Source organism: Acidocella aromatica, assembly GCF_014201825.1.
Taxonomy (GTDB): domain Bacteria; phylum Pseudomonadota; class Alphaproteobacteria; order Acetobacterales; family Acetobacteraceae; genus Acidocella; species Acidocella aromatica.
In genome coordinates, this window is record NZ_JACHFJ010000001.1 from 279,234 (window position 1) to 333,572 (window position 54,339).

General features: G+C 65.0%; 56 protein-coding genes, 1 tRNA gene and 1 riboswitch (2 of these 58 running past the window's edge). Of the genes, 27 read left to right on the plus strand and 30 right to left on the minus strand.

What is annotated here, in order from left to right:
• Together pstC and pstA are read left to right on the plus strand one after the other, a co-directional pair.
• On the plus strand, positions 1-460 hold the 3' portion of the coding sequence (gene pstC / locus HNP71_RS01425; protein WP_183265053.1) for a phosphate ABC transporter permease subunit PstC. Its footprint begins 467 nt before the window's first position; the window shows 460 of its 927 coding nt (coding positions 468-927); its start codon lies off the left edge, out of view; the stop codon is at positions 458-460.
• Positions 438-1,310: a phosphate ABC transporter permease PstA gene (pstA, locus tag HNP71_RS01430; RefSeq protein ID WP_183265054.1), complete on the plus strand. Its 873-nt coding sequence runs from the start codon at positions 438-440 to the stop codon at positions 1,308-1,310. Before pstC ends, pstA begins: the two co-directional genes overlap by 23 nt.
• Positions 1,311-1,385: 75 nt before the next feature.
• Here pstA and ppa read toward each other — a convergent pair whose 3' ends face one another.
• Positions 1,386-1,907, minus strand: a complete 522-nt coding sequence (gene ppa / locus HNP71_RS01435; RefSeq protein ID WP_183265055.1) for an inorganic diphosphatase — start codon at positions 1,905-1,907, stop codon at positions 1,386-1,388.
• A gap of 103 nt (positions 1,908-2,010) precedes the next feature.
• Between ppa and HNP71_RS01440 the strand changes: the two genes are divergently transcribed.
• Positions 2,011-2,086, plus strand: a tRNA-Ile gene (locus HNP71_RS01440).
• 10 nt (positions 2,087-2,096) lie between these two features.
• Here HNP71_RS01440 and HNP71_RS01445 read toward each other — a convergent pair.
• The gene (locus HNP71_RS01445) at positions 2,097-2,537 is read right to left on the minus strand and encodes a hypothetical protein (protein ID WP_183265056.1); all 441 of its coding nucleotides are present in this window, start codon (positions 2,535-2,537) and stop codon (positions 2,097-2,099) included.
• A 215-nt stretch (positions 2,538-2,752) separates the two neighbouring features.
• Between HNP71_RS01445 and ettA the strand changes: the two genes are divergently transcribed.
• The 3 genes from ettA (at position 2,753) to HNP71_RS01460 (ending at position 5,314) form a co-directional block, all read left to right on the plus strand.
• Entirely contained in the window at positions 2,753-4,432 is a 1,680-nt protein-coding gene (gene ettA, locus HNP71_RS01450; protein WP_183265057.1) for an energy-dependent translational throttle protein EttA, read from the plus strand.
• Between the two features lie 12 nt (positions 4,433-4,444).
• The gene (locus HNP71_RS01455; RefSeq protein ID WP_183265058.1) at positions 4,445-4,969 is read left to right on the plus strand and encodes a GNAT family N-acetyltransferase; all 525 of its coding nucleotides are present in this window, start codon (positions 4,445-4,447) and stop codon (positions 4,967-4,969) included.
• 63 nt (positions 4,970-5,032) lie between these two features.
• Positions 5,033-5,314, plus strand: coding sequence for a DUF2076 domain-containing protein (locus tag HNP71_RS01460; RefSeq protein WP_183265059.1), 282 nt, complete (start codon positions 5,033-5,035; stop codon positions 5,312-5,314).
• A 1-nt stretch (position 5,315) separates the two neighbouring features.
• Here HNP71_RS01460 and HNP71_RS01465 read toward each other — a convergent pair whose 3' ends face one another.
• Positions 5,316-5,654, minus strand: a complete 339-nt coding sequence (locus HNP71_RS01465; protein WP_183265060.1) for a hypothetical protein — start codon at positions 5,652-5,654, stop codon at positions 5,316-5,318.
• A 38-nt stretch (positions 5,655-5,692) separates the two neighbouring features.
• Here HNP71_RS01465 and metH point away from each other — a divergent pair, with 38 nt between their 5' ends.
• Positions 5,693-9,175 (plus strand): methionine synthase, encoded by a 3,483-nt coding sequence (gene metH, locus HNP71_RS01470; protein ID WP_183265061.1) that lies wholly within the window; start codon positions 5,693-5,695, stop codon positions 9,173-9,175.
• Positions 9,176-9,321: 146 nt separating this feature from the next.
• Complete coding sequence (locus tag HNP71_RS01475) at positions 9,322-9,804, plus strand: MarR family winged helix-turn-helix transcriptional regulator (RefSeq protein ID WP_183265062.1); 483 nt, start codon at positions 9,322-9,324, stop codon at positions 9,802-9,804.
• 6 nt (positions 9,805-9,810) lie between these two features.
• Here HNP71_RS01475 and HNP71_RS01480 read toward each other — a convergent pair whose 3' ends face one another.
• The 7 genes from HNP71_RS01480 to argC form a co-directional block, all read right to left on the minus strand.
• Entirely contained in the window at positions 9,811-10,593 is a 783-nt protein-coding gene (locus HNP71_RS01480; protein ID WP_183265063.1) for an EipB family protein, read from the minus strand.
• 51 nt (positions 10,594-10,644) lie between these two features.
• Entirely contained in the window at positions 10,645-11,148 is a 504-nt protein-coding gene (locus HNP71_RS01485; RefSeq protein WP_183265064.1) for a hypothetical protein, read from the minus strand.
• 63 nt (positions 11,149-11,211) lie between these two features.
• Positions 11,212-13,380 (minus strand): excinuclease ABC subunit UvrB, encoded by a 2,169-nt coding sequence (uvrB, locus tag HNP71_RS01490; protein WP_183265065.1) that lies wholly within the window; start codon positions 13,378-13,380, stop codon positions 11,212-11,214.
• A 60-nt stretch (positions 13,381-13,440) separates the two neighbouring features.
• Positions 13,441-13,881, minus strand: coding sequence for a phasin family protein (locus HNP71_RS01495; protein WP_183265066.1), 441 nt, complete (start codon positions 13,879-13,881; stop codon positions 13,441-13,443).
• A gap of 43 nt (positions 13,882-13,924) precedes the next feature.
• The gene (locus HNP71_RS01500) at positions 13,925-14,554 is read right to left on the minus strand and encodes a TetR family transcriptional regulator (protein ID WP_183265067.1); all 630 of its coding nucleotides are present in this window, start codon (positions 14,552-14,554) and stop codon (positions 13,925-13,927) included.
• Positions 14,555-14,594: 40 nt separating this feature from the next.
• The gene (locus tag HNP71_RS01505) at positions 14,595-15,146 is read right to left on the minus strand and encodes a gamma carbonic anhydrase family protein (protein WP_183265068.1); all 552 of its coding nucleotides are present in this window, start codon (positions 15,144-15,146) and stop codon (positions 14,595-14,597) included.
• The gene (argC, locus tag HNP71_RS01510; protein ID WP_183265069.1) at positions 15,146-16,051 is read right to left on the minus strand and encodes an N-acetyl-gamma-glutamyl-phosphate reductase; all 906 of its coding nucleotides are present in this window, start codon (positions 16,049-16,051) and stop codon (positions 15,146-15,148) included. Before argC ends, HNP71_RS01505 begins: the two co-directional genes overlap by 1 nt.
• Positions 16,052-16,123: 72 nt before the next feature.
• Here argC and secB point away from each other — a divergent pair, with 72 nt between their 5' ends.
• Entirely contained in the window at positions 16,124-16,624 is a 501-nt protein-coding gene (gene secB, locus HNP71_RS01515; RefSeq protein WP_183265070.1) for a protein-export chaperone SecB, read from the plus strand.
• A 42-nt stretch (positions 16,625-16,666) separates the two neighbouring features.
• Here the strand turns inward: secB and HNP71_RS01520 are convergent, their stop codons facing one another.
• Positions 16,667-17,278, minus strand: coding sequence for a TlpA family protein disulfide reductase (locus tag HNP71_RS01520; protein ID WP_246344012.1), 612 nt, complete (start codon positions 17,276-17,278; stop codon positions 16,667-16,669).
• Here HNP71_RS01520 and argH point away from each other — a divergent pair.
• From argH to lysA, 3 genes are read left to right on the plus strand one after another with little or no spacing between them, the layout of a single operon-like run.
• The gene (gene argH / locus HNP71_RS01525; RefSeq protein WP_343062172.1) at positions 17,268-18,674 is read left to right on the plus strand and encodes an argininosuccinate lyase; all 1,407 of its coding nucleotides are present in this window, start codon (positions 17,268-17,270) and stop codon (positions 18,672-18,674) included. The genes HNP71_RS01520 and argH overlap by 11 nt on opposite strands.
• Entirely contained in the window at positions 18,671-18,793 is a 123-nt protein-coding gene (locus tag HNP71_RS14050) for a lipoprotein (RefSeq protein WP_221246563.1), read from the plus strand. Before argH ends, HNP71_RS14050 begins: the two co-directional genes overlap by 4 nt.
• An 11-nt stretch (positions 18,794-18,804) precedes the next feature.
• Positions 18,805-20,118 (plus strand): diaminopimelate decarboxylase, encoded by a 1,314-nt coding sequence (lysA, locus tag HNP71_RS01530; RefSeq protein ID WP_183265072.1) that lies wholly within the window; start codon positions 18,805-18,807, stop codon positions 20,116-20,118.
• Between the two features lie 4 nt (positions 20,119-20,122).
• Here lysA and HNP71_RS01535 read toward each other — a convergent pair whose 3' ends face one another.
• From HNP71_RS01535 to HNP71_RS01560, 6 genes are read right to left on the minus strand one after another with little or no spacing between them, the layout of a single operon-like run.
• On the minus strand, positions 20,123-20,995 hold the full coding sequence (locus HNP71_RS01535) for a copper resistance D family protein (protein ID WP_183265073.1): 873 nt from the start codon (positions 20,993-20,995) through the stop codon (positions 20,123-20,125).
• Entirely contained in the window at positions 20,995-21,345 is a 351-nt protein-coding gene (locus HNP71_RS01540) for a copper resistance CopC family protein (protein ID WP_183265074.1), read from the minus strand. Before HNP71_RS01540 ends, HNP71_RS01535 begins: the two co-directional genes overlap by 1 nt.
• A gap of 25 nt (positions 21,346-21,370) precedes the next feature.
• Entirely contained in the window at positions 21,371-21,937 is a 567-nt protein-coding gene (locus HNP71_RS01545) for a DUF3035 domain-containing protein (protein WP_183265075.1), read from the minus strand.
• A gap of 9 nt (positions 21,938-21,946) precedes the next feature.
• Complete coding sequence (gene lspA / locus HNP71_RS01550; RefSeq protein ID WP_183265076.1) at positions 21,947-22,435, minus strand: signal peptidase II; 489 nt, start codon at positions 22,433-22,435, stop codon at positions 21,947-21,949.
• Positions 22,435-25,233, minus strand: a complete 2,799-nt coding sequence (gene ileS / locus HNP71_RS01555; RefSeq protein WP_183265077.1) for an isoleucine--tRNA ligase — start codon at positions 25,231-25,233, stop codon at positions 22,435-22,437. Before ileS ends, lspA begins: the two co-directional genes overlap by 1 nt.
• Positions 25,230-26,177, minus strand: coding sequence for a bifunctional riboflavin kinase/FAD synthetase (locus HNP71_RS01560; protein WP_183265078.1), 948 nt, complete (start codon positions 26,175-26,177; stop codon positions 25,230-25,232). The genes ileS and HNP71_RS01560 overlap by 4 nt, the downstream gene beginning before the upstream one ends.
• 85 nt (positions 26,178-26,262) lie before the next feature.
• On the opposite strand from HNP71_RS01560, the gene HNP71_RS01565 reads away from it, so the two are divergent.
• A complete protein-coding gene (locus tag HNP71_RS01565) occupies positions 26,263-27,450 on the plus strand; it encodes a DUF2125 domain-containing protein (RefSeq protein WP_183265079.1) in 1,188 nt (395 codons plus the stop codon).
• On the opposite strand, the gene HNP71_RS01570 is transcribed toward HNP71_RS01565, so the two are convergent.
• From HNP71_RS01570 to HNP71_RS01580, 3 genes are all read right to left on the minus strand, one after another.
• Positions 27,440-28,111, minus strand: a complete 672-nt coding sequence (locus HNP71_RS01570) for a ParB-like protein (RefSeq protein ID WP_221246564.1) — start codon at positions 28,109-28,111, stop codon at positions 27,440-27,442. The two genes, HNP71_RS01565 and HNP71_RS01570, sit on opposite strands and share 11 nt — an antisense overlap.
• A gap of 85 nt (positions 28,112-28,196) precedes the next feature.
• Complete coding sequence (locus HNP71_RS01575) at positions 28,197-28,823, minus strand: MlaC/ttg2D family ABC transporter substrate-binding protein (RefSeq protein ID WP_183265080.1); 627 nt, start codon at positions 28,821-28,823, stop codon at positions 28,197-28,199.
• Between the two features lie 27 nt (positions 28,824-28,850).
• Positions 28,851-29,714, minus strand: a complete 864-nt coding sequence (locus tag HNP71_RS01580; RefSeq protein ID WP_183265081.1) for an MlaA family lipoprotein — start codon at positions 29,712-29,714, stop codon at positions 28,851-28,853.
• A 122-nt stretch (positions 29,715-29,836) separates the two neighbouring features.
• Between HNP71_RS01580 and metF the strand changes: the two genes are divergently transcribed.
• From metF to HNP71_RS01595, 3 genes are read left to right on the plus strand one after another with little or no spacing between them, the layout of a single operon-like run.
• On the plus strand, positions 29,837-30,775 hold the full coding sequence (metF, locus tag HNP71_RS01585; protein WP_183265082.1) for a methylenetetrahydrofolate reductase [NAD(P)H]: 939 nt from the start codon (positions 29,837-29,839) through the stop codon (positions 30,773-30,775).
• The gene (locus HNP71_RS01590) at positions 30,772-32,916 is read left to right on the plus strand and encodes an ATP-dependent helicase (RefSeq protein WP_183265083.1); all 2,145 of its coding nucleotides are present in this window, start codon (positions 30,772-30,774) and stop codon (positions 32,914-32,916) included. The genes metF and HNP71_RS01590 overlap by 4 nt, the downstream gene beginning before the upstream one ends.
• The gene (locus HNP71_RS01595; protein ID WP_183265084.1) at positions 32,906-33,784 is read left to right on the plus strand and encodes a 50S ribosomal protein L11 methyltransferase; all 879 of its coding nucleotides are present in this window, start codon (positions 32,906-32,908) and stop codon (positions 33,782-33,784) included. Before HNP71_RS01590 ends, HNP71_RS01595 begins: the two co-directional genes overlap by 11 nt.
• A 66-nt stretch (positions 33,785-33,850) precedes the next feature.
• Here the strand turns inward: HNP71_RS01595 and HNP71_RS01600 are convergent, their stop codons facing one another.
• From HNP71_RS01600 to HNP71_RS01625, 6 genes are all read right to left on the minus strand, one after another.
• Positions 33,851-35,257: an NAD(P)(+) transhydrogenase (Re/Si-specific) subunit beta gene (locus HNP71_RS01600; protein ID WP_183265085.1), complete on the minus strand. Its 1,407-nt coding sequence runs from the start codon at positions 35,255-35,257 to the stop codon at positions 33,851-33,853.
• A 12-nt stretch (positions 35,258-35,269) separates the two neighbouring features.
• Complete coding sequence (locus tag HNP71_RS01605; RefSeq protein ID WP_183265086.1) at positions 35,270-35,659, minus strand: proton-translocating transhydrogenase family protein; 390 nt, start codon at positions 35,657-35,659, stop codon at positions 35,270-35,272.
• A gap of 15 nt (positions 35,660-35,674) precedes the next feature.
• Positions 35,675-36,808, minus strand: coding sequence for a Re/Si-specific NAD(P)(+) transhydrogenase subunit alpha (locus tag HNP71_RS01610; RefSeq protein WP_183265087.1), 1,134 nt, complete (start codon positions 36,806-36,808; stop codon positions 35,675-35,677).
• A gap of 179 nt (positions 36,809-36,987) precedes the next feature.
• Positions 36,988-37,689, minus strand: a complete 702-nt coding sequence (locus HNP71_RS01615; RefSeq protein ID WP_183265088.1) for a class I SAM-dependent methyltransferase — start codon at positions 37,687-37,689, stop codon at positions 36,988-36,990.
• Positions 37,690-37,713: 24 nt separating this feature from the next.
• Positions 37,714-39,066 carry an ABC1 kinase family protein gene (locus HNP71_RS01620; protein ID WP_183265089.1) on the minus strand — a complete coding sequence of 451 codons (1,353 nt, stop codon included), beginning with the start codon at positions 39,064-39,066 and terminating at the stop codon, positions 37,714-37,716.
• Positions 39,063-40,877 carry a M3 family oligoendopeptidase gene (locus tag HNP71_RS01625; RefSeq protein ID WP_183265090.1) on the minus strand — a complete coding sequence of 605 codons (1,815 nt, stop codon included), beginning with the start codon at positions 40,875-40,877 and terminating at the stop codon, positions 39,063-39,065. The genes HNP71_RS01620 and HNP71_RS01625 overlap by 4 nt, the downstream gene beginning before the upstream one ends.
• 97 nt (positions 40,878-40,974) lie before the next feature.
• Here HNP71_RS01625 and HNP71_RS01630 point away from each other — a divergent pair, with 97 nt between their 5' ends.
• Both HNP71_RS01630 and HNP71_RS01635 read left to right on the plus strand, forming a co-directional pair.
• Positions 40,975-41,520, plus strand: a complete 546-nt coding sequence (locus HNP71_RS01630; RefSeq protein ID WP_183265091.1) for a cytochrome b/b6 domain-containing protein — start codon at positions 40,975-40,977, stop codon at positions 41,518-41,520.
• 35 nt (positions 41,521-41,555) lie between these two features.
• The gene (locus HNP71_RS01635; protein ID WP_183265092.1) at positions 41,556-43,124 is read left to right on the plus strand and encodes an APC family permease; all 1,569 of its coding nucleotides are present in this window, start codon (positions 41,556-41,558) and stop codon (positions 43,122-43,124) included.
• A 39-nt stretch (positions 43,125-43,163) separates the two neighbouring features.
• Here the strand turns inward: HNP71_RS01635 and HNP71_RS01640 are convergent, their stop codons facing one another.
• The gene (locus HNP71_RS01640) at positions 43,164-43,424 is read right to left on the minus strand and encodes a DUF2312 domain-containing protein (RefSeq protein WP_183265093.1); all 261 of its coding nucleotides are present in this window, start codon (positions 43,422-43,424) and stop codon (positions 43,164-43,166) included.
• 107 nt (positions 43,425-43,531) lie between these two features.
• On the opposite strand from HNP71_RS01640, the gene HNP71_RS01645 reads away from it, so the two are divergent.
• The 3 genes from HNP71_RS01645 to HNP71_RS01655 all read left to right on the plus strand — a co-directional run bounded on the left by HNP71_RS01645 (position 43,532) and on the right by HNP71_RS01655 (position 46,833).
• A complete protein-coding gene (locus tag HNP71_RS01645) occupies positions 43,532-44,647 on the plus strand; it encodes a glycerate kinase type-2 family protein (protein WP_183265094.1) in 1,116 nt (371 codons plus the stop codon).
• A gap of 7 nt (positions 44,648-44,654) precedes the next feature.
• On the plus strand, positions 44,655-46,079 hold the full coding sequence (gene pyk, locus HNP71_RS01650; RefSeq protein ID WP_183265095.1) for a pyruvate kinase: 1,425 nt from the start codon (positions 44,655-44,657) through the stop codon (positions 46,077-46,079).
• 154 nt (positions 46,080-46,233) lie between these two features.
• Positions 46,234-46,833 carry a hypothetical protein gene (locus HNP71_RS01655; RefSeq protein WP_183265096.1) on the plus strand — a complete coding sequence of 200 codons (600 nt, stop codon included), beginning with the start codon at positions 46,234-46,236 and terminating at the stop codon, positions 46,831-46,833.
• Between the two features lie 65 nt (positions 46,834-46,898).
• On the opposite strand, the gene HNP71_RS01660 is transcribed toward HNP71_RS01655, so the two are convergent.
• Entirely contained in the window at positions 46,899-48,266 is a 1,368-nt protein-coding gene (locus HNP71_RS01660) for a glutamate--cysteine ligase (RefSeq protein WP_183265097.1), read from the minus strand.
• Between the two features lie 14 nt (positions 48,267-48,280).
• Positions 48,281-48,988 (minus strand): 16S rRNA (uracil(1498)-N(3))-methyltransferase, encoded by a 708-nt coding sequence (locus HNP71_RS01665; protein WP_183265098.1) that lies wholly within the window; start codon positions 48,986-48,988, stop codon positions 48,281-48,283.
• A gap of 10 nt (positions 48,989-48,998) precedes the next feature.
• Between HNP71_RS01665 and ubiA the strand changes: the two genes are divergently transcribed.
• The 6 genes from ubiA (at position 48,999) to HNP71_RS01695 (ending at position 53,295) form a co-directional block, all read left to right on the plus strand.
• Positions 48,999-49,907 (plus strand): 4-hydroxybenzoate octaprenyltransferase, encoded by a 909-nt coding sequence (ubiA, locus tag HNP71_RS01670; protein WP_408840477.1) that lies wholly within the window; start codon positions 48,999-49,001, stop codon positions 49,905-49,907.
• 8 nt (positions 49,908-49,915) lie between these two features.
• Positions 49,916-50,278, plus strand: a complete 363-nt coding sequence (locus HNP71_RS01675; protein ID WP_183265100.1) for a DUF4186 family protein — start codon at positions 49,916-49,918, stop codon at positions 50,276-50,278.
• Complete coding sequence (gene ybaK, locus HNP71_RS01680) at positions 50,275-50,754, plus strand: Cys-tRNA(Pro) deacylase (RefSeq protein WP_183265101.1); 480 nt, start codon at positions 50,275-50,277, stop codon at positions 50,752-50,754. Before HNP71_RS01675 ends, ybaK begins: the two co-directional genes overlap by 4 nt.
• 38 nt (positions 50,755-50,792) lie before the next feature.
• Positions 50,793-50,887: riboswitch (TPP riboswitch) on the plus strand.
• Complete coding sequence (locus HNP71_RS01685) at positions 50,881-51,831, plus strand: ABC transporter substrate-binding protein (RefSeq protein ID WP_246344013.1); 951 nt, start codon at positions 50,881-50,883, stop codon at positions 51,829-51,831. It overlaps the preceding riboswitch by 7 nt.
• Before the next feature lies 1 nt (position 51,832).
• Positions 51,833-52,564, plus strand: a complete 732-nt coding sequence (locus HNP71_RS01690; RefSeq protein WP_183265103.1) for an ABC transporter ATP-binding protein — start codon at positions 51,833-51,835, stop codon at positions 52,562-52,564.
• Positions 52,561-53,295: an ABC transporter permease gene (locus tag HNP71_RS01695; RefSeq protein ID WP_183265104.1), complete on the plus strand. Its 735-nt coding sequence runs from the start codon at positions 52,561-52,563 to the stop codon at positions 53,293-53,295. The genes HNP71_RS01690 and HNP71_RS01695 overlap by 4 nt, the downstream gene beginning before the upstream one ends.
• Positions 53,296-53,350: 55 nt before the next feature.
• On the opposite strand, the gene HNP71_RS01700 is transcribed toward HNP71_RS01695, so the two are convergent.
• Positions 53,351-54,339: the 3' portion of an OmpA family protein gene (locus tag HNP71_RS01700; RefSeq protein ID WP_183265105.1), read on the minus strand. It continues 82 nt past the right edge of the window; 989 of the gene's 1,071 nt are visible here — the last part of the coding sequence; its start codon lies off the right edge, out of view — the gene reads right to left on this strand; its stop codon occupies positions 53,351-53,353.

Here is a 54,339-nt window from a genome sequence, read left to right on the forward strand (position 1 = left end):
CGCTGCCGCCATCGTGCTCGCACTCATGGTCACGCCGATCATCGCCTCCACCCTGCTGGACGCGCTGATGCAGGTGCCCAAGGAAAACCGCGAATCCGCCTTCGCGCTTGGCGCCACGCATTTCGAGGTCGTCTCCAAAGCGATGATGCCGATGGTGCGCACCACACTGATCGGCGGGATCGTGCTCGCGCTGGGCCGCGCGCTCGGTGAGACAATGGCCGTGCTGATGGTCTCGGGCGGCGGCATCAACATCCTGCCGGACTCCCCCTTCTCCCCGATCTCCACCATCGCCTCCTTCATCGTCAGCCAGCTCGACAGCGCCGAGGCCGACCCCACCAACATGTCCGTGCGCACGCTCTCCGAGCTGGCGCTGGTGCTGTTCTTCATCACCCTGGCCGTCAACGCCACCGCCAAACTGCTTACCTCCGGAGCGTTCAATGTCCGCAAGCGTCAGTCTTAAGGCCACGCGTTCGGCGCATGAGCTGCGCCGCGTCATCACCAGCAATATCGGCTGGATCGGCTGCGGCCTTGCCCTGCTGCTGGTCATCGCCCCGCTGCTCGACATCGTCGGCGTGGTCACCTTCAACGGTCTGGCCGCGTTTTCGGTCCAGCTCTTTACCAAGAGCACGGGCGGCACGGCCAACGGGCTGCTCAACGCCATGGAAGGCACGGTCATCATCACCATCTTCGCGATGCTGATCGCCGTGCCCATCGGCATCGGGGCGGGCGTCCACCTCTCCGAATACGGCAAGAATCAGCTGGGAGGCGTCATCCGCTTCCTTTCGGACGTGCTGACCGGCACCCCCTCCATCGTTCTGGGCTATTTCTCCTACATCGTGTTCATCATCGGCTTCGGCTGGGGTTTCTCCCTGGCCGCCGCCGCCATCACACTTGCCATCCTCATCGTGCCGTATCTGGCGCGTATCACGGAGTTGGCTCTGCAGCAGGTGCCGAACCCGATGCGCGAGGCCGCCTACGCCCTGGGCGCTGATGACTCCACGGTGGTATTCAAGGTAGTGCTGCCCGCCGCCTCCGCCGGTGTCATCACCGGCGCGCTGCTGGGCCTTGCCATCTCGGTGGGCGAGACCGCGCCACTGATCTACACCGCCGGCTGGTCCGATTTCACCTGGGACGGCCGCTTCACCCACGCCCCGGTCGCCTACCTTACTTATGTGATCTGGACGTTCATCGACCAGCCGGACGCGCATTCTCACGCGCTGGCCTATGCCGCGGCGTTCTTCGTGATGCTCGTGGTGCTGGCGATCAACATCGCCGTGCGTCTGGTCGTGAAGCGCACGAAATTCGCGTAACGGCAGACAGAGCCGCCACGAAAAAAGGGGCCTCGCGAGAGGCCCCTTTCTTTTTGTCCGGGTTTGACCGGCGGCTTACTTGGCGCGGGCCAAGCTGGCGGAGATCGCAGCCTCGGCGGCCTCGCGATTGGCCCAGCCGGTCACCTTCACCCACTTGCCCTTTTCGAGATCCTTGTAGTGCTCGAAGAAGTGCTTGATCACGTCGAGGGTGATCGCGGGGAGCTGCTCGACCTCGGTCACGCTGCTGTACTGCGGATGCACCTTGTCGTGCGGCACGCAGACGATCTTCTCATCCTGGCCGGACTCATCTTCCATCTGCAGCATGCCGATCGGGCGGCAGCGGATCACCGCACCCGGCACCACGGCGGTGGGCAGCAGCACCAGGGCGTCGGCCGGGTCACCGTCATCGGCCAGGGTGTTGGGGATGAAGCCGTAAGCGGCCGGATAGGTCATCGGGGTGAAGACCACGCGGTCCACCACCAGGGCGCCGCTCTCCTTGTCGATCTCGTACTTCACACCCGAGCCAGCGGGGATCTCCACCACCACGTTAATATCGCGGGGCACATCCTTGCCAGCCGAAATCTTGCTCACATCCATTGGATTAGTCTCCCAGTTGCACTGGGCCGCGTATAGCCTGCGCCAGGGTCTCTTGCCAACGCGCGCGCGCTGGCTATGTTGCCCCTGCCCATGTTTGGCACATGCGCCGGTAGCTCAACGGTTAGAGCGGACCGCTCATAACGGTTTGGTTGCGGGTTCGATTCCTGCCCGGCGCACCATGTTCCCTGGCTAATGCCAGCGCTTGCTCAGCTCCGCCGCCTCGGCTTCCAGCTGGCGCACCTCATCCAGCACCACATCCGCCTGGGTATCGCAACGCATCGCCTCCTCGGAAACGCCGAACATATAGCCATTCACTGGCAAAACGCGTTCGGCGCAGTCATGATACTCGTCCACCAGCATGATCAGCTCGTGCCGCAGCGCCTCCAGCAGTTCCTGGCATTGCGGGTGTCCGCGCCAGTTCTCGATGATCGCCCGATGCGTCTCGGCCAGCAGCGCGTAGGTCTCGGCCAGATGGTCGGGCTGGATTTTTTCCACATCCGCCCGCAGCTTGGCTACGGCGGCGCCCACTTCCGGCATTGGCGGCGTGGATTGCCCGCCGTGCTCCGTATGAGGGATGGGCGGCATCACGGGCTGAACGCCGGTTGCCCCCGCTTGGTTCTTGTTAGGCATGTCATCTTGTCCTGGCTGGCTGTTGGAGGCGCTTCTTCGGCGCTGCCGGACCAGAGCTTCGCCACGGCCGCCCATACCCAACGCAAACTCTAGCAGGGAAACGCCTTCCCAGCCGTTACAAATCGGACAGCCGAACAAGCGCGCCCCTGCCCTGTTGCCCCTGCCCTGCCCGGCAATTATACCCTGGCCAACCGAATTTGAAGGACGCGCGCGCGATGGCCTCTTACCAGTATGTTTATGTGATGAAAGACCTCACCAAGGCCTATCCGGGCGGGCGTGAGGTGTTCAAGGGCATCACCCTCTCCTTCCTCCCTGGCGTGAAGATCGGCGTGCTGGGCGTGAACGGCGCCGGTAAGTCCACCCTGCTGAAGATCATCGCCGGGATCGACAAGGAATATGGCGGCGAGGCCTGGGCGGCCGAGGGCGTGAAGGTCGGCTATCTGGCGCAGGAGCCGCAGCTCGACCCGACCAAGACCGTGGGCGAGAACGTGGCCGAGGCGTTCGCCGATCTGCGTAAGGCCATCACCCGCTTCAACGCCATCTCCGAAGAATTCGCCGAGCCGATGGACGACGACAAGATGAACGACCTGCTGGCCGAACAGGCGCAGCTGCAGGAGATCATCGACGCCGCCGATGGCTGGGACCTGGACCGCCAGATCGAGATCGCGCTCGACGCGCTGCGCTGCCCGCCGCCGGATGCCGATGTCGGCCCGCTCTCGGGCGGTGAGCGCCGCCGCGTGGCGCTGTGCCGCCTGCTGCTGGAAAAGCCCGACCTGCTGTTGCTCGACGAACCGACCAACCATCTCGACGCCGAGTCGGTGGCCTGGCTGGAGCGCACGCTGGCCAACTACACCGGCACCGTGATCCTCATCACCCACGACCGCTACTTCCTCGACAACGTGACCAACTGGATCCTGGAAATCGAGCGTGGCCGCGGCTACCCGTATGAGGGCAACTACTCCTCTTGGCTGGCGCAGAAGCAGAAGCGCCTGGCACAGGAGGAGAAGGAGGAATCCGCCCGCCAGCGCGCGCTGGCCGAGGAGCAGGAATGGATTTCGGCCAGCCCCAAGGCGCGCCAGACCAAGTCCCGCGCGCGTATCCAGCGCTATGAGGAAATGCTCCAGAAGTCACAGGAAATGCAGACCGACGTGGCGGAAATCGTCATCCCGCCCGGCCCGCGTCTGGGCGGCACGGTCATCGAGGCCCAGGACCTGTGCAAGGGCTTCGGCGACCGCGAGCTGATCGACCATCTGAACTTCAAGCTACCGCCGGGCGGCATTGTCGGCGTGATCGGTCCGAACGGTGCCGGTAAGTCCACCCTGTTCAAGATGATCACCGGGCTGGAGAAGCCCGATTCCGGCAGCCTGAAGATCGGCGAGACCGTGAAGCTGGGCTATGTGGACCAGTCCCGCGACAGCCTGGACCCGAACAAAAACGTCTGGGAGGAAATCTCGGGCGGCACGGATGTCATCTATCTCGGCAAGCGTTCCGTGGCCTCTCGCGCCTATGTCGGCGCGTTCAACTTCAAGGGCTCGGACCAGCAGAAGAAGGTCGGCATCCTCTCGGGCGGTGAGCGCAACCGCGTGCATCTGGCCAAGATGCTGAAGTCGGAAGCCAACGTCATCCTGCTCGACGAGCCGACCAACGACCTCGACGTGGACACCCTGCGCGCCCTGGAAGAGGCGCTCATGGAGTTCCCCGGCTGCGCCGTTATCATCTCCCACGACCGCTGGTTCCTCGACCGCCTGGCCACGCATATCCTGGCCTTCGAGGGGGACAGCCATGTGGAGTGGTTCGAGGGCAACTTCCAGGCCTATGAGGAGGACAAGCGCCGCCGCCTGGGCCAGGACGCCACCGAGCCGCACCGCATCAAGTACCGCCCACTCACGCGGTAATTTGCCCCTGGCATGAGTGTTTCATCCGCCTGGGTGCTGAATACGGCGCGCCTGCGGATGACACCCGTGGGCTACCGGGACCTGCCAGACCTCGTCCGGCTGAAGGGTGATCCGCGCGCCTATGCGCTGCTGCTGGGCGGCGTGCGCTCCCCCGTGCAAACCGCCGAGGAGCTGGCCCACGACATTCAGGACTGGGGCCGCCACGGCTTCGGCATGTGGGCCGTGCGGGCGCCGCGCGGCAAGTTCCTGGGCATGACGGCGCTGATGCACCGGTCCGACGGGCGCGGCGTGGCCTTGCGGTTCGCCTTCCTGCCGGAGGCACGGGGCTTCGGCCTCGCCAGCGAGGCAGCCGGGGCCGCACTGAACTATGCGCATGATGCAGCAGGACTAACACGCGTGATCGGCGTGGCGCGGGAGGAGAATTTCGCCTCGCGCGCGGTGTTGGGGGGCATCGGTATGTCCCAATCCGGGACATTCATGCGCGGCGGTTACATTCTATACGTGTACGAATCTGTGCGTCCCGGAAATGCGGGGTGAATTTCCCTCCATACACGAAAATCTTACTTGCCTGTGCACGGGTCTTCCCTCCTATGGAAGGCTATGACACGCGAAGAGCACATGGACATTCTTGCGTTTTTCGACCGGGTGATGAACTCGGCCGACGCAGCTGTCGACGTTGAAGCGGACGCGATTATTCGCGCCATGTTCAAGCGTAACCCCGATGCGGCGTACCATGTGACCAAGCTGGCCATGACGCTTGCCGCCCAACCCGCCCTCTTATCGGTCCAGGCTTCTCCCCCGGCATCCGCACCAAAGCAAGCGGGCAAGCCGCGGCAATGGTTCGCCTCGCTGCTCCACCGCAATCCGCACGCTGTTTTTTAAGCTAACACGGAGTATCTAACGCCCGGTAGCGTGCACGGGCCAGCGCATCGCCCTCCAGTGCCGCGCGCAACGACGCCTCGCCCGCCGGAGAGGCCAACACCACCACGCGGCTGAAATACGGCGCCGTTCCCATCGCGCGGGCGCGGAACAAAACCGCCAGCGCCTCTGCCACGGGGCTGCGGGCCACGCAACAGGCGCAACCCAGCCCATGCGCCGCCCCCAGGGCAAAGCGCAGCACATACCCGGCCGAGGAAACCGCCACGCCTTCCTCGGCCAGCACGGCATCCATGGCCTCCGGCTGTTGCCCGAACAGCACGGGAATACGACTATCTTCACTCATCGGCTGGACATGGGGGCGCGCCGGTGTATCTGACAAGCATGTCACGGCCACATCTTCTCGACGCCCTCTCCAAAAACGTGCTGCTCTGCGATGGCGGCATGGGTTCACGCGTGCAGGCGCTCACTCTCGACCTGGAAAAAGACTTCTGGAACCAGGAAAATTGCACCGAGGTACTGAACCTCTCCCGCCCGGATATCGTACGCGATATCCATCGCGGCTATTATGCCGCCGGATCGGACATGGTGCAGACCAACAGCTTCGGCGGCTCGGCGATCACGCTGGGCGAGTTCGACCTCCAGGACCGCGCCTTCGAGATCAATAAAATCGCCGCCGAGCTGGCGCGCGAGGCCGCCGAGAGCTTCGCCGATGGGCGCACGCGCTGGGTGGTGGGGAGCATCGGGCCAGGCACCAAGCTGCCGAGCCTGGGCAATATCGCCTACGACCCGCTGGAAGAGGCGCTGTTCCTGCAATGCCAGGGCCTGCTGGCAGGCGGGGTGGACGCGCTGCTGATCGAGACCTGCCAAGATACACTGCAAATTAAAGCGGCGGTGAACGGCGCCAAGCGGGCCAAGACTCTGGCCAACAGCGATGTGCCCATCTTCGTGCAGGTGACGGTGGAGACCACCGGAACGCTGCTGGTGGGGCCGGATATAGCCGCCGCCGCCACAACCATCCACGCGCTGGACGTACCGCTGATGGGCCTGAACTGCGCCACCGGGCCGCAGGAGATGGCCGAGCATGTGCGCTGGCTCTCCCAGAACTGGCCAGGCAAGATCTCGGTGCAGCCCAATGCCGGGCTGCCCGAGCTGGTGGACGGCAAGACGCATTATCCCCTCACTGGCGACCAGATGGCAGTATGGGTGGAGCGCTTCGTGGTCGAGGACGGGGTGAACCTGATCGGTGGCTGCTGCGGCACCTCCATCCCGCATATCCAGGCGCTGGACGGGATGCTGAAGAAGCTCGGCAACCCGCGTCCCACCCCGGTGGCGCGTAAGTTTCATTGGGTGCCTTCCGTCGCCAGCCTGTATTCCTCGGTGCCGCTGCGCCAGGAGAACTCGTATTTCTCCATCGGCGAGCGCTGCAACGCCAATGGCTCCAAGAAGTGGCGCGAACTGCAGGAGGCCGGCGACTGGGATGGCTGCGTGGCGATGGGCCGCGAACAGGTGGCCGAAGCCTCCAACGCGCTGGATATCTGCACCGCCTTCGTCGGGCGCAACGAGATCTTGGAGATGAGCGAGGTCATCACCCGCTTCACCTCCTCCGTGAACGCGCCTCTGGTGATCGACAGCACCGAGACCCCGGTGATCGAAGCGGCGCTAAAGCTGCATGGCGGCAAGCCGATCATCAACTCGATCAATTTCGAAGATGGCGAGCACCACGCCGCCGAGCGCATGACGCTCGCCAAGAAATTCGGCGCGGCGGTGATCGCGCTGACCATTGACGAAGTCGGCATGGCCAAGACCGCCGAGGACAAGCTGCGCATCGCCCGCCGCCTGGTGGAATTCTCCTGCACCAAATACGGCCTGCCACAGAGCGACCTGCTGATCGACCCGCTGACCTTCACCATCGCCACCGGCAATGAGGATGACCGCAAGCTGGGACTGTGGACGCTGGAAGGCATCAAGGCCATCCGCGACGAGTTCCCGGATATCCAAATCATTCTGGGCCTGTCCAACATCTCCTTCGGCCTCAACCCCGCCGCGCGCGCGGTGCTGAACTCCGTGTTCCTCGACCATGCGGTGAAGGCGGGCATGACCGGGGCCATCGTGCATGTGAGCAAGATCCGCCCGCTGCACATGATCGCCCCGGAAGAGGTGAAGGTGTGCGAGGACCTGATCTTCGACCGCCGCACCGAGGGCTACGACCCGCTGCAAAAGCTGCTGGAGATGTTCGCCGACCGCAAGGCCGCCGACGCCACCAAGAAGAAGCGCGCCGAGACGGTGGAGGGCCGCCTGAAGGACCGCATCGTGGATGGTGACCGCAAGGGGCTGGCCGAGGAGCTGGATGAGGCCCTCAAAATCCATAAGCCGCTCGACATCATCAACAACATCCTGCTGGACGGCATGAAGGTGGTAGGCGAGCTGTTCGGCGCGGGCAAGATGCAGCTTCCCTTCGTGCTGCAATCCGCCGAGACGATGAAGGCCGCCGTGGCGCATCTCGAGCCGCTGATGGAGCGCGTGGAGGGCGAGGAGCGCGGCATCATGGTGCTCGCCACCGTGAAGGGCGACGTGCATGATATCGGCAAGAACCTTGTCGACATCATCCTCACCAATAACGGCTACAAGGTCATCAATCTCGGCATCAAGGTGCCGCTGGCGGACATGATCGCCGCCGCCAAGGAGCATAAGGCGCATGCCATCGGCATGTCCGGGCTGCTGGTGAAATCCACCGTGGTGATGCGCGAGAACCTCGAGGAAATGTCACGCCTCGGGCTCGACATCCCCGTGGTGCTCGGCGGTGCTGCGCTGACGCGCAATTACGTCGAGGACGATTGCGTCGCGGCTTATGACTCCGGCCGCGTGGCCTATGCGCGCGATGCGTTCGACGGCCTGCACCTGATGGACCGCATCGCCAGCAACGGGTTCGACGATTACCTCGCCGCCATCCAGGCCAAGCGCGCTGGCAAGTCCCGCAACACCAAGCGCACGCTGGGCCAGGCGGCGGAAGCCGCCTTCGCGCCCGTGGACGTGAAGGAGGTGCAAACCCGCCGCCGCCGCCTGAATGCCGATGAAGCCACCCTCACCCCGCCCTTCTGGGGCGCGAAGGTGATCGAGGCCGCGCCGAAAGCCGTGGTGCCGTTCATCAACGAGCGCTCGCTCTTCCAGTTCCAATGGGGCTTCCGCAAACAGGGCAAGAGCCTGGAGGACTTCATGGGCTGGGCCCGCCACGAGCTGCGCCCGGTGATGAAGCGTATGCTCGATATCTGTCTGGCTGAAAACATCCTGCACCCGCAGGCGGCCTACGGCTATTGGAAGGCCGCCGGCCAGGGCAATGACCTGATCCTGTTCGAGGAGGACGGCGTGACCGAGGCCGCGCGCTTCGCCCTACCCCGCCAGCCGCGCGAGGATGGCGAATGCATCGCCGACTTCCTCCCCGATATCGAGGACGGGCGCGGCGTGATCGGGCTGCAGGTGGTGACGATGGGCACCCGCGCCTCGGAGGTCGCACGCGCTTGGTTCGAGGATCATCGCTACCAGGATTATCTGTACCTGCACGGTTTCTCGGTGGAGATGGCGGAGGCGCTGGCCGAGTACACGCATAAGCGCATCCGCGCCGAGCTAGGCTTCGCCGCCGAGGACGACCGCGACATGGACAAGCTGCTCCAGCAATCCTATCGCGGCTCGCGCTATTCCTTCGGCTACCCGGCCTGCCCGAAGCTGGAGGACCAGGAACAGCTGCTCAAGCTGCTGGGGGCGGAGCGCATAGGCGTCTCGCTCTCCGATGAATCGCAGCTGCACCCGGAGCAATCCACCAGCGCCATCGTCATCCTGAACCGGCACGCGAAGTATTTCTCGGTCTGATTTGCCGGCATGGCGGCTCCGGATGGGGTCGCCGTCGATCTTTCTATATCAAAACCACGATTAATTGATTTTGATCATGGTATGACAAGGCATTAGCGCGAAACAATTCGCGTTAATGTCTCAATAAACATGACAGGGCTGCAATTATGAAAAAACAACCGGAAATCAGCCTGAACGACGACTACTCCATAGGCCACCCTGGGTTTCTTATCCGCCGCCTGCACCAAATCGCGGTCGCCTTGTTTGCCGAGGAATGCGATGGGCTGGACATCACCCCCACCCAGTTCGGGATTATGCTGGCCGTTTCTCAGAATCCGGGCATCGACCAATCCGCTGCCGCCGAGATGCGAGGCGTGGACCGCGCCACCATGGCGAGCATCGTGGCCCGGCTGGAAAAGGACGGCTATCTACGCCGCGTGACCTCCAAAACCGACCGGCGGCAGAAGCTCCTCACCCTCACCGCCGCGGGCAAGTCGCTACTGAACAAGGCCCGGGCGCCGGTTTCCCGCTCCAACGAGCGCACGCTGGAAGTTCTAGGTCCGCGCGACCAGAAGAGTTTCATGCGCCTGCTGGAAAAGCTGGTCGATGGCGGCAACCATCACGGCCGCGCCAAGCTGCGGCTGAAATAGCCGAGTTTACTTCGCTGGGCAGGCGGCGGGGGGAATGCTCAGCTTGGTGAGCTTTCCGGCCATCTCGAAATCGCCGAAATCCAGCGTGAGGTCCGTCGCCACTCCGTCGTCGAAATAGCGCATCGAGGTGCGGAAATTCGGCGTCTCGTCGTCGTTCTTGCGGGAGTAGAAGGCGATATCCACATCCGCGCTGGGAATGCCATCCAGCGCGGGCCAGACGGTTTTCTCGCCCTCGTGATAGCCGAGCTCGGCCACGAAGGTCGCCTGGGCGCCATCGGCGGTGGTGCCGTCGAACAGTGGCGGCGCGATGAATTTCTTCCCCTCCCGCCCGGCGGCGAGCAGCGCCTCGGTATGCTGCATGGGAAAGAGCGTGCCGGGCGGCAGTTTGAGCGTGGTGTTGGCCGGGGTGGTGTAGGTTACGAGCCCTGAACCATCTTGGTTGCGCGTGGCGGTGCCGGCATCGTCGATCTGCTCCTTGCCGTCATTGTCGCTCTCGCGCAGCACGAAGCTGAAATTCTTCCCGTCCTTGCTTTCCCAGGTGATGTAGTCGCTCACCGTCTTGTTCAGCGTGCCATCCGTGTTGCGGATGATCAACGTCATGTGCTGGGTGGTCGCCCAGCCGGTGCAGCCGTCCACCATGTCGAAGCTCATCTGCCCGGTGGCGCCGGTGATGTCATGCGTGCGCAGCTTGGTAAGAGTAAGCGTGTAGAGCGCATGCTGGCCGGTCAGGCTGTCGGCATGGGCTAGGCCGGGGACAAGCAAGGCGAGCAGGGCAAGAACGGATCTCATGCCCCCATCTTCCCGCCTCCCCGCCATGCCGTCAAACCCCGGCCGGTGTGGCTACTTTTTCCAGAGGCTGGTGTCCCAGATCTGGGAGCTGCTGCTCAACTTGTCATTGATACTCTCCAGCATGGCGCGCAGCGACTGAGGCGTAAGCCCAGCCAGCGGGATGATCGCGTTGGCGTAGAGGGACTCACCGTCCGTGCTGTTTTCCATCGAGAAATAGAAATCACCAATATCGCTCGTCTCGAGCAGCTTGGTCAGGTTAAGCTTCGCCAGATCGGCCGGTTTGTAGGTGTTAACGTTCACATAGGCGTAGGCCAGCGTGCCGTCCTTCGAGAGGTCGAAATGCAGGCGGTAATCGTAGTCGCCATGCCATTCGATGGCGAAGGCCTGCTTATCGCTGTCGAGCGAGGTGGTGTAGCCGAGATTGCCCACCATGGTCTGCAGCTTGCTCAAACCATCGGGCTCGGTGGGGCCGGCATTGTCGGCCCAGGCCGCGAGTCCGCCGGAAAGGAGTAACGCCAGAGCCAGAGACACGCCAAGATAGCGCTGCTTGAGCATGACCATAACCTCCTTGATTATTGTGTCGGAATGTTACGGCAAACCAGCTCCCCGGGCAATGGCTCAGCGTGTCTTGGCGCGGCCCCTGCCCTTTTTGCGGCTGGCGGGGTCGTACCCGCCCCCGCCAGGCCCCAGCGGCACCGGCCCGCGCGGGCGGCCTGGGGAAGAGCGCGGCACGGGCGGCGGCTCCAGCCCCAGGGCCAGCGCCTCCAGCCGCTTGATCTCGTCGCGCAGCCGGGCGGCCTCCTCGAATTCCAGGTCCGCCGCCGCCTTGCGCATGCGCGTTTCCAGCGTGGTGATGACGGCGCCGAGATCCTTACCCACGAACTCGTCGGCGGCGGAATCCTTCACCGGCGCCACGGTCACGTAATCCTGCTCGAACACCGAGTGGATGACCTCGCCGATATTCTTCTTCACGCTTTGCGGGGTGATGCCATGCGCCTCATTCCAGGCCATCTGCTTGGCTCTCCGCCGCGCGGTCTCGTCCAGCGCCTGTTTCAGGCTGCGGGTCATAGTGTCGGCGTACAGGATCACCCGCCCCTCCACGTTGCGCGCAGCACGGCCGATGGTCTGCACCAGCGAGGTGACGGAGCGCAGGAAGCCTTCCTTGTCCGCGTCCAGAATGGCGACAAGCATGCACTCGGGAATGTCGAGCCCCTCACGCAGCAGGTTGATGCCCACCAGCACGTCATAAGCGCCCAGGCGCAGGTCGCGGATGATCTCGATGCGCTCCAGCGTGTCCACATCCGAGTGCAGATAGCGCACCTTCAGCCCCTGCTCGCCGAGATACTCGGTCAGATCCTCGGCCATGCGCTTGGTGAGCGTCGTCACCAGCACGCGCCCGCCCTTGGCCACCACGGTCCGGCATTCGCCCAGCAGGTCGTCCACCTGATGCTCCACGGGACGGATTTCCGTCACCGGATCCACGAGGCCGGTCGGGCGGATCACCTGCTCGGCGAACACGCCCTGGGTGCGCTCAAGCTCCCACGGGCCGGGGGTCGCGGAAACAAAGACGCTCTGCGGGCGGAAACTCTCCCATTCCTCGAATTTCAGCGGGCGGTTGTCGATGCAGCTCGGCAGGCGGAAGCCGTATTCGGCAAGGATGGATTTACGCGCAAAGTCGCCTTTGAACATGCCGCCGATCTGCGGCACGGTCACATGGCTCTCATCCACCACCAGCAGCGCGTTCTCGGGCAGGTACTCGAACAGCGTCGGCGGCGGATCGCCCGGATTGCGGCCCGAGAGATAGCGGGAATAATTCTCGATGCCTTTGCACACGCCGGTGGTTTCCAGCATCTCGATATCAAAGGTCGTGCGCTGCAACAGCCGCTCCGCCTCCAGCAGCTTGCCCGCAACGGTGAATTCGTCGAGCCGCTGCTTCAACTCGGCTTTGATCTTGCCTATGGCCTGATTCAGCGTCGGGCGCGGAGTGACGTAGTGGCTGTTGGCGTAGATGGAGATGGTATCCAGCACCGTCACCTGCTCGCCGGTCAGCGGGTCGAATTCGGAGATCTTCTCGATCTCGTCGCCGAACAGGCTCACGCGCCAGGCGCGGTCCTCGAACTGGCTGGGGAAGATGTCCACGATCTCGCCGCGCAAACGGAAGGTGCCGCGGGTGAAGGCGGCATCGTTGCGGCGGTACTGCAAATCCACCAGCGCCTTGGCCAGGGCGTCGCGCTCGATACGCCCGCCGGTTTCCAGCCGCACCACCATCTTCGAGTAAGTCTCGACCGAGCCGATACCGTAGATGCAGGAGACCGAGGCGACGATGATGACATCCCCTCGCTCCAGCAGCGCCTGGGTGGCGGCGTGGCGCATGCGGTCGATGGTCTCGTTGATCGCCGAGTCCTTCTCGATATACGTGTCCGAGCGCGGGACATAGGCTTCGGGCTGGTAGTAGTCGTAGTAGGAGACGAAATACTCCACCGCGTTGTCGGGGAAGAAGCTCTTCATCTCGGCATAGAGCTGGGCCGCCAGCGTCTTGTTCGGGGCCAGCACCAAGGCCGGGCGCTGCACGGCCTCGATCACCTTGGCCATGGTGAAGGTCTTGCCCGAGCCGGTGACGCCGAGCAGCACCTGATCGCGCTCGCTGGCGCTAATGCCCTCGACGAGTTGTTTAATGGCCGTGGGCTGGTCGCCGCTGGGCTGGTATTCGGAGACCACGCGTAGCGGCTTGAGCAGCGGCCTCGGTTCGGGTTTCTCGGGGATGAACAGCAAGGGGGTGGCGCACATGCCGCCAATATGGCCCTGGCGGGGGCTGGGGGGAAGCCCGCCCCCAGCCAGGGCTCGGGCTTACTTCTTGCCGAACGCGGCCTGCATCTCCGTCATTGCCTCGGAGACGCGGCTGTTGAGCTTGTTCAGCGCCTCGGCGTTGGATTTCTGGATCAGGTCGCCAAGTTCCTTGGTGTTGGCCACGGCGTTCTCGTAAGCCTGCTTGAGCAGTTCCGTCTGCTTGGCGGCGCGGCTGGTGGGGGTGCCGGCGGTGGAGAGTTCCTTCAACGTCTCGGTCAGGCCGGACATGGTGGATTGCAGGATTTCCATGTGCCGGCGAGCGACAGCCTGCGCGCCTTCCAGCGCCACGCGGTTGGCTTCGGTCAGTGCTTCCAGATTGCGCTTATGCGCGGACAACACCGCATCCATGTCGGGCACGGCAGGCAGCTTCATGTCACCCAGAAGTTTCTTGATATCGAAGTCGGGAAGGAAAGACGCGGTCTTATCTTTATCGTCGGCCATCAAGTTCGTTCCTCTTTGTTACAGCCGGTAACCCCGGCTGGTTTCACTCTACCGGGGAAGCGCCTTGCGGCAAAGGTGTATCCGCCTCCGCAACAGGCTTGGGCGAGAAACGATTGACGATTGACTCGGCCCGGGCGAGCGCCTTGTCCACCGCCGCCATGGTGGCGGTCAGGTCCTCGCTCTCGTCATCGGCCCAGGCGCGGACGCCATAAGCCCAGACCGCCAGCAGGCCGCGCTTGGCCAGCGCGCCGCGCAGGCCGGTGGCGTCCACGCCCGCGCCTTCCAGCAGCCAGCCCATGGAGGCGATGTTGAGTTCCGCCATCACGAAGGCCAGAGGCGGGCAGAACGGCAAAGCGCGCAGCAGCGCCACCACGCCGGGGCGGTACATCTGCAAAAAATCGAACCGGCGGAGCAGAATGTCGAACAGCCTGTCGCGCACGCTGCCCTCGGTGAGGGCGTTGTTCAGCGCCGCCGTATCGGCCATCTCGCCGAACTTTTTCAGGATCGCGCCGGTGCAGGGATAGGCGGCGCGCACCTTCGCCAGATCCAGCCCGGCATACCGCGCGGCAGCGGCGGGGGAGACGTGCCTCCACCCCTTCTCCGCACCAAGCGCGAAGGCGGCGGTAACCAGTGTGGCGTCAGCCAGCGCGGTATCGAAGTCCATTTCGTTCATGCCGGGAGTGTAGGCATGGATGACGGCTTTGCCAAGGAAATCATCCGATTGGACGCAACCCCCGGCGATACGCTTCGGTCAGGCCGAGATAATGCGGCACCGTCTCGTCCCATTTGGCGCGCTCATCGTCGGTCATCACGCGGGAGAGCTTGGCGGGGCTGCCCATCCACAGCTCCTGCCGGCCGATACGCTTGCCCGGCCCCAAAAAGCCGCGCGCCGCCAGCAGCCCGCCTTCCTCCACCACCGCGCCGTCCAGCACTGTGGCGCCCATGCCGACAAAGGCGCGGTTTTCCAGCCGGCAGGCATGGATGATTGCGGAATGCCCGACCGTCACGTCATCGCCGATGATGGCCGGGTTGTCGCCATGGTCCACGTGGATCACCGTACCATCCTGGATATTGCTCCGCGCGCCCACGATCACCGGGTTGGTGTCGCCGCGCAGCACGCAGTTGAACCAGATATTCGCGCCCGGGCCGATGCGCACATCGCCGATCAGCACGGCTGTGGGAGCCACCCAGGCCGTGGGGTCGATCTGCGGTTTCAACTCGCCCAGGGCGTAGAGCAGCCCGCCCGGTTTCTGCGCCTCGGACATCAAGCACCTCCCAGCATCAGGTTGATATTCTGCACCGCCGCCCCGGACGCCCCCTTGCCGAGGTTGTCCAACCGGGCAATCAGCACCGCGTGCCCCGCCGACTCATTGGCGGCAACGAAGATTTCCAACTTATCGGTATTGTTCAGCGCCTCGGGCTGCAAATTGGCGGCATGCAGGCCCGGATGCGCGATCACATTCTCCGCGCCGGCATAATAGTCGGAATACGCCTCCGCGAGACGCTCCGCCGTGGGATGGCCACGCAGCTGGTCGAGGAACATCGGAACACAAACCAGCATCCCCTGCGCGAAATGCCCCACCGAGGGGACGAAAAGCGGCCGCCGGTTGAGCCCGGCATACTGCATGATTTCGGGGATATGCTTGTGCGCAAGGCCCAACGCGTACAGCTCAAAGGCCGGGCCGCCCTCCGCCTCGTGCGCCGCAATCATTGCCTTGCCGCCACCCGAATAGCCCGAGATGGCGTTGATGCTGAGCGCCTGCCCCGGCCCCAACAACCCCAGCTTGACCAGCGGATGCAACAACGCGATGGCCCCGGTGGCGTAGCAGCCCGGATTCGCCACCAGCCGCGCCTGAGCGATGGCCGCCGCTTGGCCCGGGGCCAACTCGGGGAAGCCGTACACCCACCCGCGCGCCACGCGGTGGGCGGTGCTGGCGTCCAGAAACCGGGTGCCCTCAGGGGCAATCGCTATAGCCTCACGCGCCGCGTCATCGGGCAGGCACAGCACGGTGAGGTCGGCCTCCGCCATCGCCGCGGCGCGGGCCTCGGGCGATTTGCGGTGCGCGTCGTCCAGCGTGACGAGGCTGACATGGGGGACTGCGGCGAGCCGCTGGGCGATGCCAAGCCCGGTGGTCCCGGCTTGGCCGTCGATGAAAATCTTGGCACTCATGCGGCTCTACTTATCACGCCGCCGCCGCCGTGCTAGGGCGGGCCAGGACCACCCTACAGGAAATTTATAATCATGTCCGAGCAAGCGACCGCCCCGGCCCAGCCGCCCCTCGTCGTCAACATCCAGTACACCAAGGACCTGTCCTTCGAGGTGCCGAACGCCCCGGCGATCTTCACCAGCCTGCGTAGCGCCCCGCATGTGAACATCAACCTGGATGTGCAGGTCCGCCGGATCGAGGAAGCGCACACCGTGTTCGAAGTGACGCTGGCCGTGCGCGCCGAGGGCACCACCCCGACCGATGGCTCGGACAAGCCGACCGTGGTGTTCATCGCCGATCTCGCCTATGCTGGCGTGTTTACCCTCAACGGCGTGCCCGAGGCCCAGCACGAGCCGATCCTGCTCGTGGAATGCCCGCGCCTGCTCTTCCCCTTCGCCCGCAACATCCTGGCTGATGTCACCCGCGATGGCGGCCTGCCGCCGGTGATGCTGGGGCCGATCGACTTCGTCGGCCTGTGGCAGCAGCGCCGGTCCCAGCAGGGCCTGGCCAACATCCAGCCCATCGCCAACGCGTAACCAAAAAAAGCCCGGCAGCGCCAAACTGCCGGGCTTTTTTGTTCACAGCGGCACCGCGGCCGGCTTCTCCTTTTGCGGCTTTGCCAGCCCGCCCAGAAACTCGAACACCATTTGGGTGTTCCAATCGGCCGCGCCATCCAGCCGCGCCACCAACCGCCCTTCGGCGTCCAGCACGATCGTCACCGGCACGCCATCCGTATCCAGCACGTCCAGGCTATGGCCATCCGGGTCCAGCAGCACGGGCAGGTCGTGGATCTTGCGGCTAGCGAAAAACGGCTTCACCGCCGCCGCGCCGTCAACGTCGATGGCAATCGGCAGCACCAACCCGCCAAAGGGCTTGATGCGCTCGGCCAGGGCGGCGAGGCTCGGCAGTTCCTCGCCGCAGGGGCCACACCATGTGGCCCAGATATTCACCACCAGCACATGGCCCTTGTAATCCGCCAGTGTCAGCCTGCGCCCCTTGTCGGTGCTGAACACCAGCGGCGGCGCGGCGGAAGGGGTAAGCTGCGTCCAGGCCAAGGCGGCATCCGGCAGAGCATCTTCGCTGCTCTGCGCCACGGCGCGATTGCCCCAGGCGGCGGCAATGGCTAATCCAGGGGCGGCGGCGATGATGGATCGCCTGGATAGCAAAGGGCGCTTGGACGTGACGGACAAGAACAATTCTCCGGTAAAAGGCCAGCTGCAATGGGGCGGACGGTTCGGCGCCGGCCCCGATGCGGTGATGCAGGCCATTAATGTCTCGATCGGCTTCGACCGCAAGCTCTGGGCGCAGGACATTGCCGGCAGCCAGGCGCATGCCGCGATGCTGGCCAAGCAGGGCATCATCACTCCCGAGGATCAGGCCGCCATCAAGCGCGGACTGGAGGATATCGCCGACGACATCGAGGATGGCCGCTTCGGCTTCTCGGACGCGCTGGAGGACATCCACACCAATATCGAGGTCCGCCTGACCGAGCGCATCGGCGAGGCCGCACGCCGCCTGCACACCGCCCGCAGCCGCAACGACCAAGTGGCGACCGACTTCAAGCTCTATGTGCGCGAGGCCATCGACGGCATCCTGGCCCAGGTGAAGGATCTGATGCTCGCTTTGGCCGAGCGCGCCGCCGAGCATGCCGCCACGGTGATGCCGGGCTTCACCCATCTGCAAACGGCGCAGCCGGTCACCTTCGGGCATCATCTGCTGGCCTATGTGGAGATGCTGGGCCGCGATTCCGGCCGCCTGGAAGACGCCCGCAAGCGCCTCAACGAATGCCCTCTGGGCGCCGCCGCCCTGGCCGGCACGTCCTTCCCCATCGACCGCTTCGCCACCGCCACGGCGCTCGGCTTCGACCGCCCGACCGCCAACTCGCTCGATTCGGTCTCCGACCGCGATTTTGCGCTGGAATTCCTCTCGGCGCTGTCGATCATGGCGATGCATCTCTCCCGCTTCGCCGAGGAGATCATCATCTGGTGCTCCTCGCCCTACCGGCTGATCTCGCTCTCCGACGCCTTCACCACCGGCTCCTCGATCATGCCGCAGAAGCGCAACCCGGACGCCGCCGAGCTGACCAAGGCCAAGACCGGGCGCATCTTCGGCCATCTGCTCGGCCTGCTCACCGTGATGAAGGGCCTGCCCATGGCCTATGCCAAGGACATGCAGGAGGACAAGGAGCCGGTGTTCGACGCCGTGGACGCCATCACCCTCAGCCTCGCCGCCACGGCGGGCATGGTGCGCGACCTCACCGCCGACACCGCCCGCATGGCGGCCCTGGCGGGCAGCGGCTTCTCCACCGCCACGGACCTCGCCGACTGGCTGGTGCGGGTGCTGAAGATGCCCTTCCGCGACGCGCATCATGTCACGGGCCGCATCGTGCGTATCGCCGAGGAGCGCGGGGTGGATATCTCCGAGCTGTCCCTGGCCGAAATGCAATCCGTGGAGCCGCGCATCACGCAGGAGATTTTCGACGTGCTGACGGTTCAGGCCTCGGTCGCCTCGCGCACCAGCTTCGGCGGCACCGCGCCGCAGAACGTGGCCAAGGCCGCTGCCCTGTGGCTGGAGAAACTCAAATGAAGCCGCTGCTGGCCTTGCTCTGCCTGCTGGCGCTGGCGGGCTGCGGCCGGCGCGGCGCGCCCGTGCCGCCCGGCCCGGCGCAGGATATCGTCTACCCCCACCCCTACCCGTCTGAATAAAGTAACGACCCATGGCTGATGTTTATACCGGCGCGGAGCCGGATCTGGCGGCATTGCTCGCCGCCCGCCCGGCTTTCTCGATGAACGTGCGCGAAGGCCTGAGCTTCGAATCCGTGCCCCTGAACGCGATCGCGGACCAGTTCGGCACGCCCGTATGGGTGTATGGCGCGGGCAGCATCCGCGCGCGTTTCGCGGCACTCAAGGCGGCCTTCGCGGGCGAGAACCTGCCCGTGCATATCCATTACGCGGTTAAGGCCAACGACCATCTGGCCATCCTCAGCCAGTTCCAGCGCCTTGGCGCGGGGGCGGATGTGGTCAGCATCGGCGAGTTCCTGCGCGCCCGCCAGGCTGGCGTGGCGGCGGCGGATATCGTGTATTCCGGCGTCGGCAAATCGGCGGAGGAGCTGGAGACCGCACTGGGCCAGGGCATCGGGCAGATCAACGTGGAAAGCGCCGAGGAGCTGGAGATGCTCTCCGGCATCGCCACGCGGCTGGGCGTGACCGCCCCGGTGGTGCTGCGCATGAACCCGGATGTGGATGCCGGCACCCACGCCAAGATCACCACCGGCCTCGCCGAGAACAAATTCGGCATCGCGGCGGCGGATATCCCCGCCCTTTACGCCCACGCCGCCAGCCTGCCGGGGATCAGGGCGCTGGGTCTGGCGCTGCATATCGGCAGCCAGATCCTCTCCACCGAGCCCTACGCCAAGGCCTACGCCAAGGCCGCCGACATGGTGCGTGCCCTGCGCGACCAGAGGTTGAGCGTCGAGGTGCTGGACCTCGGCGGCGGCATCGGCATTGGCTACCATGACGAACCGGGCATGAATCTCGCCGCCTTCGCCGCCACGATCCGCCGCACGGTGGGTGATCTCGGCGTGCGGCTGATGGTGGAGCCGGGGCGGTATCTGGTGGGGCCGGCTGGCCTGCTGCTGGCCTCGGTGATTTTGCAGAAGCGCACGCAGAAGCGCTTCGTGGTGCTGGACGCCGCGATGAACGAGCTGATGCGCCCGGCGCTCTACGAGGCATGGCACGGCATCCTGCCCGTGGACCCGGCTTTGTTCCACACCGCGCAGACGCAAGCCGATGTCGTCGGCCCGATCTGCGAAAGCGCAGATTGCTTCGCCCAGGACCGCGCCTTGCCCGACCTGCCCCCCGGCACCCGCGTAGCGCTGCTGGATACTGGAGCCTACGGCGCGGTGATGAGCAGCGCCTATAACGCCCGCCCGCGCGCTGCTTCGGTGCTGGTCGATGGCGGCAAGGCGGTGTTGATCACTCCACGCCAGCCCCCGCAGGACCTCTGGGCGGACGAGATCGTTCCCGCCTAAGACCTTACATCCCCGCCATGCCAGCCATGGCGGGGGGCTCCAGTTGCAATAGCACCCCGGCGGCGAGCAGAACGGCAAAACCAAGACCGATTTCCAGCGCCACGGTGCGACATAAGGCGGCGCGGCTGCCCGGCAGGCTTGGGGTGAGACGAAACTTGTTGCGCGCGGCTAGGCCAATGAGCACCGCCAGCGCCAGGAGCTTCGCGCTGACCAAGGCACCATAGGCCGAGGAAAACAGCGCCCCCACCCCGCCGATCAGCAGTACGAACTGCACCACCGCCGCGCTCAACAGCACGGCCACGCAGGCCATGCCCAACGGCGAGAAGCGCCTCGCCAGGCGCGCGGCTTCATCCCCCGGCAAATGCCGTAGCGCCAGCAACAGCGCCGGCAACGTACCCAGCCACAACGCTGCCCCGGCCAGATGTAGCACGGCGCTGGCCAGCAGCACATTACCCTCCGGCCCGTTCATGGCTCCGCCATGCCCCAGCCAAGCCTGGGCCAACACGCCGCCCAACCCCAGCAGGGCGGCAGGGCGCGTCCAACCTGCTTGGAACAGCAGCATGGCCAGCAGCAGCACGGCCACACGCCCCAGCAGCAGCGCGCCGAAGCGCGTATCCTGCGCCACGATCGGACTGGCGGTGATGATATCAGCCCAGCCCTGGGCCGCGGCGAAATACGCTGTTTGCAGCAGAAACCATCCCGCTCCCGCTCCAAGCGCCAGGGCGAAGCCGCCCCAGGCCAGAAGTTTAAGCCCCGGCACCCGCGCCCCGCGCAGCAGCGTGGCGGCCAGGACCATGGTGCCGGACACGGAAAAACACCCAGCCAGATGCAGCCCCCGGCACAACCCGCGCAGCACCAGCCAAGCGGGACTGTCCATTAAGGGGAGACGGTGAAGCTGAAGCTGCCCTGGGTCTTGTGCGTGTCCTGCGAGAGGGCATGCCACGTCACGACATATTTGCCCGGCGCGGTGATGTGCATGGGCACGGCCAGCTCGTTCTCATGCCCAGGCACGGGTTGGGGCTTGGCGGTTTGCACCTGCGCACCGTCCGGCCCGGCCACCGTCACGGTGCAGAAAGGCACTTCCAGCCCCTCGGTATAGGTGAGCAGAAGCTGCGCGGGCGGGGTGGCGACTACGGCGCCGACGCTGGGCTCAGCACTCTTGAGGAAGGCATGAGCAAAGGCGGGAGCCGGCGCGAACACGGCCAGCAGCGGCAGCAAACGCTTCATCACCGCCCCTCCCGTCCTACGCCGTTCAGAACCAGCCGAACAGGCGCTGGAAAACCCCCTGCGACTGGTTGCTGTTCTGCGGCGTGGCGCCGGTGGTCACCGGCTGGCCGAGCGCCTGATTCTCCTGCAGGCGCTTCTGCTCTGCCGGGGCGTTCACCGTGGGCTGCGGCGCCGGGCCGGATCCCATCAGGCCGGAGACAAAGCCCTGCGGCTTGCTGGCGATCATCGCGTTCTGGTTCACCTGGGCGCGGATATCGCCCTGCGGCGCGGGACCAGCCTGCTCCAGCAAAGCCTGCTCACCCGGCGTGGTGTTGCTCGGTGGCGCGGTGATAGCGTTCTGCGGCGAGACAATATTCGCGCCTTCTTGTGCGGCGTCCACCTGCTGCGGGCGCGGCTCGCCGGGATTGGGCTGCTGCAGCTGGCCGAGTTCAGGCGGCAAGGAGAGTGGGGCCTCGGTGCCGACCTGGAAGGCGTCCGGCGGCGTATTGGTGAGGCCCAGGGTCTTGCGGGTACCCTCCGTGCACCCGGCGAGCGCCAGGGCAAGGGCGATGGTGGCGGCAGCGGCAACGGGGCGGGCGAGAACAGATTTCATGGCGTCTTCCTAACCTTCCCCCGGGTTAGCCGCAACGGGGGGCTTTTGTAACAGATTTTCCAGCATCAGCGCGACAACACCGCAGACAATTGCGGAATCCCCGACATTGAACACCCAGGGGTAGTACAACCCGCCCAGATGCGCCTGGAGGAAATCCACCACCGCGCCGAAGCGCAAACGGTCGATGACATTGCCGATGGCCCCGCCCGCGATGGCCCCCACCGCGAGGGTGACCACCCATTTCTGCGTGCGCCACATCCAGGTGAACAGCGCCAGCACTACGACACTGGCGATGAGGGCCAGCAGGATTTTAGCCCCCGCCCCGGCGAACAGCCCGAAGGTGATGCCGTGATTCCACACCAGCACGAGGTTGAGGAACGGCGCCACGGTGAGCAGATGCCCGTCCTGCAGCCCCAGCGGGTTGAGGACGAGATATTTGCTCCACTGGTCCACCCCCAGAACCAGGGCTGCGACAAGGAACCCGGCCAGACGGCGCATCAGGCGGCGTCCACCGCGTCGCAGCAGCGGCGGCAGAGCGTGGGGTGTTTGGCAATGCTCCCCACCTCGGGCAGTACTTTCCAGCAGCGCTCGCATTTCTGGCCCTGCGCGGCGATAGCCGTGTCGTTCTCGCCGAAACTCACCGCCGAGGTGATGCAGATATCCGCCCAGAGTGCCGCGTCATCCAGCACGGCGCGGGCCTCGGCGGAGAGCACTGCCTCGGCCTGGAGCGAGGAGCCGATGGCCTTGTCGCGGCGCATCTCCTCGATGGCGCCAGTGACATTGCCGCGATGCTCGCGGATCTTGCCGAAGATCTCCGCCAGCGCATCGTCGCGCCACGCAGCCGGAACTTCGGGGAACAGCTCCAGATGCACGGAAGTCTCCGCACCGAAGCGGGTGACCCAGGCTTCCTCAGCGGTGAAAGGCAGCGCCGGAGCCAGCCAGGTAGCCAGGCAGCGGTGCAGGATGTCGAGGAAGCTGCGGCAGGCGCGGCGCTTTTCGGCGGCGGGCGCGTCGCAATACAGGCTGTCCTTGCGGATATCGAAGTAGAAGGCCGAAAGATCGGTGGCGCAGAAATGATGGATGGCCGGGTACACGCCGGTCCAGTCATGCCCCCGCACCGCCGCTTCAATCTTGCCGTTCAACTCCCATAGCCGGTGCAGCATGAAGCGCTCCAGCGCCGGGAAGCTCGCCTCGGGCACGCGCTCGGCCTCGGTGAAGCCATCCAGCGAGCCCAGCACCCAGCGCAGCGTGTTGCGCAGGCGGCGGTAAAGCTCGGCCTGCTGCTTGAGGATTTCGGGACCGATGCGCAAATCTTCCGATGTGTCGGAGTTCATCACCCACAGGCGCAGAATGTCCGCGCCGTATTTGTCGTTCACCTCCTGCGGGGCGGTGACGTTGCCGAGCGATTTGGACATCTTGCGGCCCTGCTCGTCGAGCACGAAGCCGTCCGTTACGATGGTCTTGAACGGCGCGACGCCGCGCGTGCCGACGGATTCCAGCAGCGAGGCCTGGAACCAGCCGCGATGCTGGTCGGAGCCTTCGAGATAGATATCGGCAGGGGTGGGAATGCCACGCGCTTCCAGCACAAAAGCATGGGTCGAACCGGACTCGAACCACACATCCACCACGTCGAAAATCTGCTCGTAGTTATCGGGGTTGCGGTCGGGGCCTAGGAAGTCGGAAGCCGGACGGGCGTACCACGCATCGGCGCCCTCTTTGGTGAAGATGTCCACCACGCGCTGCATCACCGCCGCGTCGCGCAGCGGTTCGTGCGTGGTCTTATCAACAAAAATCGCAATCGGCACGCCCCAGGCACGCTGGCGCGAGATGCACCAATCGGGGCGGGATTCCACCATCGAGCGGATGCGGTTGCGCCCGATCTCTGGCACAAATTTCGTATTGTCGATGGCGGCAAGCGCCTTGTTGCGGATCTCGTCCTTACCGTCCATGCGGATGAACCACTGCGCGGTGGCACGGTAGATCAGCGGCGCCTTGGAGCGCCAGCTATGCGGATAAGAGTGCAGGAACTCGTTACGATGCAGCAGCGCGCCCGCTTCCTTCAGTTTCTCGCAGACAGGATCGGCGGCTTTATAAACATGCAGACCAGCGAAAAGCGGCACGCTGGCGTAATAGGTGCCGTCCGCATCCACCGTATCCGGCACCACGATGCCATGCGCCTTGCAGAGAGCAAAATCGTCCTCACCATGGCCGGGGGCCATGTGCACAATGCCGGTACCGGCATCGGCGGTCACAAAGTCACCTAACAAGACCGGAGAATTATCAGTGTATAGCTTGTCCTCAGGACTGTAGAGGGGGTGCCTACAAATTACGTTTGAGTCCCGTCCGCCAAGCTCTGAGCCCTTATAGGACTTGAGCTCTATGCAGCTTTCTATGCCAACGGTGTTTGTAAATTGGACCAGCAGCTCACGCGCGACCACAAGTCGCTCGCCAACACGCGCCAAGGAGCCGTCCTTAACCGCTGTTACCTGGACCAAAACATACTCAAGGGTAGGGTTTACTGCGAGAGCACGGTTACCAGGGATGGTCCATGGTGTCGTGGTCCAGATAACCAAAGATGCACCAAGCAGATCGGGTTCAGAGGAGCTGTTAGATCCAAAGTAAAGGAAGATCCGGAACCGCACGTAAATCGCGGTGTCCTTCTTGTCGTAATACTCGACCTCGGCTTCGGCGAGCGCGGTCTTTTCCACCGGGCTCCACATCACCGGGCGCAGGCCGCGATAGAGCGCGCCGTTGAGCAGGAACCGGCCGATCTCACCCGCGATCAGCGCCTCGGAGGCGAAATCCATAGTGGCGTATCGGTTGGCCCAATCCCCGGCCACGCCGAGGCGCTGGAACTCGGCGGACTGCACGTCCAGCCAGTGCTGCGCGTATTCGCGGCATTCCTTGCGGAATTCCAGAACCGGCACTTGGTCCTTATCCAGCTTCTTGGCCCGGTATTTTTCCTCGACCTTCCACTCGATGGGCAGGCCGTGGCAATCCCAACCAGGGATGTAATCGGCATCCTTGCCCGCCATCTGCTGGGCGCGGTTGATGACATCCTTATGAATCTTGTTCAGCGCGTGGCCGATATGCAGATTGCCGTTGGCGTAGGGCGGGCCGTCATGCAGCACAAATTTCGGCCGCCCCTTGCCCGCCGCGCGGAGCTTTTGCCACAGCCCCATCTCTTCCCAGCGCTTAAGCATCTCCGGCTCGCGCTTGGGCAGTTCGCCGCGCATGGGGAACTCGGTGCGCGGCAGGAATACTGTGGCTTTGTAATCTGGGGTGCTGTCAGTCATGGGCTCTGGGGTTTCTCTTGATTTTCGTCGCTGTCAAGCATGCGACGAGCCTGGGTGGCGTCGGCCTCGATCTGCGCCTTCAGCGCCTCGAAGCTGGGAAATTTCTGCTCCTCGCGGAGGAAATGGTGCAGATAGATGGTGATCTCCCGGCCATACAGATCGCCGGAGAAATCGAAGAAATGCGCCTCCAGCCGGGATTCGGTGCCGCCCACGGTAGGGCGCTGGCCGATATTGGCGACACCCTTCACCACCGCGTCATCAATGCGGGCAGTGACGGCATACACCCCGCGCTGCGGCTCCAGATGCCGCCCGAGGGGGATATTGGCGGTGGGGAAGCCGATAGTGCGGCCGCGCTTGTCGCCATGCATCACCTCACCACGGATGGATGGCGGGCGCCCGAGCAGCGCCGCGGCGCGCTCCGGATAACCGTCCTGGATCAGGCGGCGGATGCGCGATGAGGAAATCGGCCCTTCCTGATCCGTCACCGGCGGCACGATGGTCAGCCCCATGCCCAGCGCCTCGGCGCGGGCCGCGAGGAAAGCGACATCGCCGCCCCGCCGGTGGCCGAAAGCGAAATCCGCGCCGCAGACAAGATGTACGGCCCCCAAGCCCTGGTGCAGAACCTCCCCCACGAACTCCTCGGCCGAGAGGTGTGCAAAAGCGGCATCGAAGGGCAGTTCGTACAGATATTGCACGCCGAGCCCCGCCAGCGCCGCCGCGCGCTCGGTGGAGAGGGTTAGGCGGAACGGCGGGTCCTGCGGGCGGAAGAATTCACGCGGATGCGGCTCGAAGGTGAGCACGGCGCGCGGCGCGTCCGGCCGGGCGGCGTGGGCGGCGCGCAGCACCGCCGCGTGGCCCAGATGCACACCGTCGAAATTCCCCAGCGCGATGGTGGCGCCGCGAGCCTCGGGGGGCAGGCCGCGCCAGTCGTGAAAAATCTTCATGCCGGTGCAAAAGCGCCAACACTTGGCCGCAGGTCAAGGGTGGGGCATGAAGATCACATAGACTAGGAACGGAGCGGGTCATCTCATGCGGGGTATTTTCAAGCTGCTGGCCGGTATCGTGGTGGCGCTGGCCGTGGTTTGGGCCGGGTTGTGGTGGTACGCGCAGACGCGGCTGCAAGCCGTGCTGAAGGCTTATGCCGCCGAGATGACGCCCGCGGACGGCTCCTCCAGCCTGAGCTATGACCGCATCTCGGGCGGCGGCTTCCCCTTCTCCGCCAAGGCCACCATCGCCAACCCGAACCTGACCGTGCCCCTGCCCGGCAGCCAGATCCCCGGCCCGCTGGCGCTGAATGTCGCCTATGTCACGCTGCGGATCGACCTGCTCAACCCGCTGGTGCTGCATATCGACGTACCGGACAAAATCACCGGCCATGTGCCTCAGGGCGAAGGCGCCGTGACCTTCACCAGCTTCGACGCGACGGCGAAGCTGAGCCCGGCGGCGCTGTTCAACCCGCACGTCTTCGCCGTCAGCGGCGTGGACACGACAATCACCGGCGTCAACGTACTGGCCTCCAGCGGCAGCCTGCAGGTGCTGCATATCGACAGCATCCGCACTCACCAGGCAGTGCTTCCCTCGGCCAGCCCGGCCCAGACCGGCCTCACGCTGACCGAGGATTTCCAAGGCATCTCCCTGCCTGGCTGGCTCACCCAGCTGCTGCGCGTGCCGTTCAAGGGGCAGGTGGCGCATCTGGGCATAAATTTGGCGCTCTCCGGCCCTCTGGATTGGCCAGCCCTCTCGCAGCAGCTCCAGGCCACGCCGCAAGGGCCGGAGCGGACAAGAGTTCTGGTTAACGCGCTGCATGGCTGGGCCAACCAGGGCGGCAACGGCACGGGCAGCTTGAACCTCGTGGCGGGGCCGACCACGCTGAGCGCCGCCGGCACTGTGAAGTTCGACACCAATGTCCAACCCAACGGCACGGTGGACGTCACCGCCGACCACCTGGACGCCCTGACCGCCGCGATCACCGCCTCCTATCCGCAGGCACAGGACAGCATCAACCAGATCGAGGCGCAGCTCGCACCCTATATCTCCGCCAGCGCCACTGGCGGGCAGGAGCTGACCATCCACGCCACCTATGGCAGCAGCGGCATCATGGCGAATGGGACGAAACTGGGCGAGATGCCGCCGCTGGACTGGAGCCTGCTGACCAGCCCGCCGCCGGCCCAGGCGCCGGGCGATGGCTCAGGCGCGGCCGCCGGGACTAATCCTTAAGGACAGGGCCACACCAGCCGGGCAGATACCCAGCCTCCTGCTCCTTGGCGAGACTCAGGGCGTGCTGCAACGCCTTGTCCGGGTTATCCTCCAGCAATGACGGCTTGATGCACCGGCGCAGGTAATCAGCCCAGAGGAACTCGCTGTAAGGCGTGGTATCCTTGGCGTAGCCCCCGGCCCGGCGCAGCGCCCCGGCTAGGCTGCGATACGGATCATCCTCCATCTCGCCCACATGCTTGGGCAAGTGCTTGGGGGCGCGCCGCTCGCCCTTGGCGTCGTAGAGATGCATCCAAGCGCGATTGTCGAGATAGACCCAGAAGGCCTCAGGCTCCAGTGCCGAAAGATCGGCGACCACCGTCGTCGCCACATCCTCCACCCCTTCCTCGAGCAATGCGCGGGCGAGATGATGATGGTCTATGATATAAGATTTGCCCCCGGGCCCCAGCACCACCGGGATAAGATGCTGCCCCAGATATTCCGCCTTTTGCTCCGCCGCGCGGGTGCGCCATTCCTTACGCTTCTGCGCCACCTCGCGCAGGCCGATGGTTAGCTGCGTCGGGCGTAATTGCTTGATTTTGACGGGGATTAGCCGAGGTTCGCGCGCGAATGTCATCATGCCCTCATGCAACAAAGCCACGCCGGAGGCAGAACTGCCCGCCACGGCGCAGCCATGTTGCTGAAGACTTAACGGCGGTCATTGAACTGGATCAAATCCAGCTAAAAAATCCGCCGCCCAGTGGCAGAAACTACTGCTGGGCCTCTGTGGCCTTCTCGATCTGGTTCTGCATCGCGTTCAGCAGGGCCGAGACATTGCCGCCATTATCGGTGATGACGGAGGCGTAGTCGTTGCGCGTGGTGATGCACATCGAGGTCCCGGCCACGATCACGTCGGTGATTTGCGGCTTGCCGCCGATCTCATCCACCTGCCAGGCCACATCCGCCGGGGCCTTGCCGGGGGTGTTGATGGTTGTGTCCACCAGCATGCCATTCCCCTGCGGCTTGGCGCCGTTCACGGTGAAGCTGATGCCCTGATACGCCTTGATCTGGTAGGTGATGTTGTACGAGAGCAGCTGGTGGAAGAGCTGCTGGAATTTGTCGTGCTGCGCCGGGGTGGCAATGTTGATGTAGCGCCCCAGCACGTAATCCCCCACTTGGTTCACGGCCACGATCTGGTTGACCAGAGTACGCAGCTGCGCGGCCTTGTCGGCCGCCGAGCCATTGCCGTTGACGATGGCCACAAGCTGCTGGCCGGATTGGTTGATGAAGCTCTGAGCATCAGAGGCGGTAATGGCGCGGGCCGGGGAGATACCCGCCATCACGCCCAGAATCGGCGCGGCCATGGCGGCACCCAGGATAAAGCGGCGGAAATGCATGTCTGTCCTCGTGTCCTTAATTGAGCGTTAATGCGCGTAGTACGGCGTGCCGGGTGCGCCATTGGCCCCCTGCAGGTCGTTCTGCCGAATTAACTGCAATTGTGAGTCACGAGATTGGCGATAAAGGCTCCGGAATGTGGCATAGGGGTCCAGCGCCGTGGCGTTGATCTGGTCGATGGTGTCCAGATACTGGGCTCGGGTGTTGATCAGGTGCAACCCACCCTCGGCATAGCCGAAATCGTTAAGCGCGGTGTTCGCGGGCGCCAGTTCCATCGGGGTGGCGAAGAACTGCACGGGGATCTGCCAGAAATCACGCAGGCCGGACGGGCCAAACACCGGCAAGTACAGATACGGGCCGGAGGAGAACCCCCACACGGCGAGCGTCAGGCCGAAATCGGTGTCCGTCTCCTTGTAGCCCAGCGCGCTGGCGGGGTCGAAAATGCCGCCAATGCCGATGGTGGAGTTGATGAGGAAGCGCATCAGCGAAGTGCCGGCATCCGTGGGCAGGCCGGAGAGCATGAAGTTCACCGTACGCGCGGGCTCGTTGATGTTGTCTGTAAAGTATCCAACATGGGTGCGGATGGGCTGGGTGGTGATGGCCACATACCCCTTGGCCACCGGCTTCATGGCGTATTTGTCTAGCGTATTGTTGACCTTGAAGAAGGTCCGGTTGGTAGGCTCCAGCGGATCGTTGAGCTGCTGGTAAGCCTGATAATCGGCGGTGTCCGATTTCGGCGGCGGGGTGGCGCAGCCGGACAGGCCGATCGCCAGCAGCGACGCCCCCAGCCCCAGAACCTGCCCAACGCGGCGTTTAAAGCCCTTCACGTGATTCACCCGCACCTTATAGCCTCCTTCGCGGCGCGCCCAGTGAACGGCGCGGCCAAATATCATGTGATGTTCATTACCCCGGCTTCAACCGTGGCGCTACCTCCGCCCCCGCATGCGCGTTAGACCTTGCGTAAATGTGGCGGTGCTGCCACGACACGGGCCCGATAGAGCTATATATAGAGCAAATGACCCACTCCCCTACCCCCGATACGCTGGAACGCTGGGCCTCGGGCACGCGCATCGCCCCGCTGCCCACGCGCGAGGGCTTGGCCCCGCCCGCCATCTCCTTCGAGTTCTTCCCGCCGAAAACCCCGGCGCTGGAAGCGCAGCTCTGGACCTGTATCGAGCGTCTGGCCACGCTGCGCCCGAATTTCGTCTCCGTGACCTACGGCGCGGGCGGCAGCACGCAGGAGCGCACCCACGCCACCGTGTTGCGCATCGTGCAGGAGACCGACCTGACCCCGGCGGCGCATCTCACCTGTGTGGGGGCCACGCGTGAGGCTGTAGATGACGTCGCCCGGCGCTACTGGGAGGCTGGGGTGCGGCATATCGTGGCCCTGCGCGGCGATGCACCAAATGGCGAGAACTACGTGCCGCATCCGGGCGGCTACGCCTTCGCGGCCGATCTGGTAACCGGGCTGAAGAAAGTCGCGGATTTCGAGATCACCGTCGCCGCCTACCCGGAGACCCACCCGCAGGCGGCGAGCCCCGAAGCTGACCTAGACAACCTCAAGCGCAAGCTCGATGCCGGGGCCACCCGCGCCATCAGCCAGGTTTTCTTCGACAACGCCATCTTCCTGCGCTTCCTCGACCGCGCTTTGGCCGCTGGCATCAAGGCGCCGATCGTGCCGGGGATCATGCCGGTCACCAACTTCACCCAGGCTGAGAAATTCTGCGCCGCCTGCGGCACCTCGGTGCCCAAATGGATGGCCGGGATGTTCGAGGGGCTGGATGACGACGTGGAAACGCGGCGCATGGTCTCGGCGGCGGTGGCGGCCGAGCAGGTGCGCCTGCTCCAAGCCAACGGCATCGACGAATTCCATTTCTACACCCTCAACCGGCCGGACCTGACCTACGCCATCGCCCGTATCCTGGGCGTGAAGCCGCAGCCCAAAGCCGCATGAGCGATTATCTCGCCGGGCTGAACCCGGCCCAGCGCGATGCCGTGGAAACCACCGAGGGGCCGGTGCTGGTGCTGGCCGGCGCCGGTACGGGCAAGACTCGCGTACTTACCACCCGCTTCGCGCATCTGCTGCTGACCAAACGGGCCTTCCCCAACCAGATTCTAACCGTCACCTTCACCAACAAGGCGGCGCGGGAGATGCGCGAGCGTCTGCACCGCCTGCTCGGCCAGCCGGTGGAGGGCCTGTGGCTCGGCACCTTCCACGCTTTGTGCGCACGCATGCTGCGCCGCTTCGCCGAGCGCGTGGGGCTGACCTCCGATTTCTCCATCCTGGACACCGACGACCAGTTCCGCCTGCTCAAGCAGATTATGGAAGCCGCGCATATCGACACCAAGCGCTGGCCCGCCAACGCGTTGATGACGCAAATTCAACGTTGGAAAGACAAGGGTTACCTGCCCGGCCAGATCCCCGCGAACGAGTCGAGTGACTTCGCCAACGGCAAGGCCGAGGCCTTGTACAAGGCGTATCAGGACCGGCTGAAATCGCTCAACGCCGTGGATTTCGGCGATCTGCTGCTGCTCATGGTGAACCTGCTCAAAACCGATGCCGAGGTATTAAGCACCTATCAGCGCATGTTCCGCTACATCTTGGTGGACGAATACCAGGACACCAATTTGGTGCAGTATTACTGGCTGCGGCTGCTGGCCCAAGGGCACAAGAATATCTGCTGCGTGGGCGATGACGACCAAAGCATCTATTCCTGGCGCGGCGCCGAGATCGAGAACATCCTGAAATTCGAACGCGATTTCCCCGGCGCGAAAGTCATCCGGTTGGAGGCGAATTACCGTTCCACCGCGCCGATTCTGGCCGCCGCCTCGCACCTCATCGCCCATAACGAGGGCCGGTTGGGCAAGACGCTCCATCCCGGCCGGGTTGATGCCGATGGCGAGCCTGTGGAAGTGGTCGCTGTGTGGGACTCGGAGGAAGAGGCCCGCATGATCGCCTCGCGCGCCGAGTCGCTCTGGCGCGCCAAGCACAAGCTATCGGAAGTGGCGATTCTGGTGCGCGCCGGGTTCCAGACCCGCGCCTTCGAAGAACGGCTGATGGTGCTGGGCATCCCCTATCGCATCGTCGGCGGATTGCGCTTCTACGAGCGGCAGGAAATCCGCGACGCGCTGGCGTATCTGCGCCTGCTCGCTTTGCCCGCCTACGATCTCGCCTTCGAGCGCATCGTCAACCTGCCCAAGCGCGGCGTTGGCGAGGGCGCGATGCGCACCGTCCACGAGGCCGCGCGGGCGATGAACATCCCGCTCTACGCCGCCACGCAGAAGCTGGTGGCCGAAGGCGGGTTCAAGGGCAAACTGCGCGAGACTCTGCGCGGACTGCTAGAGAGCTTCGCGCGCTGGCGCGAGGAGCTGGCCCTGCGCGGCCCGGTGGTGGCGCTGGAGACGCTGCTCGACGAATCGGGCTATCTCGCCATGTGGAAGGCCGACAAATCCCCCGAAGCGCCGGGACGGCTTGAGAACCTGAAGGAACTCGTGCGCGCGCTCGCGGATTTCGAGACCCTGCCGCAATTCCTCGAGCACGTCTCGCTGGTGACGGAAAACGAGGATCAGGCCGGAGACGACAAGCTCTCAATGATGACGCTGCACGGCGCCAAGGGGCTGGAGTTCGACACGGTATTCCTCCCTGGCTGGGAGGAAGGGCTGTTCCCCAACCAGCGCGCGCTGGATGAAGGCGGCAATAAGAGCCTCGAAGAGGAGCGCCGGCTCGCTTATGTGGGCATCACCCGCGCCAAGCACCGCGCCATCATCAGCCACGCCGCCCGGCGCAAGAGCTATGCTGGCTGGCAGGACGCCATCCCCAGCCGCTTCCTCGACGAGCTGCCCGAGAACATGCTTCGCCATTCCGGCTCGGCGCAGACGCAACCTTACCGCCAGCCGCATATGTCGGCGGGCTTTCCCGTGCTGGCCAAGCGCCCCGCGCGAGCCAGCAAGATCCCCCTGGGCGCGCGCGTCTTCCACCAGAAATTCGGCTATGGCCGGGTGATCGCGGTGGAGGATGACCGGCTGGATATTGATTTCGAGACCTCTGGAGAGAAGCGCGTGCTGGACCGCTTCGTGGAACGACATGACACCTGAACTGCTCGACTGCATCACCATCCGCGTGCCCGCGGACGCATTGGAAACCTTCGAGGCGGCGCTCTCCAGCGTCTGCCGCGCCGTGTCCTTCTACCACGATGAAGACGTGGACGAATGGGACATCCAGGGCGTGAAGGAGCGCGGCGAATATGAGGACGAGCTGGCATCCGCGCTGCTGATCGCGCGCATCGTCTCCGGGCTGGAACCAGAGGTGAGCCGCGCCCTGGTGCCGGTGGCGGGCTGGCTCGCCCGCACGCAGATGGCCTTTCCCGAGCAGCTCATCGGTGAGCGCTTCGTGGTGCGCGGCACGCATATTTCGGACCCGCCGCTCCCGGGGCGCATCACCCTCACCCTCGATGCCGGGCTCGCCTTTGGCACTGGCGAGCACAACTCCACCCGCGGCTGCCTCGTCTCGCTGGAGCGGCTGGCTAAATTCCACCACCCGCAACACATCCTGGATCTGGGCACCGGATCGGGCATTCTGGCCATCGCGGCGGCGAAGCTGATGGGGCAGCGTGTGCTGGCCTCGGACATCGATTTCCGCGCCGCCCGCGTGGCCAATGCCAACGCCAAGCTGAACGGCGTGGCGGGGCTGGTGCATGCCATCCGCGCCGATGGCTGGATGGACAAGCTGATCACCCGCCAGGGGCCTTATGATCTGGTGTTCGCCAACATCCTGGCCCGGCCGCTTTGCGCCATGGCGCATCAGCTAGCGGCGCATCTGGCCCCGGGGGGACGTGCCATTCTCGCCGGGCTGCTGAACACCCAGGCGAACTGGGTGCTCTCGGCCCACCGCCGTGCCGGGCTGGTGCTGGAACACCGGCTCGTCGATGGCGCGTGGTCGATCCTGACGCTGAAAAAGCCGTAAAAAAGGCTGCACCCAAAGAACCTTTAAAATTAAAAAGGCCGGGGTTTTGCCCCGGCCTTTTCCGTATCAGTGGCCCAGCGCCATGACGATTTCTTCCGTCATCTTCTTGGCGTCGCCGAACAGCATCATGGTGTTGTCGCGGAAGAACAGCTCGTTCTCCACGCCCGCGTAGCCGGAGGCCATCGAGCGCTTTACGAACAGCACGGTCTTGGCCTTGTCCACTTCCAGGATCGGCATGCCGAAGATCGGGCTGGCCGGATTGGTCTTGGCGGCCGGGTTGGTCACGTCGTTGGCGCCGATCACGTACACCACGTCCGCCGTGGCGAACTCGTTGTTGATCTGCTCCAGCTCGAACACTTCATCGTACGGCACGGAGGCTTCGGCCAGCAGCACGTTCATATGCCCAGGCATACGGCCCGCCACCGGGTGGATGGCATATTTCACTTCCACGCCGTCCGCCTTCAGAATGTCTCCCATCTCGCGCAGCGCGTGCTGAGCCTGGGCCACGGCCATGCCGTAACCCGGCACCACGATGACCTTGGAGGCGTTCTTCATGATGAAGGCCGCGTCGTCGGCGGAGCCAATCTTCACCGCCTTGCCCTCGGTGCTCACACCAGCCGGACCGGCATCGCCCGAGTTACCGAAACCACCGGCGATGACGTTGATGATCGAGCGGTTCATGCCCTTACACATGATGTAGGACAGAATGGCACCCGAAGAACCGACCAGCGCGCCGGTGACGATAAGCGCGAGGTTGCCGATGGTGAAACCGATGCCCGACGCCGCCCAACCGGAATAGGAGTTGAGCATCGAGACCACGACCGGCATGTCCGCGCCACCGATGGGGATGATGAGCAGCACGCCCAGCGCCAAAGCCAGCGCCGCGATCGCCGAGAACAGCAGGAAGCTGCCGCCGGAGGCCACGAAGGCAATGATTAGCACCACGATGAGCACGCCGATGGCCGCGTTCAGCTGATGCTGGCCGTTGAAGGTGACCGGGGTGCCCTTGAGCAGCGCCTGCAGCTTGGCGAAGGCGATGAGCGAGCCGGTGAAGGTGATGGCGCCGATGGCGAGGCCGAGCGACATCTCGATCAGGCTTTCCACATGGATGTGGTGCGGCGTGCCGATGCCGAAGCTCTGCGGCGCGTTCAGCGCCGAGGCGGCGACGAACACGGCGGCCAGACCGACCAGCGAGTGGAAGGCCGCGACGAGCTGCGGCAGCGCGGTCATCTTGATCTTCTGCGCCACGACGAGGCCGATGGAGCCGCCAATGGCGATGCCAAGCACGATGACGAGCGCCCAGCCGATGGTCATGCCGCCATGCAGATAGGTAGCGCCAATGGCGATGACCATGCCGATAATGCCAAAGCGGTTGCCCTGGCGCGCGGTGGTGGGGTGCGAGAGGCCGCGCAGCGCCAGGATGAACAGGACCGCCGCGACGAGATACGCGAAGGAGGTGAGTGACTGGTTCATCGGGGCTTTGCCTTACTTCTTCTTGAACATGGCGAGCATGCGGTTAGTCACCGCGAAGCCGCCAAAGATGTTGATGCTAACCAGCACCACGGCGAAAAAGCCGAAGAGATGGGCGACGATGCTGCCCTGCAGGCCGGTGGCGAGCATGGCGCCGACGATGATGACCGAGGAAATAGCGTTGGTGACGGCCATCAGCGGCGAGTGCAGCGCCGGGGTGACGCTCCACACCACGTAATAGCCAACGAAAATGGCCAGCACGAAGATGCTGAACAGATACACGAAAGGCGCAGCCGGCGGCGCGTTCTGCGCGGCGACAGCGGCCACCCCGGCGGCGTTCTGCGCCAGGATGGAGGCCTGGTGGGCAAGGTCAGCCGCCTGGGCGGCGAGATCTGCGGGTGTCATGATACACGTCCTCCGTTACGCAGCGGGCTTGAAGTTGGGGTGAACAATCTCGCCGCCCTTGGTGAGCAGCGCGCCCTTGATGATGTCGTCCTCGGGCTTCAGGTTGGGCGCCTTGGCGTCCTTGTCCCAGAAGGTGGTGAGGAAGGTGAGCAGGTTGCGGGCATAAAGCGCGCTGGCGGCTACGCCGATGCGCGACGGCCAGTTGCGGTGGCCCAGGATGGTCACACCATTGGCGGTGGTGATCACCTCGCCCGGCACGGTTTCGGCGCAGTTGCCACCCGCTTCCGCCGCGAGATCCACGATGATGCTGCCGGGCTTCATCCCCGCCACCATCTCGGAGGTGACGATGACCGGCGCCTTGCGGCCCTGAACCAGCGCGGTGCAGATCACGATGTCGTTCTTGGCCACGGTGGCGGCCATCAGTTCCGCCTGCTTCTTACGGAACTCGTCCGACATCTGACCGGCATAGGGGCCCGTCTGCTTCGCGGATTCCTCGTCATCCACGCCGATATAGGCAGCGCCGAGGGATTTGATCTCTTCCTTGGCGGCGGGACGCACATCGGTGCCCGAGACGATGCCGCCCAGGCGGCGCGCGGTGGCGATGGCCTGCAAACCCGCCACACCGGCGCCGATGACGAAGACGCGCGCGGGCGGCACGGTGCCGGCGGCGGTCATCATCAGCGGGAAGCCACGCGGGAAGGCGTCAGCAGCCTCGATGACCGCGCGGTAGCCGGCGAGGTTCGCCTGGGAGGAGAGTACGTCCATGCTCTGCGCGCGGGTGATGCGCGGCAGCAGTTCCAGGCCGACGGCGTCGATCTTGGCGGCGGCCAGCGCCGGGGCCAGAGCCGGGTCAGACGCCGCACCGAGCGTGGCCACCAGCAGCGTGCCGGGGGCGATGAGCGCGCGCACGGCCTCGTCCGGCGCGTTCACGGCGAACACAATACCAGCCCCAGCCAGGGCGGCGGCGGCATCGGCCACGATCTCGGCGCCCGCGGCGGCGAATTCCTCGTCCGAAATCGCCGCTCCAATACCCGCACCGGCTTCCACGGCGACAGTCACGCCCAGAGCCAGAAGTTTTTTCACTGTATCAGGCGTTGCCGCGACCCGGGCTTCACCCGCACGACGTTCCTTCAATACCGCGAGACGCATCTACCAATCCCTTATTTATTACCCATTGCACCGCAGCATGCGGGAGCCGGGACAATTATTCAAGCCTGCCCCGGCCATAACACATACCACTTGCCACGGTCCGCGCACCAAAGACAGGAAACACCCGCCAGCGCAATCGTTTTTGTTTCGCCGGAGCGGACGTAAGCCCCTGCCGCGCCTTACGTAATGATGACGGCGACGTGGCCCTTCTCCGCCGAGACGCCGATATATTTGTAGGTGAGCCCGGTGCTGGCGATGAACTCCTGGAACGCCTTGTATTCGTGCGCGCGCCAGCCGGGATAGTTGAAATATTCGTCGAACACGATGACCGTGCCCGGCACGATGCGCTCTCGCAGCGCCGAGAAGATCGTCACCGTACTCGAATAAATGTCACAATCGACATGAATAAGCGCCGCCGGGCCCGGATTGGCCACAATGAAGCCCGGCAGGGTCTCGTTGAACCAGCCCGGATGCAGCGTGACATTGGCTGGAACCTTGGGCAGCTTGCCGCGCTGAGTGAAGGCGCCGGATTTCTCCTTGGTGCCGCTCCAGTCTTCCGGCAGGCCGCCGAAACTGTCGAACCCATGCACTTGGCGAGGGGTGAGTCCGGCGAGGTGGCGCAAAGAGGCCCCGTTGGCGACACCGAATTCCACCAGCAGCCCTTCCTTGGGGGCCTGGCCGAAGGCAAACTTCATCAATTCGTCACGGTCCGCCAAGACCATCGCCTCCGGCATGTTGGCGATAATGTACTCCACCGCCTCCTTCTTGGCGTGCAGGCGCAGATCCAGCCACAAATCATTCACGTAGAACGAATGCAACAACTTGCGGTAGGCACGGCCGAGCAGGCCCTCGCGGAAAAAGCCACGTTTCAGAATCGCCATCGTCTGCCTCCCTGTTAGCCGCGCCTATTTAGCCTGCGGTACGCCAGCGGCAAGCAGAGCCTCCTGCTGACGCGCGGTGAGTGCCGCCTCGTCGAAACCCGCGATGGTCTCCTCGAACAGCCGCGCCCAGTTCAGCTCCGCGCCCAGGCGCAGGAACACAGCCCCCAACCCGATGGCCGAACGGTCCATCAGCACGAACTCCCGCGGCGGTTTCACGCCCCCGGTGCGCTGCAGACCTGCATGCACGCGTTGCGCTACCTCACGCCCAAAATCGGTGCCGCCGCCCTCCTGAATCGGGCGCACCCGGTCGTCGATGAGCGGGCCGTAGAGGAAATTCGCCCAGTCGTTCAGCACCTCGATCTGCTCGTCGGTGATGCCCTTGAAGCCCCAGATGTCATAGGCGTTCTTGGCGCGGGTGATGTCCTTGTCGCGCACGGCGGCGTAAAGCTCCAGCACACCCGCAACGAACTTGGCCGGAAACACGCGGATGGAACCGTAATCCAGCAGATTCAGCCCGCCCGCCTCGTTCACCTGATAATTGCCCAGATGCGGGTCGCCATGGATGATGCCGTAACGGTAGAACGGAATGTACCACGCTCGGAACAAAGAGGTGGCGAGCGCGTTGCGCTGCTCCTGCGTCGGGTTGCCTTCCAGCCATGTCTTGAAGCCCTGGCCGTGCAGCCAGTTCATGGTGAGCAGGCGCTTGGTGGTGTAGCCCTCCACCGGCACCGGCACGCACACATTCGGCACATCCTTCAGCATCAAGCCGTAGAGGCGCATCTGCGCGGCCTCGCGCGTGTAGTCCAGCTCCTCGCGCAGCCGCTCGGAGAGTTCCACGTAGATGTCGTCCTGGATGATGGCGTTATCCATGCGCTTATACAGCGCCATGGCCAGCTTCACCTGGCGTAGATCCGCCTCGATCACCGAATGCATGTCCGGGTATTGCAGCTTCACCGCCACCTCGCGGCCATCGGGCAGGGTGGCGCGATGCACCTGCCCCAGGCTGGCGGCGGCCAAAGCCTCGTGGCTGAAGCTCTGGAATTTCTTCTCCCAATCCGGCCCCAGCTCGCCCGCCATGCGCCGGCGCACGAAGGCCCAGCCCATGGCCGGGGCGTTGGCCTGCAACTCGGCAAGCTGTGCGGCGTATTCGGGGGGCAGCGCGTCCGGCACGGTGGAGAGGAACTGCGCCACCTTCATCATCGGGCCTTTGAGGTTGCCGAGCAGGGCCTTCAGATCCTCGGCATGGCGGGCCTGATCGGTCTTGATGCCGAACACCTTCTCGCCCGCGATGCGCGCGGCGATGCCGCCCACGGCGCCCGAGGTACGGGCCATGCGCTTGACCTCGCCAAAGAGGCTTCCGCCTTCACGCTCGCTCATTGCGCGGCCAACTCGTCGATGAAGCCGGCGATAATATCCAGCCCCTTGTTCCAGAATTGCGGATCGGAGGCATCCAGCCCGAAGGGGGCCAGCAGTTCCTTATGCCGCTTGGTGCCGCCCGCCGCCAGCATCTCCTGATACTTCGCCACGAAGCCAGGCTTGTCCGCGCTCTCCTGGTACACGGCGTAGAGCGCATTCACGAGGCAATCGCCAAAGGCATAGGCATACACGTAGAACGGCGAGTGGATGAAATGCGGCACATAGGCCCAGAACTGCCTGTACTCGTCGTCAAAGTGGAAGACGGGACCAAGGCTTTCGGTCTGCACCTCGAGCCAGATCTCGCCGATGCGTTCGGGCAGCAGTTCACCGTTGCGGCGCTCGTTATGCACCTTGCGCTCAAACTCGTAGAAGGCGATCTGCCGCACCACGGTGTTGAGCATGTCCTCCACCTTGGAGGCGAGCATGATCTTGCGCCGCGCCGGATCGGTCTCGGCATTCAGCAGCGCGCGGAAGGTCAGCATCTCTCCAAACACGCTGGCGGTTTCTGCCAAGGTCAGCGGCGTGCCGGACATCAGATACCCCTGATGCGCGGCCAAGCACTGATGCGCGCCATGTCCCAGCTCATGCGCCAGCGTCATCACATCCCGCGTGCGGCCGTGATAGTTCATCAGCACATAAGGATGCGCGGAGGGCACGGTGGGATGCGCGAAGGCACCGCCGGATTTGCCCTCGCGCGGCGCGGCGTCGATCCAGTTCTTGTCAAAGAAAGGCTTGATGATATCAGCGAGTTCCGGGCTGAAGGCGCCGTAGGCATCCAGCACCAGAGTCTTGGCTTCGGTCCAGGAGATCGGCTTGTCGGCATCCCCGGGCAGCGGGGCGTTGCGGTCCCAGTGTTCCAGCTTTTCCAGCCCCAGCCATTTGGCCTTCATCGCGTAATAGCGGTGCGAGAGCCGGGCGTAGGAAGATTTCACCGCCGTCACCAGCGCCTCCACCACCTCGTCCTCCACCATATTGGCGCGGTTGCGGAACGCGGTGGGCGCCGGATAGTTACGCCACTGGTCGTCGATCTCCTTGTCCTTCGCGAGGGTGTTGGTGATCAGCGAGAACAGCTTCTCCTGCTTCGCCATGCCCTCGCCCACCGCCTTGCCCGCGGCCTGGCGCACGGCGCGGTTGGAATCGGAGAGCTTGTTCAGCGCGGCGGAGAGCGTCAGCTCCTCGCCCTTCACAGTCACGCGCATGGCGGCGATGGTCTCATCGAACAACCGGCTCCAGGCGGCGTGGCCGGTCACGTCCTTCTCCAGCAGCAGCTTCTCCACCTCGTCGGAGAGCTGGTGCGGCAAGAATACGCGCAGATCGCGGAACCAGGGGGCGTAACGGGCCAGAGCCGGGTCGCGCAGCTTCTCGGTCAGCGCCGCTTCCTCGATGCGGTTCAGCTCCAGCGAGAAGAACAGCGTATGCGTGCTGATGTTTGTCACGCGCTCGGAGATGGTCTGGTAGAATTTGCCATTGGCCGGGCTGGACGAATCGGCCGCGAACAAAAGCTGGGCGTAGGAGGAGAGCCTGCCCATGGCCTCCTGCAACGCCTCGTATTCCCCCACGGCCTCGGCCAGCTCCGCGCCGGAAAGCCCGGCGAGCTGACCAGCATAGCGGGCTGAGAACGCCTCGGCCCGCGCCTGCGTTGCGGCAAGATCGGCGGCGATGCGCGGATCTTCGGGGCTGGCGTACAGATCGCGCAGATCCCAGTCCGGCAATGTACCGCCCGTGCCACCCGCCAAACCATCGGGGTGCCGCGCCATCTTCGTCTCGGTCATCATCCGGTCCGCTCCTTCAATCTGGCTCCAGATTTAGGCCCTGCGGCGGCGGCGTCAAACCTGGGCGGGCTTGCAAAATCCGATTGGCTTGGATTATATGCAAATAATTCTTATTTTCATCGAGTCCATGCCAGCCTCCCGCCCCTATTCCCGCACCCGCATCATGCTGCACTGGCTCTCGGCTGGCGTCATCCTGTGGGCCAGCCTTACCGGCTTCATCGTGGCGCAATTGCCGCGAGGAAACCCGGTCCGGCAGGTTATCGACATCCTGAACCCGCAGATCACCACGCTGTTCATCCCGTTCTTCCTGTGGCGTCTGGCGCTGTATCTGCGCGCTGCCCCCTGGTGGCGGTCCGGCGCAACGCTGCAACAGCGGGCCGCGACCTCGGCGCATATGGCGCTTTATGCCAGCATCTCGGCGGTCCTGGTCTCGGGGCTGTTCATGATGTCCGCCCCCTGGCACCTGCTCGGGCTGATCCCGATGCCCCAGCTCACCCATGGGGTGGCGGCGCTGCAGACCGCGCATGATTGCCACCATGCCGCCTGCATGGCGCTGGCGTGGCTGATCTCGGCTCATCTGGCGGCAGTGGCCCTGCACCAGCTCGGCGGGCAGCCAATCCTGCGCCGAATGCGCTGGGCGTAGACAAACCCACCTTAACCCTACAAACTCAGGAGGAAATGAGCACCACAAGCCTCCGCCGCGACGCCGGGCCCATCGGCCTGCTATTCTCCAGCATCGGCGGCATGGTCGGCTCCGGCTGGCTTTTCGGCGCGCTCAATGCCGCCAAGATCGCGGGGCCAGCCTCCCTGATCTCCTGGGTGATCGGCGGGCTGGCGGTACTGCTGCTGGCCTTCGTCTATGCCGAGCTTTCCACCATGTTCCCGCGCCCAGGGGCGGTGATCCTGTTCCCGCAGCTCTGCTTCGGGGATCTCGCGGCACGGATCATGAGCTGGGTGAACTTCCTCGCTTACGTCGCGGTCGCTCCAGTGGAGGCCGTGGCCGTGGTCTCCTACACCGCCAATTTCTGGCCCGGTCTTGCCCAAGGCGGGGTGCTCAGCGGCGCGGGCATCGCCGCCGCTGTGGCGCTGATGGCGCTGTTCACGGTCATCAATCTGTTCGCCATCCGGGCGGTGCTGGCGGTGAACAGCGCCATCACCTGGTGGAAGCTCGCCGTGCCCGCCGCCACGGTGGCGGCACTGATCGCAGTGCATTTCAGGGTGCAGAACTTCACCGCCTACGGCTTCGCCCCAACGGGCGCGCAGGGCGTGCTCGCCGCCGTCTCCGGTTCGGGCATCATCTTTACCTATCTCGGCTTCCGGCAGGCCATCGAGCTAGCGGGCGAATCCGGCAACCCGCACCGCAACCTGCCATTTGCCATCATCGGCTCGGTGCTGTTCTGCATGCTGCTGTATGCGGGGCTGCAACTCGCCTTCATCGGGGCGCTACCCGCTGGCGCGCTGGCGCATGGATGGGCGGGCTTAAGCTTCCCTGGCGTCTCCGGCCCGTTCGCGGGCCTCGCGGCGCTGCTCGGCCTGCCCTGGCTGGCCGCCACCCTGTATGCCGATGCCGCGATCTCCCCTGGCGGGGCCGGGATCATCTACAACACCACGGCGGCGCGGGTGATTTATGCCAGCGCCGAGGGCGGGCTGATGCCACGCCGCCTCACCAAACTCTCCGCAGCCGGGGTGCCGCTGGCCAGTCTTGGCCTCGCCTTCGTGGCCGGGCTGCTGTTCCTGCTGCCGCTACCCTCCTGGCGCCAACTGGTGACGTATATCTCCTCCATCGGCGTGTTGGCCTATGGCGTCGGCCCGGTGGCGCTGGCCTGTTTCCGCACCACGCTGCCCGAGGCCGAATATCCCCGCCCGTTCCGCTTGGCCGCCGCGCGGGTACTGGCGCCAGCGGCATTCATCGTCGGCAATCTCGTGGTGTTCTGGGCGGGAGCGGCTGTGGCGAACCATCTGTTCTGCACGATGGCCGTGGCGTTCGCCGTCTATTGCGGCTGGGAACTCGCCAAACGGCATACTCTCTCGCACCTCGCCTGGCGCGGCGCGGCGTGGATGTTCCCGTATTTCTTCGGACTATGGTTGATCACATATCTCGGCCCGCTGCATGGGCGCGGGCTGCTCGGCCAGGGTAGCGGGGCGGCGGCCATCGCGGTGCTCAGCCTCGCCATCCTGGCGTTGGCGCGGCGCTGCGCCCTGCCCGACCCGCAGGCGGCCAAGGCGCGCTACCACAATGTGGCCTGATGTTTTACGCCCGGCCGCCCTACCAGCCACGCGCGCGAATTACATACCGATGGCGCGGCGGTAGATGTCGAGCAGCGTCTCCTGCTCCTCCACCTCGGCGGGCTCCTGCTTGCGGATGCGGATGAGTTGGCGGATCACCTTCACATCGAACCCGGCGGACTTCGCCTCGGAGTAGATGTCCTTGATATCATTGGCCAGAGCCTTGCGCTCCTCCTCCAGCCGCTCGATGCGCTCGATGATGCTGCGCAGGCGCTCACCAGCGATATTGGACGGCTTTTCCTCGGTTGCGGCCTGCGACATCGGTTCTGCTCCTGCTCGGTAAAGGAGCGCCGGGATAATGCCTGCTCTCGGGCGCCGTCAATGCCCCGTGTTGCGCCCGCCCGTCCCCTGGCCAATACTGCACGAGCATGGAGGATAATAAACGCCTGATCCTGCGGCGCATCTTTGGCGCGGCGACTGCCGCCGCCAACCCGGCCCTGTGTGTGCCCGCATACCTGCCCCCGCCCAGCCCTGGCCGGAATATCGTGATCGGCGCCGGCAAGGCCGCCGCCGCCATGGCCGCGGCGCTCGAAGCCGCCTGGGGCGATGCGGATTACGAGGGCGTGGTCGTCACCCGCTACGGCCATGCCGTGCCCACCCAAAGAATTAAAGTTCTGCAAGCCGCGCATCCGGTGCCGGACGAAGCCAGCGCGGCGGCAGCACACGAGATTCTGGCGGCGGTGCGAAACCTCTCCCCGCAGGATCAGGTGGTGGCGCTGATCTCTGGCGGCGCCTCGGCCTTGCTGGCCCTCCCCGCCCCCGGCGTCACCCTGGCCGACAAGATCCTAGTGAACAAGGCGCTGCTCGCCTCCGGCGCGCCGATCTCCACTATGAACCGCATCCGCAAGGCGCTCTCGGGCATCAAGGGCGGCAAGCTCGCCGCCGCTTGCGCGCCCGCGCGGCTCATCACCCTCGCCATCTCGGACGTTCCGGGCGACGACCCAGCCATCATCGGCTCCGGCCCCACCTGGGCGGAGGGTGCGGATTACCGGCTGATCGCCACCCCGATGATGGCCCTGCAAGCCGCCGCGCGCGAGGCCGGAATGCCGGTGGAAATCCTAGGCGACGCGCTGGAGGGCGAAGCGGCCGAACTCGGCCGCGCCCATGCCGCGCTGGCGTTGCGCGCGAAAGGACCGAAACTGCTGCTCTCGGGCGGGGAGACCAGTGTGAGCATCGGCGCTGGCCCCGCCGGGCGCGGCGGGCGGAACATGGAATATCTGCTCAGCTTGGCCGTGACACTGAACAGCGCCGCCAATATCTGGGCGCTGGCGGGAGATTCGGACGGAATCGACGGTACCGAGGACGCCGCCGGGGCGCTGATCGGGCCGGATACCCTCGCCCGTGCCGCCGCTTTGGGGCTGGATGCGGCGGATTTCCTCGTACGGCACGATAGCTACAACTTCTTCGCCGCGCTGGGCGACCTGCTCGTCACCGGCCCGACACTGACCAACGTGAACGACATCCGCGCCATACTCATCGCATGAGGCTAACATGACCGAACGGCTGCGCCGCCATCGCCGGACCAAGATCATCGCCACGCTTGGCCCCGCCAGCTCCACGCCGGAGATGATCGCGCAACTCTTCCTGGCCGGGGCCGATGTGTTCCGCCTCAACTTCTCCCACGGCGCGCACGAGGACCACGCACGGCGCATCGAGATGATCCGCGAGGTGGAGCGCAAATTCCGCCGCCCCATCGGCATCCTCGCCGACGTGCAGGGGCCCAAGCTACGCATCGGCACCTTCCAGTCCGGGCGCGTGCAGCTCTCGGCCGGGCAGCATTTCATCCTGGACATGAACATGGCCGCCGGGGACACGCGGCGTGTCTGCCTGCCACACCCGGAGATCCACGCCGCGGCCGAGATCGGCGCCACGCTGCTGCTGGATGACGGCAAGCTGCGCCTGCGCGTGCTGCGCAAGCAGGGCGAGGCGTTGCTGACCGAGGTGCTGAACAGCGGCACGCTCTCCGACCGCAAGGGCGTGAACGTGCCGGACGTAGTGCTGCCCATCCCGGCGCTGACGCCCAAGGATCGCGCCGATCTGAACTTCGTGCTGCCTCTGGGGATCGACTATATTGGCCTGTCCTTCGTGCAGCGTCCCGAGGACGTGGCCGAGGCGAAAGCCCTGTCTGCGGGCCGCGCGGCGGTGATGGCCAAGCTGGAGAAGCCCCAGGCGCTGGATAACCTCGAGGCGATCCTGGACTTTGCCGACGCGGTGATGGTGGCGCGCGGCGATCTGGGCGTGGAGCTGCCGCCCGAAGAGGTGCCGATCGCGCAGAAACGCATCATCCGCGCTGCCCAGCTGCGCGGCAAGCCGGTGGTGGTGGCGACCCAGATGCTGGAGAGCATGATCTCCGCCCCCGCCCCCACCCGCGCCGAAGCCTCGGACGTGGCGACAGCGGTGTTCGACGGCGCGGACGCCGTGATGCTCTCCGCCGAATCCGCCGCCGGGCAATATCCGCGCGAGGCGGTGAACATGATGGACCGCATCGTCGCCCGCGTGGAGCGCGACGAAGACTGGCGCAAAGGCATTGATGCCAAACGCCCGGCACCGGAGAAATCCTCGGCCGACGCCATCGCCGCCGCAGCGGTGCAGGTGGCTCAGACCATCGGGGCGCAGGCAATCGTGGCGCTCACCGAATCCGGCTCCACAGCGCTACGCGTGGCCCGCGAGAAGCCGGACTGCCCGGTACTGGGGCTGACCGCCAGCCTCGCCGTGGCACGGCGCCTTGCCGCCGTGTGGGGGGTGCATGCCATCACCGCCCCCGGCGTGCATTCGATGACACAAGCCGTTGAAAATGCGCTGAAAATTTCTCGCGCCGAAGGTTTTGTCAAAAAAGGCGATGAGATCGTGATTGTCGCCGGCATCCCCTTCGGCCAGCCGGGCACCACCAACGCCCTGCGCGTGGCCCGGCTCTAGGCAGATTACAAATTCTGCACCGCGGCGTGAAATCATTTAGTTTCAGCCCATTACAAATCAACGTTGGCCCAGTTTGCGCTTGGCGGCACAAAGGTTTGGCTGTATTTACATGGCACTAATTTACGCTTCCGTTACTTTCTTTAAGGATCGAGCATTGCAGACCACGTCTCCGGCCCCGCTGCGCGGCAAAGCCCTTCTGAGCCTCGGATTAACCGCTCTCGTCGTGGTTGGTTGCGCCAAGCCGGCGCAGAAGGCCGCGACCGTCACCCCGGTGGCTCCTGTCGGCCATGTGTACCCGGTCGCCGTGGACGTGCCGCCCCCGGTCTCGGCCAAGATCAAGTTCACCAGTTCGCAGCATGAGCAGATCCAGCAGGCTTTCAACGTCATCGGGCTGAAATCGGCGCTGATGGTGGCGGCGCTGACCTGCGGCGAGCAGGACAAGTACGACACGTTCATGCGCAGCTTCCAGCCGCATGTGCTGGACGCGCAGCACCAGATGGACGCGTATTTCCGCAAGGCCAGCGGCCGCACCAGCGGGCAGCGGATGGAGGACAACTACGTCACCCAGCTGGCGAATAACCAGACCATCGCAGGCATGGCCCAGGGCTCGACATTCTGCCTGAACAATAACGCGGAATTCCAGGCTGTGCTGACGCTGAAGTCCCCCAGCGACCTCGACCATTTCGTGACGGACCTGCCCCCGGCTGCCGCTGCCCAGGTGGCGAGCGCTACGCCGACCGCACCGGTTCCCTGAACCGCGCCAAACCAGCTATAGACATTTTTGGAAGCTGCCTTTTCCCAAAGGCGGCTTCCTTTTTGTCAGAACGCCGCCTCGGCGAAGATCTTCCGCACATCCCCGCCCCATTCTCCGTGGTAGCGGGCGAGCCAATGCTCGGCCTGGGTGGGAGCACCTGCGGCGATCTCCTGCAACGGGCGCAGATAGACCCGCTCATCCTCACCAGCCGCGTTCTTGCGGGCACGGTTCTTCAGACCATCAGCGGCAATCGCCAGCACCTCGCGCGCCAGATCGCGCAGCGTGCCCGCGCCAAAAGCCGTATTGACACCACTGGCAGGCACGGCGGCGCGCAAGGCAAGAATATCGGCGTAGGAGAGCGGCTTCACCAAGGCCGCGGCGGCTTCCAGCGCCGCCTTGTCGTAGAAGATGCCGGTCCACAGCGCGGACTGCGCCAGCATCATCGCCGGGCAGCCTGAATCCGCGCCGCGCGTCTCGATATATTTCTTCAGCCGCACATCAGGGAAGGCAGTGGTGGCATGATCGGCGAAATCGCCCATCGTGGCGCGCTCGCCGGGGCGCACGGCCAGCTTGCCCGCCATGAAGTCGCGGAAGGAGGCGCCGGTGGCGTCGGAAAACTCGCCGTCGCGGTAGACGAAATACATCGGCACATCGAGCAGCCAGTTGGCGTAGGCGTCGAAGCCGAAGCCATCCTCGAAGATCACCGCCGGAATGCCGGAGCGGGCGTTGTCCGTATCCGTCCAGACCAAAGCGCGGTTGGAGAGATAGCCGTTGGGCTTGCCCTCATAGAAGGGTGAGTTGGCGAACAGGGCCGTGGCCAGTGGTTGCAACGCGGAGCCGACGCGCATCTTGCGCACCATGTCGGCCTCGGAGCAGAAATCCAGGTTTACCTGTACGGTGCAGGTACGGAACATCATGTCCAGCCCGCGCGTGCCGACTTTCGGCATGTATTCGCGCATCAACTTGTAGCGGCCCTTGGGCATCATCGGCATCTGCGCCCGCGTGGCCACGGGGTGGAAGCCCAGCGGGGCAAAGCCGAGCCCGAGCCCCGGCACGACACCGCGCAGGCGCGCAAGATGCGCATCCAGTTCAGCCTTGGTGGCGTGAAGATCCGCCAGCGGCGCGCCGGAGAGTTCGAACTGCCCGCCCGGCTCCAGCGAGAGCGAGGCGCCATGCCCCTTCAGCCCGATGGTGTTGCCGTGGTCGAGGATCGGCTCCCAGCCCTCGCGCGCCTGCACGGCGGCGAGCAGTGCGGCAATGCCGCCTTCCTCCTCATAGCTGGGCGGGGCGAAATCGCGCAGGCGGAAGCCGAAGGCCTCGTGTTCCGTGCCGATCAGGAAGCTGTCTGCCGGTTTGCAGCCGGATTCGAGGTAGGCGGCAAGGTCGCGCGCATCCTCGATGATCCGCGAATCAGCGTCTCCGGGGTTAGACAAGCTTTGACTCCCTGTTAGGACTGGGCTGCGAGTTGCAGCGTCAGCCCGGCTATGGCGGCGGTTTCGGCCCGCAGGATGCGGGCTCCCAGGGACACGCGCGTTACCTGGGGTATGCGACCGATAGCTTCAAGTTCCGCCTCGGTAAAGCCGCCTTCGGGGCCGACCATCAGCGCCGACTTGCCCGTTACCGGGCCGAGCAGCCCGGCGGTGCGGCGTTCATCGGCGATAAAGAGTGGACGATCCTCGGGCCATTGCGCCATCAGCCTGCCCACCGGCAGCGGGGCGCGAATTTCTGGCACGGCCAGACGCTCGCATTGCTCGGCGGCCTCGATGGCGATGGCACGCAACCGGTCCAGGTTCACATGGTCGGCATTGGTTCGTGCAGTGATGATCGGCTGGATGACCGAGACGCCCAGTTCGGTCGCCTTCTCCACCACCATGTCCGTCTTGGCGCGCTTGAGCAGGGCGAAGCAGAGCCAGGCATCGGGCTCCGGGGCCTGGGGACGGGTTTGCTCGATGAGCGTTAGCGTCACAGCCTTACGGGAAAGTTTGGAGACAGCAGCGCGCCATTCGCCGCTCGCGCCATCGAAAACGCGCAGGGCATCCCCTTCCGCCGCGCGCATCACGGTGGCGATATAGTGGGATTGCGCCTCGGAAAGCGCGATTTCACCGCCGGCCGCCAGCGGCCCAGGCACGTATAGACGAATTGACGCGATGCTCATGCGGCGCTGAATAGCACCCATGAGCGGATTCACCGATATACACCTGACCGGCTGGGTGGCCCATGTGCCGCCGCGCTTCGTACCCTATGTGTTGCTGGCCCGGCTCGACCGGCCGATCGGCGTCTGGCTACTCTTTCTGCCAGGGCTGTGGGCCATATGCCTTGCGGCCCATGGCTTCTGGTCCGGGCTGGGGCTGGCGCTGCTGTTCGGGCTGGGCTCGGTGGTGATGCGCGGGGCGGGCTGCGTGGTGAACGATCTGTGGGACCGCAAGCTCGACGCACAGGTGGAGCGCACGCGCGGGCGGCCCTTGGCTTCGGGTGCCGTGAGCGTAACACAGGCGGTCGTCTTCCTCGCGCTGCTATGTCTTACGGGGCTGATAATCCTGCTGCTGCTCAACCGTACGGCGCAAATTTTGGGTGTATGCTCATTGCTGCTGGTAGCGCTGTATCCGGCGGCCAAGCGCGTCACCTGGTGGCCGCAGGTGGTGCTGGGCTTCACCTTCGGCTGGGGCGCGCCGATGGGCTATGCCGCCGCAGCGGGACATCTCGCTTGGCCGGCGCTGCCGCTCTACGCTGCGACGATTCTGTGGATCCTGGCCTATGACACGATCTACGCGCATCAGGACCGCGAGGATGACACGGTGGTGGGGGTGAAATCCACCGCCCGACTGTTCGGGGCTCGCACGCGGCAGATGGCGGCCGTCTGCTACAGCGGCACCGTGCTGCTCCTGCTGCTCGCCTTCTGGGGCAGCGGGCTGCATATCTGGGCTTATTGGCTGATGCTGATCCCGGCCGGGCTGCTGGCGTGGCAGGTGGTCACGCTGGATATCGACAATCCGGCCTATTGCCTGACCCTGTTCAAGCTCAACCGCGAGGTGGGGGTGGCGGTGGCGGTGGCGATTCTGGCGGGGCAGATCTGAGCCACAACGTGCCGGAGGAGGATCTCTTCACCCGGCTCGCCCGCTCCAAATTCCGCAGCCGGTTTCGTCTGGGCCCGCGCGAGCGCGATTACGCCCGAGCCCAGGGGCGGGAGGTGATCGCGGAACATGCACGGGCGTTTATTTCCACCCGCCTGGCCCCGGAGGCCCCGGCCAATGATGGGCGGCAGACGCCGATGCGCGGGCATCCGGTGTTCATCGCCCAGCACGCCACGGCCTGCTGCTGCCGGGGCTGTCTGGCCAAATGGCACCGCATACCACAGGGGCAGGGGCTAAGCGGCGGGGAACAAAATTATGTGGTCGGGGTGCTGATGCGCTGGCTCGACCGTGAGATGACAAGGACCGACACATGAGCACCGGCACCCCGGCGACGCAGTTTCTCCGTGCCGCCAACATCCCCTTCCGTGTCTTGGAATATAAGTACGATCCGGGCCAGGAGCGCGTGGCCCTGCAAGCCGCTGAGGCCACGGGCATTCCGCCCGGCCAGTTGCTGAAGACGCTGATGCTGGAGGTGGACAACGCCCCCGCCTGCGCGGTGCTGCCGGGGGATAAAAACCTCTCGATGAAGCTGGTGGCCTCGGCCCTGGGCGGTAAATCGGCGGCGATGATGCCGCCCGAGAAGGCCGAGCGCCTGACCGGCTATCGTACCGGAGGCATCAGCCCGTTCGGGCAGCGCCGCAAGGTGCCAGTGCTGTTCGAGACTTCGGCCATGGGCTTCGAGACGGTGGGGATCAATGGCGGTAAGCGAGGGGTGATCGTGGTGCTCTCGCCCCGGGAAGCGTGCGAGGCGCTGGGAGCAAAGGCCGCGCCGCTCTGCGCCGAGGGATAAACCGCCACGCTTGACGCCGAACGGCGTTCGGCAACATGATTGCGCATCCGGGGTGCCCGCGCTGTGCGGGCTGAGATCACACCCGCTGAACCTGCCTGGGTAATGCCAGCGAAGGGAGTGCCGAATATGCTACGCCGTCATTTTGTCTCATCCGTTGCCGCGACTCTGGCGGCCCCTGCCCTGGCCCGCGCCGCCAGCGCGCAGAGCTTCACCCTCATCCTGGACTGGTTCATCAACCCGGACCACGCGCCACTTTTCGCCGCCAAATATTGCGGCGCCTTCGCCCGTGCCGGGCTGGATGTGAAGCTCATCGCCCCCACCGACCCTGACGTGCCGCCGCGCCTTGTGGCCGCCGGGCAGGCTGATGCCTGCCTGAGCTACCAGCCGCAGCTTTATCTGCTGGTGGACCAGGGCCTGCCGCTGCGCCGCACCGGCACGCTGATCGACAAGCCGCTGAACACGCTGACCGCGCTGAAGCAAAGCGGAATCACCAAGCTTGCCGACCTCAAGGGCCGCAAGATCGGCTATTCGGTGGCCGGGGTGGAAACGGTGCTAATCGGCACCATGCTGAAATCGGTGGGGCTGCAACTCAGCGACGTGACGCTGGTGAATGTGAACTTCAACCTCGTTACCGCGCTGCAATCGCGCGAGGTGGATGCGGTGATCGGCACGTTCCGCACCTATGAGGATATCCAACTGGCCCAGGCCGGGCTGGAGCCAGTGATCTTCGCACCCGAGGATTACGGCGTGCCGCAAGCCGATGAGCTGATCCTGCTCTCCGCAGAGAGCAAGCTGAAAGCTCCGGCGCTGGCTGGTTTCCTGGGGGCTCTGCGCGAGGGCGTGGCCGCGCTGGAGGCTGAGCCGGAGAAGATGCTAGCGCTGTTCCTGAAGGATAACCCCAGCCTGAACGACAAGTTGGACATCGCCTCCTGGCACGCGCTGCCGCCATACTTCGCGCGCGATCCGGCGGCGCTGGATGCCGCCCGCTACACCAAGTATCGGGACTTCATGCGCGCTGCCGGGCTGATCAAGAAGGATCTGCCGCTCAGCGCCTACGCGGTACAGATCACCGCGTAACATGCCTCCGCCTGGGATCGTCATCGAGGGGCTCTGCCTGCGCTATGCCGGGGAGAGCATCTTCGAGAACCTTAGCGTTACGCTCCCCGGCGGACGGTTTTCCGCGCTGCTGGGGCCGAGTGGCGTGGGCAAGACGAGCCTGCTGCGGATTATCGCCGGGCTGGAAGCGCCAGCCGCGGGCCGTGTGTATGCCGAGGATAACGCGCCCCTGGCTGGGCGCGTGGCCTATATGGCGCAGCAGGATTTGCTGCTGCCCTGGGCCAGCGCACTGAACAATGTGATGCTCGGGGCTACGTTGCGGGGAGAAGCACGCGACCCGCAACGGGCCGAGGCGCTGCTGCACCGCGTGGGGTTGGGGCATAGGCTGCGCGCGCTGCCCGCCACGCTCTCTGGCGGCGAACGCCAGCGCGTGGCCCTGGCCCGCACATTGTATGAGGAGCGTCCCGTGGTGCTGATGGACGAGCCGTTCTCGGCGCTGGATGCGATCAGCCGCGCGCGAATCCAGGAGCTGGCGGCCGAGTTGCTGGACCAGCGCACGGTGCTGCTGATCACCCATGATCCGCTGGAAGCCTGTCGGCTGGGGCACAGCCTCTGGGTACTGGCGGGTAACCCTGCAACTCTGGGCTCTCCACTCACCGTGCCGGGCGCGCCGCCCCGCGCGCCAGATAACAATTCGGTACTACATATGCAGGGTGAGCTGCTGCGCCGGCTCGCCGCGCTGAGCCCGGCATGATCCGCCCGTTCATCACACTCGCGGGGTTTATCGCGCTATGGTGGGCCATGGCGGCCTATGGCGGCGTGCCGCCTTATATGCTGCCAAGCCCCCAGGCCGTGGGGGCGGCGTTATGGACGCAGCGGGAGTATCTGGCCACCAATGCGGGCGTAACTCTGGCGGAAATCGCCATAGGGCTCACGGGCGGTACGATCCTCGGGGCGCTGGCGGCGCTGGGCGTGGCGGCCTCGCCGGTGTTGCAGCGCTGGCTGCTGCCGGTGCTGGTGCTGAGCCAGGCGATTCCCGTATTCGCCCTGGCGCCGCTGATGGTGCTGTGGCTGGGCTTCGGGCTCACCTCCAAGGTGGCCATGGCCATGCTGGTCATCTTTTTCCCCGTCACGGCGAATTTCCTCGACGGGCTGCGCCGCACCGAGGCGGGCTGGCTGGACCTTGCCCGCACCATGAACGCCAAACCGCTTTACGTGCTGCTAAGGCTGCGCCTGCCAGCCGCCCTACCCGCCTTGGGCTCGGGCCTGCGCGTGGCGGCTGCGGTGGCGCCCATCGGGGCCATACTGGGCGAGTGGGTGGGGGCATCCTCGGGGCTTGGGTATGTGATGCTGAACGCCAATGCGCGCATCCAGCCGGACCTTATGTTCGCGGCGCTCGTAGTGCTGATGGCTATCGCCATCGGGTTGTACGTGGCCGTGGACAAGACCCTGCGCCGCCTGCTGCGCTGGGCGCCCGGCAGTTAAGGCATAAAAAAACCCCGGCGGTCTGCCGGGGTTTTCTTGTGGGCGTTGAGGACCGTTACTTGAGGACGATCTCGACGCGGCGGTTCTGCGGCTCGCGCACGCCCGGGCCGGTCGGGACCAGCAGGTGAGTGGCGCCGTAGGCCTGGATCTCGATCTCGGAGGCAGGAACGCCGTCCTGCACCAGCTGCGCGGCGACGGCCTTGGCGCGACGCTCGGACAGACCCTGGTTGTACACCGCGGTGCCCGAGGTGTCGGTGTAACCGGCAACGTTCAGGGTGGTGACGTTCTGGGTCTTGGAGTCGGCGGCGGCCTGGGCGATGATCTGGGTCGCGCGCGGGGTCAGGTTCGCCTTATCCCAGTCGAAGAACACCAGGTAGGTCTTGGCCGGCGCCGGAGCCGGGGCAGCGACCGGAGCGGCGACCGGAACCGGGGCCGGAGCCGGAGCGGCGGCCGGGGCGTTGAAGAGCTGGTAGCGCAGGCCCAGCAGGAAGGTGTGGTAGTCGTGCTGGCCCAGCTTCACGATGCCGTTATTGCCGCCGACCTCAGCATAGTTGCGGCTGGAGACCAGCTGCATGAAGCGGTACTCGGCGGTGGCGGACAGACCCGGCACCCAGGGGAGCGGGTAGGACACACCGGCGATCAGCTGATAGGCGAAGCTGCCGGCGTCGCCGCCAACGCGGTAGCCGTTGCCATCGCCCGCCAGGCTGTTGGACAGATGAACCCACTGGTAACCCGCACCGGCACCCAGGTAGGGGAAGATCGGCAGGCCGACGTTGAAGTCGTACAGCACGTTGACCATCGGGCCGTAGGTCTCAACACCGCCATGCGCGGCGGAGATGTTGCCAGCGCCGTAGTTATGGGCGGAGCTCAGGTTGTTGCGGTAGAAGTTGCCCCCGATTTCAGCCCGGAAGCCATTGCCCAGGCCGTAACCAACACTGGCAACGCCGGAGTAGGAGATGCTGCTGTTGAATTTGCCGTAGCTGCCGTTGTGGTTGTCGTAGCTGAAGCCATCCTGCATCGTGGTGCCAGCGCCGAGGCTGACAT

What these genes read in the sequence shown, in the direction of transcription:
- HNP71_RS01625 (WP_183265090.1), bottom strand. Translation starts at nt 40,877, where the DNA reads ATGACCGAGACGAAGATGGCGCGGCACCCCGATGGTTTGGCGGGTGGC.
- lysA (WP_183265072.1), top strand. Translation starts at nt 18,805, where the DNA reads ATGGCTGATGTTTATACCGGCGCGGAGCCGGATCTGGCGGCATTGCTC.
- ybaK (WP_183265101.1), top strand. Translation starts at nt 50,275, where the DNA reads ATGAGCACCGGCACCCCGGCGACGCAGTTTCTCCGTGCCGCCAACATC.
- HNP71_RS01445 (WP_183265056.1), bottom strand. Translation starts at nt 2,537, where the DNA reads ATGCCTAACAAGAACCAAGCGGGGGCAACCGGCGTTCAGCCCGTGATG.
- HNP71_RS01540 (WP_183265074.1), bottom strand. Translation starts at nt 21,345, where the DNA reads ATGAAGCGTTTGCTGCCGCTGCTGGCCGTGTTCGCGCCGGCTCCCGCC.
- HNP71_RS01485 (WP_183265064.1), bottom strand. Translation starts at nt 11,148, where the DNA reads ATGCTCAAGCAGCGCTATCTTGGCGTGTCTCTGGCTCTGGCGTTACTC.
- HNP71_RS01615 (WP_183265088.1), bottom strand. Translation starts at nt 37,689, where the DNA reads ATGGCGATTCTGAAACGTGGCTTTTTCCGCGAGGGCCTGCTCGGCCGT.
- argC (WP_183265069.1), bottom strand. Translation starts at nt 16,051, where the DNA reads ATGAGTGCCAAGATTTTCATCGACGGCCAAGCCGGGACCACCGGGCTT.
- HNP71_RS01575 (WP_183265080.1), bottom strand. Translation starts at nt 28,823, where the DNA reads ATGCATTTCCGCCGCTTTATCCTGGGTGCCGCCATGGCCGCGCCGATT.
- HNP71_RS01645 (WP_183265094.1), top strand. Translation starts at nt 43,532, where the DNA reads ATGGAGGATAATAAACGCCTGATCCTGCGGCGCATCTTTGGCGCGGCG.
- HNP71_RS01635 (WP_183265092.1), top strand. Translation starts at nt 41,556, where the DNA reads ATGAGCACCACAAGCCTCCGCCGCGACGCCGGGCCCATCGGCCTGCTA.
- HNP71_RS01465 (WP_183265060.1), bottom strand. Translation starts at nt 5,654, where the DNA reads ATGAGTGAAGATAGTCGTATTCCCGTGCTGTTCGGGCAACAGCCGGAG.
- uvrB (WP_183265065.1), bottom strand. Translation starts at nt 13,380, where the DNA reads ATGTGCGCCACCCCCTTGCTGTTCATCCCCGAGAAACCCGAACCGAGG.
- HNP71_RS01565 (WP_183265079.1), top strand. Translation starts at nt 26,263, where the DNA reads ATGCGGGGTATTTTCAAGCTGCTGGCCGGTATCGTGGTGGCGCTGGCC.
- metH (WP_183265061.1), top strand. Translation starts at nt 5,693, where the DNA reads ATGTCACGGCCACATCTTCTCGACGCCCTCTCCAAAAACGTGCTGCTC.
- HNP71_RS14050 (WP_221246563.1), top strand. Translation starts at nt 18,671, where the DNA reads ATGAAGCCGCTGCTGGCCTTGCTCTGCCTGCTGGCGCTGGCGGGCTGC.
- HNP71_RS01560 (WP_183265078.1), bottom strand. Translation starts at nt 26,177, where the DNA reads ATGAAGATTTTTCACGACTGGCGCGGCCTGCCCCCCGAGGCTCGCGGC.
- HNP71_RS01475 (WP_183265062.1), top strand. Translation starts at nt 9,322, where the DNA reads ATGAAAAAACAACCGGAAATCAGCCTGAACGACGACTACTCCATAGGC.
- ettA (WP_183265057.1), top strand. Translation starts at nt 2,753, where the DNA reads ATGGCCTCTTACCAGTATGTTTATGTGATGAAAGACCTCACCAAGGCC.
- HNP71_RS01665 (WP_183265098.1), bottom strand. Translation starts at nt 48,988, where the DNA reads ATGAGCATCGCGTCAATTCGTCTATACGTGCCTGGGCCGCTGGCGGCC.
- HNP71_RS01610 (WP_183265087.1), bottom strand. Translation starts at nt 36,808, where the DNA reads ATGCGTCTCGCGGTATTGAAGGAACGTCGTGCGGGTGAAGCCCGGGTC.
- HNP71_RS01505 (WP_183265068.1), bottom strand. Translation starts at nt 15,146, where the DNA reads ATGTCCGAGGCGCAGAAACCGGGCGGGCTGCTCTACGCCCTGGGCGAG.
- HNP71_RS01695 (WP_183265104.1), top strand. Translation starts at nt 52,561, where the DNA reads ATGATCCGCCCGTTCATCACACTCGCGGGGTTTATCGCGCTATGGTGG.
- HNP71_RS01595 (WP_183265084.1), top strand. Translation starts at nt 32,906, where the DNA reads ATGACACCTGAACTGCTCGACTGCATCACCATCCGCGTGCCCGCGGAC.
- HNP71_RS01640 (WP_183265093.1), bottom strand. Translation starts at nt 43,424, where the DNA reads ATGTCGCAGGCCGCAACCGAGGAAAAGCCGTCCAATATCGCTGGTGAG.
- pyk (WP_183265095.1), top strand. Translation starts at nt 44,655, where the DNA reads ATGACCGAACGGCTGCGCCGCCATCGCCGGACCAAGATCATCGCCACG.
- HNP71_RS01480 (WP_183265063.1), bottom strand. Translation starts at nt 10,593, where the DNA reads ATGAGATCCGTTCTTGCCCTGCTCGCCTTGCTTGTCCCCGGCCTAGCC.
- HNP71_RS01600 (WP_183265085.1), bottom strand. Translation starts at nt 35,257, where the DNA reads ATGAACCAGTCACTCACCTCCTTCGCGTATCTCGTCGCGGCGGTCCTG.
- metF (WP_183265082.1), top strand. Translation starts at nt 29,837, where the DNA reads ATGACCCACTCCCCTACCCCCGATACGCTGGAACGCTGGGCCTCGGGC.
- pstA (WP_183265054.1), top strand. Translation starts at nt 438, where the DNA reads ATGTCCGCAAGCGTCAGTCTTAAGGCCACGCGTTCGGCGCATGAGCTG.
- HNP71_RS01500 (WP_183265067.1), bottom strand. Translation starts at nt 14,554, where the DNA reads ATGAACGAAATGGACTTCGATACCGCGCTGGCTGACGCCACACTGGTT.
- HNP71_RS01690 (WP_183265103.1), top strand. Translation starts at nt 51,833, where the DNA reads ATGCCTCCGCCTGGGATCGTCATCGAGGGGCTCTGCCTGCGCTATGCC.
- HNP71_RS01495 (WP_183265066.1), bottom strand. Translation starts at nt 13,881, where the DNA reads ATGGCCGACGATAAAGATAAGACCGCGTCTTTCCTTCCCGACTTCGAT.
- HNP71_RS01685 (WP_246344013.1), top strand. Translation starts at nt 50,881, where the DNA reads ATGCTACGCCGTCATTTTGTCTCATCCGTTGCCGCGACTCTGGCGGCC.
- ppa (WP_183265055.1), bottom strand. Translation starts at nt 1,907, where the DNA reads ATGGATGTGAGCAAGATTTCGGCTGGCAAGGATGTGCCCCGCGATATT.
- HNP71_RS01580 (WP_183265081.1), bottom strand. Translation starts at nt 29,714, where the DNA reads ATGATATTTGGCCGCGCCGTTCACTGGGCGCGCCGCGAAGGAGGCTAT.
- lspA (WP_183265076.1), bottom strand. Translation starts at nt 22,435, where the DNA reads ATGCGCCGTCTGGCCGGGTTCCTTGTCGCAGCCCTGGTTCTGGGGGTG.
- HNP71_RS01460 (WP_183265059.1), top strand. Translation starts at nt 5,033, where the DNA reads ATGACACGCGAAGAGCACATGGACATTCTTGCGTTTTTCGACCGGGTG.
- HNP71_RS01535 (WP_183265073.1), bottom strand. Translation starts at nt 20,995, where the DNA reads ATGGACAGTCCCGCTTGGCTGGTGCTGCGCGGGTTGTGCCGGGGGCTG.
- HNP71_RS01620 (WP_183265089.1), bottom strand. Translation starts at nt 39,066, where the DNA reads ATGAGCGAGCGTGAAGGCGGAAGCCTCTTTGGCGAGGTCAAGCGCATG.
- secB (WP_183265070.1), top strand. Translation starts at nt 16,124, where the DNA reads ATGTCCGAGCAAGCGACCGCCCCGGCCCAGCCGCCCCTCGTCGTCAAC.
- ileS (WP_183265077.1), bottom strand. Translation starts at nt 25,233, where the DNA reads ATGACTGACAGCACCCCAGATTACAAAGCCACAGTATTCCTGCCGCGC.
- HNP71_RS01455 (WP_183265058.1), top strand. Translation starts at nt 4,445, where the DNA reads ATGAGTGTTTCATCCGCCTGGGTGCTGAATACGGCGCGCCTGCGGATG.
- HNP71_RS01605 (WP_183265086.1), bottom strand. Translation starts at nt 35,659, where the DNA reads ATGACACCCGCAGATCTCGCCGCCCAGGCGGCTGACCTTGCCCACCAG.
- HNP71_RS01630 (WP_183265091.1), top strand. Translation starts at nt 40,975, where the DNA reads ATGCAAATAATTCTTATTTTCATCGAGTCCATGCCAGCCTCCCGCCCC.
- HNP71_RS01590 (WP_183265083.1), top strand. Translation starts at nt 30,772, where the DNA reads ATGAGCGATTATCTCGCCGGGCTGAACCCGGCCCAGCGCGATGCCGTG.
- HNP71_RS01545 (WP_183265075.1), bottom strand. Translation starts at nt 21,937, where the DNA reads ATGAAATCTGTTCTCGCCCGCCCCGTTGCCGCTGCCGCCACCATCGCC.